Here is a 40,907-nt window from a genome sequence, read left to right on the forward strand (position 1 = left end):
TTGATAACTTTCGGGCGAGGCTATTAGCTTGCTTTTCTAATTAGTTTTGCTTATCACCTTGACTCCAGAAGAGCCGATATTTCAGTCTTAAGTCTTCAACTCCATTCTTAATAAATTTTGCTTTACATTGACTGATAAATGCTGCTGATACATTTAATATTTTTTGAATTTTAGAACAAGGCACACCCTCAATCCACATCATTATAGCTAGGGCTCGCTTCTGTTCTCTAGGATCGGGGTTGCTATCGATAAAATCACTTAACTGTTTGATATTTGGCTGCTCAGACATATTGTTTTATTTCACGCTATATTTATGACCTAAATATTAACATACGACCTAACTCTTATAACTTATAAATTTTTATAAATCATTTAGGAGTGCTATAGTAAGGTGCGAAGTGCGCACCCTACAAGTAGAGTCTGTGCGTAAGTCTTACAGCGTATCGCAGGTTTATGAAGTGCAGTAGGGACAAAGGCTTTCGCCGTGTCCCTACGGGTATCTATCACTCTTGTGGGGTGGGCATCCTGCCCGCCCTAAACATACAAGTTAAATGCACAACAGCTTACTCATCTTCTGCATAGATAAACCGATACAATTCGCTAGGATCTGGCTCAGGGCTTTTCTCAGCAAAATCTACCGCATCATCAATTACTGCTTGAATCTTATTATCGATCTCTTTTAATTCTTCAGCAGTTGCCAAAGTTCGATCGATCAAATCAGCAGCCAACTTCTTAATCGGATCGCGAGGGAACCAATATTCCTTCTCTTCTTTAGAACGCAACTCGTCGGGATCTGCCAAAGAATGGCCGCGAAAACGATAAGTCAAAGCTTCGATCAAAGTCGGCCCTTCGCCGGCCCGCGCCCGCGCTACAGCTTCCTTTGCCACTTCCCGAACCGCCAAAACATCCATCCCGTCAACCTCGACGCCAACCATGCCAAAAGCATGAGCTTTCTTGTAAATCATGGGGTCAGAAGTAGCTCGTTCGTGAGCCATCCCGATCGCCCATTTGTTGTTTTCGACAACATAAAGAATCGGCAACTTCCACAAAGCCGCCATATTCAAACACTCAAAAAACTGCCCGTTATTTGCAGCACCATCGCCAAAAAAACAAGCAGTTACCCCATCGGAACTCTCATCGCCCAAAGCTTCGCGGCGGTACTTCGATTGAAAAGCCGCCCCCGTAGCTACAGGAATCCCCTCAGCCACAAAAGCATAACCTCCCAACAGTCGGTGTTCGGCCGAAAACATATGCATCGAACCGCCGCGGCCCTTCGAGCAACCAGTTTCCTTTCCGAACAACTCCGCCATTACCTCCCGCGCCGGCACGCCCGCGCTCAAAGCGTGAACGTGATCGCGGTAGGTGCTGCTGACGTAATCGGTGTCATCCCGGCGCATCGATCGAATCACGCCAGTAGACACAGCTTCCTGACCGTTGTACAAGTGGACAAAACCAAACATTTTGCCCCGGTAGTACATCTCAGCACACTTGTCCTCAAAGTAGCGCCCCAAGACCATATCCTCGTAGAGCATCAAGCCCTCATCCCGAGAAATGTTTACGCTTTGCGCGTCAAAAACTGGTAAAGTCCGTTCCTGAACCATAAATAATTAATACCCGACGATCGGCTTCCTAGACATCTAAATTTAAACCCAGATGGGACACAACCGCAGCAGAAAACGATCGCACTTTTGCTCCGCAGCAGTTCACCAATTGTTAAAATGAGTTTGGCAGGCGGGGTCGATTGCCCGGACTCGGAGAACCAACTCCCATCTAAACCCCATGCCGACGAATGATATAATTCCATTACTCTCAAACCCGAAAATGCTCAAGAGTCAAACAACTCATTTAGCTCAGGGGCAGTGGGGCTTTCCATTTTCCTTGCTGTAAAACCCTGTAGAGGGAAAAAAATCACATTATCTCTACCGTAACTCCAACATACCGTGAATTGGGCGGTTGGAAGCCAACACCAGAATTTTTGATTTGGTTTGCGGGAGTATCTCACTTAAGATAGGCTAATTCAGTTGCTAGCGCTTTGGGGAAGTGGACAGTGTTAATTCCACTAGATTACTACCGGATTTTGGGTCTACCGATTCAAGCTACTGCCGAACAGTTGCAGCAGGCTCACCGCGATCGAACTTTACAGCTTCCGCGCAGGGAGTATTCCGAAGTTGCGATCGTGGCCCGCAAACAACTGCTCGATGAAGCCTGCGCCGTTCTGTCAGACTCAGACGAGCGCAAAGCTTACGATGCCAGTTTTTTAGCCAAAACTTACGATCGAGAGTCGGAAGCCGCACAGGAAGCCAAGCACCAGAGGTCGAAAACCTCAGCAGGCACGGCCACAGTCCTGCAAGACGCAGGAGAAACCGCTCCGGCAGAGTCCAAGCCTTTAGAGGCTGCTCCCGACCCCCACACTCCAAGTATTGAAATCGATGACAACCAATTCGTAGGAGCCCTGCTCATACTGCAAGAACTGGGGGAATACGAACTCGTACAGAAGCTGGGTCGCCCGTATCTTAACAATGGCAGCATCGCGATCGCAGAAGGTCGTTTCGGCGACCCCCAGCTCGTGCGGCCAGATATAGTTTTAACCGTCAGCCTTGCCTGTCTAGAACTCGGCCGCGAACAGTGGCAGCAAGGTCAGTACGAAAATGCCGCAAAATCATTAGAAGCAGGCCAAGAAGTGCTGCTGCGCGAAAGCCTATTTGCAAGCGTGAGGGGTGAAATGCAAGCCGACCTATACAAACTGCGTCCGTACAACATTTTAGAGCTACTATCCCTCCCTGAAGAAAAAGTTGCCGAGCGTCGCCGGGGACTGCAAATCCTGCGAGAAATGCTTCAAGAACGGGGCGGCATCGACGGTTCGGGAGACGATCGATCGGGTTTAGGAATAGAAGACTTCCTCCGCTTCGTGCAGCAATTGCGCAAACACCTAACCAGCAGCGAGCAGCAGACCCTATTTGAAGCCGAAGCCGGCCGCCCCTCCGCAGTCGCCACTTACCTCTCGGTCTACACCCTGTTAGCCCAAGGATTTGCCGCCAGACAGCCGTCGATGATCCGTCGCGCCAAGCTGATGCTGATGCAGCTCGGCCGCCGCCAAGACGTTCACCTGGAAAAAGCCGTTTGTTCCCTGCTGCTGGGCCAGACAGAAGAAGCCAGCAGAGCCCTCGAACTCAGTTCGGAAAAAGAACCCCTCGCCTTCATTCGCGAACATTCCCAAGATTCTCCCGATTTGTTGCCCGGACTGTGCTTGTACGCCGAACACTGGCTGCAAGAGGAGGTGTTTCCCCACTTCCGCGACTTGGCAAACCAGTCAGTCTCCTTGAAAGATTACTTTGCCGACCCGAAAGTACAAGCTTACCTAGAAGCTTTGCCACAGGACGCAGAAACCGCCAACGAATGGGTCGTGGTGCAGCCCCGCTCGGGCAAGCCCGCGGCGCGGCTGCAACCGACAGCAGGCCGATCGCCCGCAGCAGTAACCCCACCATCCGCCCCGCAGGGAGCTAGTACCGTCACCTTGACCCCCGTACCTGCCGAGACCGAAACCGCAGCCTCAGGCCCGAAATTCCAGGCAACGGCTGCTGCTGCGAGCCCTGCTGCCGCCGTCTCTCTCCCGACAGCTACGGCGGGGCAGCCCGCAGACTCAACTTCCAAGCATCGCAGGCGCCAACATTCAGGGCGCAGCGGAGCAACCGGCAAGGCGCTAACAGGCGATTTGGTCGATCGGGCGCGCACCAAGGCATCAGAAATTTCCGCCCAAGTCAAGTCTATGCCTCGAAACAGACTGGCTCTGTTTCTAGTCGCAGGTGTCCTGAGCCTTTTACTGCTGTGGTTCATACTCAGTCTGTTGGCGAGCGCGATGCAAGCGCTCTCGGGCCCATCCCTGCAAGGAGAGCAAGCCCTCGTCGGGCTGGAAGCAGCGCCCGTAGAAATCCCGGCTGTTTCCGCGGCCCCAGAGCCTGGCACTGCGGCCCCCGTGTCGGGAGCAATCACTGAAGAATCAGCAGAACAAATAGTTCAAGGCTGGCTGTCGGCGAAAGCAGCGGCTTTGGGCCCCAACCACACTGTGGAAGAATTAAAGCAAGTTCTGACAGAACCGGCTTTGTCTCGCTGGCAATTGATGGCAGACGCTCAAGAGCGAAACAACGCGCATCAGCGTTACGTACACAAGCTGCAAGTTAATGGAGTTAAGACGAATCCGACTAATCCCGATCGCGCCCAAGTCGAAGCCCAAGTAGCGGAAAAAGCCGAAGTGTTCGATCGCGATCAGCTCGTTTCTTCCCGCAACGAAAACCTGCGGGTGCGCTACGACTTGATCCGCCAAGACGGACAGTGGCGGATTATGGATTGGCAAGTGATTAAGTAAGGAATTGGTAATTGGTAATTGGTAATTTCTGCTTGCTAGTTGCTAATTACCAATTTCTGATTGTTAGTTAAATTTTTAATCCCAAAAGCTGGAGTTTTGAATTGCAGATTATTGTTGAAGGCTGGCGTTTTATTTATCATTCCTATTGCGTAGCCAATCAATTTCAACTGCTGGAAATGCTCGATCGCCCGCGAGGACAAATTGAGCTTTTCCACCGCGATATGCCTTACATAGACGCAGCTTGGGAGACGAAAATTAGTTTGTTCGATCGCCCAAATGAAACATTACTCCGCAGCATTAAGAGCCCTGGGCTAAATCAGTTAGCGGATGTTACCCTGCGAATGTACTGCCCGTGGGACTTCTCGGCATCTAGCAGCGCCGCAACTTGGGTATTTGCAGCGACAGAATGGGGGATTGTTACCAGTACAGTATTGCAGGCGATGGGGGTTAAGTCGATCGCACAAACCCCCGTTAATTCAGAAACCAAAATTATTACACCGTCGGCGTGGTCAAAAGCCGGCTTAATTCGCAGCGGAGTTGAAGCCGATCGCATAGCCGTCGTACCTTTGGGAGTCGATCCTAAGATTTATTATCCTCTCTCGGGCGATCGGCGTCAATCGCTGCGCCAAAGCTTTGGCTGGTCAAACTATTTTATATTTTTAAATATCGGAGGGCAAACGGATCGCAAAGGTATTCGCCCTTTATTAAAAGCCTTCGCTGCGGTAGTTGACAAATATCCAGATGCGAGATTAGTTTTAAAAGGTTCAGAACTGCTTTATCCGTCGAGAGACGAGATTGCTGAAGCCAGCCGAGTTGTCCTCGACGATGCCGAAAGAGCGAGAGTTTTACCGAGATTAATTTATACTGGCAGCCAGCTATCTTTTGCTCAAATAGCTGAGTTTTACCAAGCAGCAGATGCTTATGTTTCTCCCTATTTAGCAGAAGGTTTTAATCTGCCGGTGTTAGAAGCAGCAGCTTGCGGTTTGCCGGTGATTTGCACTGCGGGCGGCCCTACCGATGATTTTACGCGATCGGACTTTGCACTGCGGATTGAGAGTAAATTGACGGCTGTGGCGAGCGATGGGGAAACTTTATTTATCCTAGCTCCTGAGTGGGAACATTTGACTGATTTGATGCGCATAGCGATCGAGCAGCCTGGTATAGCTGCGAAAGCTAGGTTTGCGGGCCCGGGTTTTGTTGCTGAAAATTTTACTTGGAGGCGCGTAGTCGATCGATTGTTTGAGGTTATGGGAGGAGATAAAAAGAGAGAGGAGAAGTCTATTTTTGAGCCAATAATTTTGTAGTTTGGGCGTTTCAAGCCCTAGATGGGGAAATAGGTTTTTTCCGGCGTTGCCGAGATGGACTTTGTTAAATAGCCACAGTTCTGTTTCAATCCCTGATAGGGTTTTAGGTTTTTTCCGGCTCTACAAGCCTACTCGCCGACCGAAGATTACGTTTGTTTCAATCCCTGATAGGGTTTTAGGTTTTTTCCGGCTTTAGCATCCTCAATCAGTTGGTAGGCGCTGCTGGTTGTTTCAATCCCTGATAGGGTTTTAGGTTTTTTCCGGCTAAGGATCATCAGATTCAAGGAAAGGTGCTACTTGAAAAAAATGTTTCAATCCCTGATAGGGTTTTAGGTTTTTTCCGGCTGTTCCTGTTCGCGGTAAATTTTCCAGATGTCGGGTTTAAATCCCTGATAGGGTTTTAGGTTTTTTCCGGCTCGTAGACATCAAAGTAGTTGTGCTCGGAAATCTTCTGTTCTGTTTCAATCCCTGATAGGGTTTTAGGTTTTTTCCGGCAAAATCAGCAAGAAGCGACTGAGCCGTTACTTAGAGTTTCAATCCCTGATAGGGTTTTAGGTTTTTTCCGGCACCGGGCGTTACTCATTGGTCATCTCCTAGCCCGTTTCAATCCCTGATAGGGTTTTAGGTTTTTTCCGGCGCAATTTTGTAATTAAACGACCCAAAAATGAATGATTTGTTTCAATCCCTGATAGGGTTTTAGGTTTTTTCCGGCCTATTTCGGGGATGGTTCGCGCCAGTGCTGCATGTTTCAATCCCTGATAGGGTTTTAGGTTTTTTCCGGCTCGCTTAACTGTTGTTCGATCGCTCTTGCTGCCTCCTCTAGGTTTCAATCCCTGATAGGGTTTTAGGTTTTTTCCGGCTCGTTATTTTTTTGATGTTGCTAGCGTTGCCATAACAATAACGTTTCAATCCCTGATAGGGTTTTAGGTTTTTTCCGGCTTATTGTTGCCTACTCTCAAGATGCGAAAAATCTCCCGCCTGTTTCAATCCCTGATAGGGTTTTAGGTTTTTTCCGGCTCATCAGAACCAGCAGGGGGATATTTTACCCCAATCCGTTTCAATCCCTGATAGGGTTTTAGGTTTTTTCCGGCGCGCCTCTCCCTCCTCGACCTGAATCTATTGCTGTTTCAATCCCTGATAGGGTTTTAGGTTTTTTCCGGCGGGCAATCTCAGTAGGCGCCCAACAATCTTCGGGCTTGTTTCAATCCCTGATAGGGTTTTAGGTTTTTTCCGGCTGTGTTTCCTATAGGGGCCGGCATAGTTTTCGCTAATTGTTGTTTCAATCCCTGATAGGGTTTTAGGTTTTTTCCGGCTTGATGCACGATCAATTCCAACTTGTCTGGAAGCTTCTTGTTTCAATCCCTGATAGGGTTTTAGGTTTTTTCCGGCGCTCCCGCCGTAGAATTCAAAATCGCTCCCGCAGTACAGAGTTTCAATCCCTGATAGGGTTTTAGGTTTTTTCCGGCTTATTTTATTCAAGGAAAGTGTCTCAAATTTGAGTTTCAATCCCTGATAGGGTTTTAGGTTTTTTCCGGCACAAATACCAGAGGAATATATTCCTGAAATTGTAGTTTCAATCCCTGATAGGGTTTTAGGTTTTTTCCGGCCCTTAGAAGGCTGAACGTCAGTAGCAGTAACGGTTTCAGTTTCAATCCCTGATAGGGTTTTAGGTTTTTTCCGGCGGGGAGCCGGAGGGTCTGCGGCTTCTTTTTCTTTGTTTCAATCCCTGATAGGGTTTTAGGTTTTTTCCGGCCTTAATGATTGCCGCTGCATTTTCGATTCTAAAAAATGCCTCGTTTCAATCCCTGATAGGGTTTTAGGTTTTTTCCGGCACAAAGCGAAGGGGTAGCGCTAGCAATACTGATGTTTCAATCCCTGATAGGGTTTTAGGTTTTTTCCGGCTTGACTTTTGGTGGCTGCCACTGCCGCGTGGCTGGCTACCGAGTTTCAATCCCTGATAGGGTTTTAGGTTTTTTCCGGCCCCAATATCTCGCATTACCACCAGATCGTACAAAAGTTTCAATCCCTGATAGGGTTTTAGGTTTTTTCCGGCTTAGCTCTTAATGAAATATCAATACCGCCAATTGTACCGTTTCAATCCCTGATAGGGTTTTAGGTTTTTTCCGGCGTAAGGTAGAATTCATGAGTGAATGCTTAGGCATGTTTCAATCCCTGATAGGGTTTTAGGTTTTTTCCGGCCCTAAAATGCTTAATCCAAGCTTGGTTCCTATCGAGTTTCAATCCCTGATAGGGTTTTAGGTTTTTTCCGGCCCCAATAAGTTAAAGAGCGATCTGAATGGAATCAGAAAGTTTCAATCCCTGATAGGGTTTTAGGTTTTTTCCGGCTTAATAAAGAGGCGGTCGAGAAGTTTCTTGACGAAGTTTCAATCCCTGATAGGGTTTTAGGTTTTTTCCGGCCTAGCAGAAATAGTTAAAAAGTTTCAAGTTTTAGGTTTCAATCCCTGATAGGGTTTTAGGTTTTTTCCGGCCCAAATTAGCTGCCAGCGCCAATCTATCTGATTTGAATTCCCGTTTCAATCCCTGATAGGGTTTTAGGTTTTTTCCGGCAGCCCGTTCCAGAAGCCTTGCTGTATTTGGTTTTCAAGGTGCAGTGCCGTAAATCTCAAACAAAATTACCATTCCAGCCTGCGGCTTGTCAATACCAAAAAATTCATACTCACTCCAAAACCTTATCCTGTAAAGCTTTCACAATTTACGTGAAGCGTTTTTTTATAGGAGGGGCATCAAACTCTAGCTGCACGTGAGTTTGAGCGGAAAAATTTGATACCCCGATTTTAACACCTACCCATTCACGGAAACTAAGCAAAAAATATAGTGCGATCGGCTGGCACTACCCCACCAATGCGTTCGATCTTACCCTGACAGCAAGCGCACAGCGGGAAAAACAAAATACTGTCTTCGTTCGGTTTGATGACTTTGTTAAGGCGCGATCGCAACTTAGCATACTGAGTCTCGCTCAAATCAGCACACTCAAACACACTGTACTGCATCCACTGCCCATAGGATTTCAGCATTTTGTGAATCTTTGTCCGGCGCTTATCTTCCGAAATATCGTAAGAAATCAGAATGTGCATATCTAGTACAAAACTAAAGGTGGATATTTGTCAATCTCGCCCATCAAATATTTCGCCAACAGCCGGCCTTGAATTTCAAAAGCTTCTTGATAGGTACACTTGCGTTTCAAAACAGGATGCTTAAACTCAGACTGCTTTTTCTTTTCATACAACTTCAGAAACTCTTTCCGTCCCGTTTCCGACAGCCGCACCACATTACTCAGAGGTTCCACAGTAAAATCATTCAGCGTCAGAATCCGGCGGTTAATCGCATTCAAAATGATACTGTCTGCTACCAAAGGGCGGAACTCTTCCATCAAATCAAATGCTAAACCCACGCGGCCGTAGCGCTGCATATGAAGGTATCCTAAATAAGGGTCAAATCCCACAATATTAATCGCGCTTTGTACATCGTGACGCAGCAGCGTGTAAGCAAAATTCATCAAGGAATTCACCGGATCGGTAGCAGGGCGGTGTCGCGGTTGAAACACAAAGCCTTCCGCGCGAATTAATTGGTTGAAAACTCTGAAATATGCGGCACTTCCAGCACCTTCCTGTGCGCGCAAGGAGTCAATATTGTCAGTTTTGTCAAGTTTGGCGATCGCATTTGAAATTTGCATAATTGCCGAACTTAAATTTAGTTCCGAATGTTCCCGCTGAGTTTGAGATAAACTGGTGCGATAGTTCTTCAATTTCCCGCGAATAAAACCCCGGACAACATGAATAGCTTGGGGAGTTTCCCCCGCCGCTTTCCACTGAGCATTGCGAACGAAAATGTTTTTACTTAATTCCGGTTCCAGCTTGCCCAAATAGTGACCGGTATCGGTGATAAAAGTCAGAGGAATTTTCCGTTGTAGCAATTCTGCGATCGCCGCCGGGGAAATAGTCGCCCGTCCCAAAATCACCACTCCATCTAAATGAATCAAAGGCACATCTTGTAAGATTTGATTCTTTGCCTTGACATTCAGCCGTTCATCAGTTTTCCCGATAAACACATCATCTTGATTGATATACAGTGTCCCCACGATCGACTCCTAAATTTGTAGTTTGGATTAATTAGCTTCTTGATAGCGCAGGACTTTCTCAGCAGCTTGCGGCAAACATTGCTGATAAAGGCTGCAACCTTGACAGCGTTTGCTATAATTAGGTCGAGGCATTGTGCCTGTTTGCAGCAAAAATTGGATAGCGGTGATAGTGGCGATCGTCTCCTGTCTCAACCCCTCAGAAATCTCCACTAATTGCCGCTGATGCGACTGCGCGTAATACACATATCCAGTCGCAATAGTTTTCCCGGTCATCTCCTCCAAACAAAGCGCTTGGGCGCAAACTTGCAACTCGTCATTATCCCATTCCCCCTTCCGTCCCCGCTTGTATTCCACCGGATAAATCTCACCCTCAGCCGACTCAATCAAATCCGATTTTCCAATCAGTTTGTAGCGCTCAGACTTCAGCCAAATTGCCCGAACCTGCCAAGTTTCATCGCGGTTAATCTCGCTCATCGTGTGAACGCGGTCGTGCAAACTCGTCCCTTCAATGGTATACTGATTGTCCGCAAATTCGCCCGCACAAAACATCCGCCAGCAGCGGTGAGCGCAATAGGAATACTGGTTGAGAGATGCCATCGAAATGTAATCAAAATCGTTCATGATTGTAAGGGTTTGTAAGAGATTGGTAATTGGGAATTAGTTATCCGCCAGTCCGCCAGGGGTTGAAACATTTAATTTCCCTGTGGGGGCGAAAGAATGTGAGGAATTAGTGCTCCACCAGTCCGCCAGGGGTTGAAACCCCTGTCTCATAGCTAAAGTCGGTTGAAACCGACTGAAGAAGTAATTTAATCATGGATGATATTTTGAGCTGATAGGTAACAGTAAGCGCAAAGGTTGAAACCAACTGAAGAAGTAATTTAATCATTCATACTTGCAGTCCTCTTAAGAGGACTTTAGCTTTGAGGCATGGGTTTCAACCCCTGGCGGACTATGGGTTTTACGTTAAGTTATCAAGAACTCTTATTAACAACAATCCGCCGAGTCATTCCCATCCCCATCGGAGTTTTTCTCCCCACCCCGCAGTAAACAGCAAAATCAGCCAAAGCGTTAATTTGCTTAATAACTAAAGGCTCCACATCTCCCAAAATCCGATAACTAACCTCCCCAACCATGCCGACAAAATCGCTTTGATAGTTAGTCAATCTTTCACTTCGGATATTGACAAATGTAGAAAAAAGTGCATCGAAGGAAAGATCGGGAATTGCGATCGGGCTGTACTTATTCCACCGACTGAGGAGACTATTAAAAACGCAATCTCTAGTAGGAATCACCGAATCAAATTTTCCCTGCCTAAAAGTAGTAGGAGTCGCAAAACTGAAGGCAATTAAACGATTAGTTTCGGAAGCGCGATCGTACAATTGAGAGTAATCGCAAGCATTAGCCCAAGGCTGATCTACTTGGGGCGTTCCGAGAATCTTAGTAATCATCAAATCGGCGGGCCCTAGATGCCACGGCTTCGACGGATTGAGGTTCAGCCAAAGCTGAGTTAACTTGCCAAATAAAGTGTCATCAAGCAGAGTAATCCGCCACCAACAGAGGGTGTGTTCTGGAATCGATTCTGTGTGTTCCCATTGGAGGAAATGGTGTTTTTTGAAAGGGCATTTTTTAGTTTGCAAAGGGCTGAGGGTGAAAGATTTTTGGGCGGCGGCATCGTGGAGGCGATCGCCGAGTTTTTTGTCAACGGAACTCACGAGGGTGAGGAAGAGGGCGTGCAGGTGTCTTCCGGTGAGGTATCCGGGGGGAATCGGGGCCAGGGGAAGGATGTTGAGGACGAGGCTGTGTGGCATATTGGTTAATGGTTGGTTGGGTTGATTTTCTAAATGATTAAAGGCTCGTCATCTGGAAGACGTAGCTGCTTGCTTTTCATTGCCATAGTTAAGATTCCTGCTAATCCGGGTAAAAATCTGTAATTCTCTTTTTGAGCATCGTCACAAGCAATGACGATCGGATATGACACAATTCCTTGCTTTCGGAGTTGGAAAATAGCAGCAGCATTTTTGACTCCGCAAACTATTACCCCCGGTAGCAACTGTTTTTCCAGGACTTTGAGAAGAGGAGTTGGTGCGATCGCATTTTCCAGCCGTCGTTCAATCCGACAATTGGGAAAAGCAGTTAACTTGTTGAGTTCTTTGTTGAGAAACTCTTGCCAACTGTCGCGATATCGCAACCTAAAATTCAATGTATAGGTCGCTTGAGCGCGTGCTGTCACCTCAACAAATTCGCCATCTTCAGCAAATTCGTAATAACGCAAAAGATGGAGAGGGTCTAAAATTGTTTCTTCAGAACTATCGAGCAATAAACCTTGAGGATCGCGGATGGGGAGACTTTCAAACAAGCTAGAACGGAATTGAAACAGCGGTGCATAGCTACCACTCCAAATCTCAGCAAACTCTTTTAATTCTTTACCAGCATCAGCATCTTCTTGAAACAAATTTTCAAATTCTTCTATGCTAGCTCTTTGTGCTTTTAGTTCCTCAACTTCAAGCGGATAGTGAACCTCTAAAAACTTTCTGACAAAAGCTTGACCGCCCTTGATGTATTTCCACTGACTTTTGAGAGTTAGTTTTTTCGCAGAGACTTTGACAATATTTTCCGCCCCGCGCAGAGTCCGCATTCGGCCGCGGTAATAGTCCCAGTCGCGATTTCCTCCGAGTGTTTCTTTCAGAGTATTGAAAAGTTGGGCTATTAATTCACTACCGGGTAAATTCTCAAATTTTTCTTCGAGTTCTAAAAGAGGACGGGCAATTTCTAGGGAGGCTTCCGAACGCCAATAAACGTCTAAGAAGGGTTTGTCAAGACAGGGAAGGCTGTCAAGAATTTGTTTGAGTGCGGCGCGTCCTCCTGTACAATCTAGGGTGGATAAACCTTGTTCCCAAGCCTTATCGGGTAAATAGGCGATCGCCTCTGAATCAATATTAGTTTCAGCTTTACCCAATACCCGCCCAACTCGTCCCAATCGCTGCCAAAAAGAGAAGCGATCGCGACTGGAAAAAATCAACCAATCTAGATTTTGCCGCGTCGGTTCAGGATTTCTTTCAAAGTTAAATCCGACATCTACAGTGCTTGTTGCTAGAATAATCGGGCGTTGGGCTGCTAATTTGCGCTCGCCCTTGGGAGTCGAACCCGTAATCCGTCCGAATTTACCGCCCAAACCTCTTGCATAAAGCAAATCTGCCAAACGATTGATGTGGTCTTTAGAATCGAGAATTACCGCACCGTTGCGATCGGGCTTTTCTCGAAAACGGTTGACAACTTCCTCTGCTAATTCTAGCAACCACTGGTCTCTTTCAGCTTGCGATCGCAATTCAAGATTAACTGCTGTTTGCGACGGTAAAAGATGAGAATTGCTTATTTCTTCATTAATCCAGGCGATTTTGACACCCTTAAACTCTAAATTTTTTAATGCTAACTGACAAGCTGGTTCCGGTGTTGCTGTCAGCAAAACCACTCGTCGCCCGTATTGAAAAAAGCCAAAAACGTATGAATAAGCTAGATAAAACAGCAAACTCACTAACTGTTTGGCATCATATAAATGAAATTCATCAAAAATGACCGTACCAAACTTTTGATAAAAAGCACTGGCGATGTTTGTGCGATCGTTCTTATTGTAGGCAAAAAAAGTCGCGTAGTAAAAAATGTCAGGATTAGTCACCAAAATAATTGGTTTATCTGCCCCTACATCCGAGAAAACAGTAGCCGGATTTCGCAGTACATTGTACAGCTTCTCACCCGGACGATTGCCAACTTTATCATTAGGCCATTCCCTAACTTCTCTAGCAGAAGCAGCTTTCACAACGTGACGCAAACCAGCTTCGCGGACAAACTTTTCGGCCGCTTCCCGCTGTTGCTCGACTAAAGCATTAGTTGGCGCAATATAGACAGCACTTTGAGTTGGATTGTGCTTTAGCACTGCTAGTGCAGCTTGAGTTTTTCCCGTGCCAGTTGGAGACAAATCGAGAACAATATCAGCGTTTCGAGACTGTTCAAATACATCAACTTGATGCTGTAGTGCATTTTTCATAAATGTCAACTCATTTGGCAGGGATGCACAAGCTGAAATACTTCGAGGTTCTAGCTTTGTAACTAACTTTTCCTTAGCCATTTTGTCTCCCTCCACAACAAAAATATAAGTTGGCGGGAAGAATCATTTCACCAATCTGCCAAGCTGCACCTCGGAAAGAAAGGTTTTTCAACAAAGGTGCTGGCGGCATGGAAATTAAATCAAATGACAAAAGCTCTAAATTGGGCGGTAAATCAGCTACACTTAAATAAGCCTGACTTTGATAATCGCCACTCGGCAAAAGAGCTATTTCAAGTTCAGATAAAACATTCACCTTGACTTTACTCATGAATTTACCCAAGCGAATGTAATCCGGTAATTCGCAATTTCCCAACACCAAAGTCTGAAATTTGTTGCCGCGTTCAATCATCCGCAACCGTCCGGTTTGAGGAAAATTACTTGCTCTAAATGAACTCGGTTTTTTTCCTTGTCTTTGAATTGGTAAATCTTCCCGGGCTGTAGCGACGCGGTTATTAGTCATCGCGTACCAATAAGCATCAGAAAGTGCATTGAACCGCTCAAATCTGAATGTTACTCTGCCGTTGATTGGGGAAGCTGGCAATACATAACAAGCTTGTGCGATCGGTTCTAAATCTTCTTTGTAGGTTGGTCGTCCTGTTGCCTCACCTTGAAGGCGATAGGGGGAACGTACCCAGCCAAAAGCATAGGCAAGGGCATAGTTCCCGATCGCACCTTCAGTGTAATAGGTATCAGACAACTCCCTAGAGGCAAAAAAGACTGGTTCTGCACACCACAAATCGACTATTTTTGCCTTTTCAAACGGAAGTGTTGACATAGATTAACTCTCTGTTTCTACAGGTGTCTTTTTACTTTTGCCTTTGCTCTTTTTCTCAGCAGGAGGCAGACGGAAAGGCTGGTATGATTTATCCAAGCGCTTGAGAAAGTTATCGCGTTCTGTTTCAGACCAGTGGCGGTCTACGTCTTCAATTAAACTTGTTAATTCATTTTCAGAAAGCTGCATCGAAACTCCGCGCTTGTTAGTCCAATTTGCAATTACTTGTTTGATGGCTGCACTCAAATCATCAGTATCGAAAGGATGCTCTAACGGCTTTGGCAAAGCATCATAAGTAGCTTGTACCAATTCGAGAGAACTAGGTAGTTCTGCAATGCTGCCAAAGACTCCTAATATCTGATTTTCCATCCGTCCAACTCGGCTGGAAACAGCGCCGTAGCGACTTGTTAACAGAATGTTGCCGATGACATAGCGCAACTCGTCAGCCGTGACATCTTTGAGGGTGACGACATCAATAAAATGGACTCCAGGTTTGATATATTCACTGGTATTTAAAGCGGTTGATGCTTTAGTATCTTCTTCGCGCTTCAAACGCATTGTGCCATTTTCGTAGATAGCATTGATTGTGCGATCGCCTACAGCTTGAGCAGTCGTCAAAATACTAAAAGCATCTTCAGTCCAAACTCGGCTTTTTTGAGCGCCGCGGCCTCCAGCAGCAAAACCGTACAGAAAACAATCGACGCACATTTCGCAAGGTGCATTGGTGTTTAGGGAACAAAGAGATCCTTCTTTCGGACTTGTATAAAGAAGTTCGTGCGCCCTTAAGAATTCGCGTCCCCGCCGCCTTTCTGGTGCTACCTGTTTGCGCTTAGTCATCACCAAACGTTGCACGATTGTCTTTTTATCTTCTAAACCAGCAGGGACAAATTCGCTGCACATCGGTTCGCCAGAACCTTCTGTGCGAAAAATAGTTTCAGAATGAGTTGTCCTGAGAACAACTAAACTGACAATTCGCCCTTTGGGAAAATTTTCGTAACTGGGAGCAAGAACTGGATTAAGCTTGTTAATTGACATGGGAACCTCCTAATTAATTAGACAGATTTGGTGGTTTCAACAGAATCATTTTCTAACTCTATTTTGAGCGAACGACGAGCATCTTCTAAGAAAAATAAATAAGCTGCTTCTAGGGTTTTTTGATCTGTCAAAAGCTTATCAGCGCGCTCGTTGTAAACCTCTTTGTACAGCTTTCTCAAAACCCCATAGTATGCTTTGATTTGCTCGTACTTAGTGTTCCCTACTCCATGTTCGCGGATGCGATCGAGCCGAGTATGATATTGCTGTACCAAAGCGGCAAAAATTACATCCAAATCCAAATGAGCTTTTTGGGAACGGATGGCGGAAGTAAAAGCTGTAAAAGGTTCGGCTTGGGCTGTGCGCTTAAAAGAACTTCCCCAAATTTTAGCGGTGGCAGCAATTTGAGCGGCTTCTTTGAGATATTGGGTTAAAAGTGCATTTTCATTGGGCATAAGACTCTCCAGTAAACTATTCAACGGCTCGCGAATGCGACTCCAAATTACACTCAGATTAGGTTCATCTTGTTCTCGCAAAGTCCAACGCAGCAGCACATAATAAAGGTCAAAAGGTTGTGCTGCTGCACGGGCTAAATCGTACAAACAATCATCGGCTTTCTGAATGCTGGCAACTGCGATCGCTAGTTGGCCGATACAGCGCAGCCGCTTGAGAATTTTCTCGGCTTCTTCACGGCTGTATTGTCCGCTTCCTAGCAAAGTTTGGAGTGCAGCCGGAATTCCCTCTACTCGCCCGTAAATATCTAATGATATTTCTACTTCTAAGTTGCTGCTGAGGGTGAAGGGAAAGCCAAATTCTAAAGACAAAGATAGTTCTAAAGCTAGTCGCAGTGACTTGAGCAAAGCAACAGAAGCATTAGCATCTCCCCAAACTATGGCTTCGGTAACAGTTGCATGGATAAATTCTGGACGTTTGGGAAAGGCAATTCCTACAACTTTGTTAGCTTTAAATTCCAGAATATTGTCTTTGTACAGCTTAAACTCGTCAACTGTTACTGTACCGCCTTCAGCATTTGTAGCGGCTAGTTGTTTTAAATGTTCTCGCCAAATTCTCAGTAATTCTGGAGAAGAACCTTTCGGTAATGCTAGGTGCAAATAGATGGGGTCTTTTTTATTAGCAGCCGGAAAATTTGCCCCGATAGCCATTAACTGATAAGCCAAGGCGGCCATTGAGTCTGCTTGCCTTTTTGGTTCTGCACTGCTTCCACCCGGTAAGCGATTTGAGAAAACTTGAACTTTTGTACCGGGGGGCATATTGCCAGAAACTAAGTCGTCTGTTTCGCTGAAAGTAGACCCAAGAGAACAGCGTTTGCGAGGATTTGCTTCTATATAAGCATTCAGTTCGTCAATTCCGTTCCATTGAATTGCGATCGGCAAACTCAAAGTTTTGGCAACTGCTGCGACTATTTCTTCTGAAGCCTCAGATGCCTCTGGTTTGTGCGTGCTTTCTTTTCTCAGTTGGAAAGATTCGCGCAGTGCTTCTAGAATGCCCTCTAATCCTTTTTGAGCGGCTTTGGCTGCAAATAAAGGTCGCCCGTATTGTCCGTTAAAGGGTTCAATTGCTGCTCTTTGCTGTTGTGAAATGCCAACACAAGCTGCAATTTTGTCCCAAACTTCTTTCGGATTAATTCCTGCTTCTCGATAGCTGAGATAAGCAGTTTTCAATCCTTCGGCGATCGCAAATTCTTCTGCATTGCCAACGGGCAGCAAACCAACGGCTGCTGCGTTATCCACGGCACTTGCGCCCGCAGTATCGCCCCACTTGGCAATATCTTTATTGATTTTATCTGCCTTGAATCCAGCTTTTTTCTTTTCCAATAAAGCCTGCACATTTAGCAGCACTTCCTCAACATTTTGCTGGATAGCTGATTGAGCAATTTTAATCCCATCTTTGGTGGCTCGTACCAACCGTTCGATATTATTGCCAAAAACTAGGTCAATTTTTTCTTGCCAACAAGCAGCTATCTCCGCTGTTAAATCAACTGCTGGTAAGTTTTCTCCTTCAAACAGTTCTCCATCTGGAAAAATTGCTAAGGTCGTCAACCCGTATTTTTGCAAAACTTCTTCGCAAGCCCCAAGTAACAAAGCTGTGATGTAACCTCTGTCTTCAGATACCCGCACTCGAAAAAGTTTACTGGGACGATTAAAGGCAACGGTTAATTCTGTTTGAACTTTCCGAAAACGTTCGGATTCGGGAATTCCTAAATCGAATAAATCCGCCCCTGTTAACATTGCGGCCCAGCGATCGATCGCCGGATCTTCGGGTAAAAATATCGCCGCATCGCTGCGGTTGTGACCTGAGTGGCGTTCTATCAACTTTCTGGCTAATTCAAAGTCATTTTCTGTGACAACAAAGCTGAGTACGCAAGCTTTTTCTAACTGTTCTTGCAAGAAAGTTCGATTTCTGGCTAAAGTTTTGACATTCCGTTCTTGGGAATCTAATTTGTTGAGGTCGTGAACGGCCGTTGCTGCTAGCAGTACAGGTCGCTTGTCTTCGGGGACTCCCCCGATGCGGCTGACTGTCAACATCAACTGACAGGCCGAGTCAAGATGTTCTGCAAGGGTTGTCCCTTCCCTGACGCCGTACTGGTGATGGGCTGCGTGACGTTCGTAAAGCTGGGGTCGAATTTCGCTGAAATACCGTTCTTCTAAGGTTTTGGGAGGACGGTTCAAAAGTCGGCGCTGGTTTGACACGATCGATTCCTCATGTAAAATTTCCTGCTTGGGACAAGCTTTTGAGTTGCCAACAACTTCTGTAAGTGCAATGATTGTACTTTCGGGGTGTGCAAGCTATTACTATTTACAATAAAATCAATATAGCACGTATTTAAATAAGTGCAAGTGTAATATAGAAAATGTCGCGAAAAAAAGAAGCACTCACCCTTTCAGTTCCGCCGGAAACCAAGGAACAGCTAGAGGCGATCGCCCTTCGCCTCGGTATCTTTTGGGGCAAATCCCCCAGTGTATCTGGGTTATTGGTGGCGATCGCCCAGCACAAGTTAGAAGTTGGTGAACCCTTCACCCTCAACTCCACCCAAGTGGCAGCTTTGCAGCAAGCCATCAGGCTTCTCCTCGACTCAAAATACGCAGCACAAGCTCAAGCTGTGTCAAATCTACTGATAGAGCGAGGAAATCTGGAAGCCCCCCTGCGTCAATCGCTGCTGCAACAGGTGAGCAAACCTACCGTAGCGTCGCGCATTCAAGCCGAAGCGCAGATCGATAAACAGCAACCCTTTCTTGTCCTGTACCGCAATCCCAAAGGAGAGGATTTAGCTTATACAGCCCGCTATGCCGAGATTTCCTTTCAAGAAAAGCGCTTTTACCTGGAAATTTGGTGCGAAGAGACCGAAGACATCAAAAATCCCGATTATCCAGAACTCATCCACAATCGCTGTCTGCGGTTCGATCGCATTCAGGCGATCGTGCCAACAGACGGACAGTGGAGACAACAAGGCCTAGATTATTTAAAAGTGTACTTACACTTTTATCGTGGGATGGTGACAGCCTACGAAGCCAGACTCAGAGATATCAGTAATGAAGTCATCGGAGATGTCCGTCAAGTAGTGCGGCGCGTCTCTAATCCCTTCTGGCTGATTCGAGAAGTCTTTCGGTACGGCAAAGATTGCGTTATTGTGTCGCCCCACAATGTGCGCGATCGCTTCCAACAAGAACTGATCGACCTCTGCCGCCAGTACAACCTCTAAATCCGCGATTAGATCAAAAAAAAGCAGCCTGTAAAGGCTGCTTTGACAAATAAACCGTTGTTGAGTTAGAGGAGAAAACTTTAAATCGAATTAAAATTACCGCTGTTTCAACTCCTGCCTGAGTTTCCACTATTTTTATCTACCGCTGACTCACCTTGCCTTCAGAACAAAACTTCAAATCCCGATTAGAATGCTGCTGAAAGTTCGTTGACCACTTTCACTCGGCCTCTGAGCACCGCCCGCAACAAGCGGTTGACGCAGCCTCTCTCTTCATCATTCAGAGAGTCATCGAAGGTGGCGGCCATCAAACCGTAGCGATCCGCCAGAGTCAAAACGCCTGTATCGGTTACAGAAGCGAGGATTTCAGAGATAGCGCCGGGGAGGAGTTGTACGGGGTGCATGGCAGTGCGGTTGAATTCGATATATTTATCATCTTCTGGTTTCCTCAAAAGATCGGTGATATTAATGAGGCCGCGAATGTGATTCTCTAGGGTGAAAGCAAGTGATCCGAGTAGAGTAAAGTTGTGACTTGCGTCACAGGGCCATAGATTGCCACGGGCAATTCCATCCCGCGCCGATTTTTGGGTAGGACGTGGGGCTGACGGCATTTCGCTAAAATGATGGTTAATCCCCCAACCAGTTTAATTTTTACCCCTGTACCGAAAATGCTTGATTTTCTCAATCCCATCTTGGGCCGCAAGCCCGCTCGCATCAAAGCCAATGTTGAAATCTATACTTGGCAAACCTGTCCCTACTGCATCCGCGCCAAAACTTTGCTGTGGTGGAAAGGCGTAAATTTCACGGAATACAAAATTGATGGCGACGAAGCCGCTAGAAAAGCAATGGCCGATCGCGCTAACGGACGCCGCAGCGTACCCCAAATTTTCATTAATAACCAACACGTAGGCGGCTGCGATGACATTCACAAACTCGATGGAGAAGGACAGTTAGATCCGCTGCTAGCTCAACCAGCAGTTTAAATTAGTGTAGGTTGGGTTTCGTTCCAACTGCTCAACCTACAAATTTACAAATCTTTGGCAAATTTACTTAGATTATCTTGCCGCCATTTAGCATCGGCGCGCCTGTCTGTTTGCACTTCTAAGACGCGAATCCCGCTATTTGGCAGCGAAATTAATTTTTGTTTGAAGTGTTCCCAATCCTCAATTACCTCGTGTTCCACGCCGTAAGTTGCACACAACTGAGCAAAATTGATATCCTGCGGCGTGGCAAAAAAATCTTCAAAGGGCGGGTCAAATTTGGCAACTGGTAACATTTCAAAAATTCCCCCACCGTTGTTATTAATTAATATGATTGTCAGATGACCAACAAATTTATTTTTAATTAAAAAACCGTTTGTATCGTGCAAAAGAGTTAAATCACCTGTTAGGATGATGCTGCTTTGATTGCGGTGAGCAACTCCCAAAGCTGTTGACAATGTGCCGTCTATACCGTTAGCGCCGCGATTGAAAAACGGCTTTATTTCTAAATTGTTCGGCTTCCAGAAAAACTCTACATCTCTGACGGGCATACTGTTGGCAATAAATATCGGTGTTGCTGGTGGCAAAATTTGGGAAAGCAGCCAGGAAACTTTGGGCTCGATTATGTTGTTAATTGCTGATATTTTTTGGTCTATTGTTTGTCTGACTTGGATTTCGGTGTTGCGCCAAAGTTGGAGGTATTTGTTTGAGGGAGAGGTTAGAACCCCCCCTAACCCCCCCTTGCTAAGGGGGGGGACAAGAGTTGATTCACCCTTGTTAAGGGGGGGGATTTGAGGGGATATATTAGTGGTAGCAGTGGTTAGAACCCCCCCTAACCCCCCCTTGTTAAGGGGGGGGACAAGAGTTAATATAGTTGCGAGATTTTCTACGGAGGTTCGTAGGTGAATTGTTTTGCCGTGTAGCGGATCGAAGTTGTGGTGGCTGGGGTCGATTATGTAGCGTTTGGGTTGGGTTTTATCTAGCCAGTTTCGCAGTTCTTTACTTGTGGGCAAGTCTCCGATTTGAATGGCGATTTCTGGGGTTAATTTATCTGCTAGTTCGCGGTTTCGCAGGATTAAATCGTAGGTGGAAATTAGATGGGGGTTTAGTTGGGCGTAGTTTCTGACTGGGGATAGTCCTTCTGCTAAAACTGGCCAGTTTAAGGATTTAGAAATTTGGGCGATCGCACTACAGTATTTTTCGGCAAATTGAGGCTGTGCAACGCCTGCAATAATTATCCCTCGATCGCACTTTTGCCATTGTTGCATTGTACTTTCTTCTCCCCCCCTTAACAAGGGGGGGCTGGGGGGGGTAGAGCTTTCTCCTGCGAAAATGGGTTCTAATCCTGCAAAGAATTCTTCGGGATTGAATTGTGTTTCTAAAACTTCTACAGCTATGTCTGGAACGGGTACAAGTGGGTCGCGAAACGGGATGTTGAGGTGGACGGGGCCTGGTGTTGGAAATTGCGATCGCTCCCAAGCATACACGATCGTCTGCCGCAGATAGTCTAGCATTCCTATGGACGCAGAAGGTATCGCTAATTCGGCTTGCCAGTTCGGATAATTGCCGTATATTTTCACTTGGTCGATCGCTTGTCCGGCGTGACAGTCGCGCAGTTCGGGAGGTCGATCGGCGGTGAATATTAGCAGCGGAATTCGACTTTCTCTGGCTTCTATTATCGCAGGATAAAAGTTGGCGGCTGCGGTTCCCGACGTACAAATTAGTGCTGTTGGCAAATATGATTTTTGGGCGGTTCCTAATGCAAAAAAACTTGCTGAACGTTCGTCGAGTATGGGAATAGTTTCTATTTTTTTGTTTTGAGCAAAAGCTATTGTTAGCGGTGCCGATCGCGAACCGGGACAAATCACGGCTGTAGTTAATCCCAGTCGTTGCAATGTCTCTGCTAATACGGAAGCCCAGACGGTATTTGTGTTGCGAAAATCTATTGGCATTGCTAAATCTGAGTAGCTCAACTCTGTATTGTGCTACGATATTATACCGAAATAATTGTCAGGATACATTTTTATGATTCTTGAGGCGGTTGTGCTGAATGTCAAATCTGGCTGTGAGGGTGATTTTGAGATAGCTTTTAGAGAAGCCTCCAGTCTGATAGCGTCTATAGATGGATATTTATCTCACGAACTTCATCGCTGCACAGAAGTTCAAGGAAAATATCTCTTATTGGTGAGATGGGAAAATTTAGAAGCTCATACAATTAAATTTAGGAATTCCGCTGAATATCAAGAGTGGAAAAGAATGCTTCACCATTTTTACAATCCTTTTCCCATAGTAGAACATTTTGAGGAAGTGAAAATTAAACATTAACACAGACTCAATCAATTAGCTAGACAACTCTACATTCTGCCAATTAGCTGAATTAGACTAAAGCATTTAAAAGTGGCTGCAATTTGAGCTGAATTTCTGCTAGTTCTTTCTCAGGTTCGGAACCCGCCACAATACCGGCACCAGCATAAAGTATCGCCCGATCGCCATCGATTAAAGCCGATCGAATGCCGACGGCAAATTCGCCGTTTCCCCTGCGATCGATCCAGCCCAGGGGTGCTGCGTACAAAGAGCGATCGCAGCTTTCGCAGCGGCGAATTTGTTCTAGGGCAATATCTCTCGGCACGCCCGCTACCGCTGGGGTTGGATGCAGTTGAGCTAAAATCTTTAATAAATGAATATCAGGGGGGATTTGAGCAGTTATGGGTGTCCACAAATGCTGAATGTTTGATAGTTGCAGCAGTCTGGGTACTGGGGAAAAATTGGGAGTTATGCCGAGTTTTGACAAGCGATCGACAATAAAGTCAATCACAACTTGATGTTCTCGAATATCTTTCTCGCTTTCTAGCAATCCGTGGGCTAATTTCGCATCTCCCGCCTCAGTTTTTCCTCTCGGTGCTGAACCTGCTAAAGCATCTGTTAATAACTGATTTTTGTGAATGCTAATTAAACGTTCTGGACTGGCACCGATAAAATTTTGTCCTTTGCCGTTACTGGTTGAAAATACATAGCAATCTGGATAGCTGAGGCGCAAGTTGTTTAATGAATCTATTAAACTGAAAGGGGTTTTAGAAATTACATTGATTGCTTGGGATAAAACAATTTTACTAAAATATTTAGAGGCTATCAATTCTAAAGCCGACTTGACTGATGTTTTAAATTGACTGGCATCATTGACTGGGATTTGTTTCAAAGATATCGAACTGTCGATCGCAGTAGTTAGTTTATGGTATTTGTGAGATTCTATTCGATCGAAGGTTTGCCAAATATTTTCAGCGATGTTTTTAATGTTTATATCTTTTTCTATTACGGCATTGGCGACGATAATGCAGCTATCTTTCTGTCTGGTAACTTGCCATTTGGGTAAAAATATGGTGGCGGGCGGAAAGTAAGAATTAGGGGCAAGGTTCTCATCAAAAAAAGCAAAACTACAAAAAAAGTGAGGCCCGCTAAATGGCAAGCGTTCCGCACCAATGGTAATTGTATTGGCAAGTGTTGAACGAATAAAATTTTGAGCTAAGGCAAACCGATCGGTTCCTGCTACTGTGAGATGGATTGCCGAATCAAGGGCTGCGATCGCAAAACTTTTGCCGACAATTGGGTTTCTTTTTTCAAAGTAAAAGTGCCGCTGACAAGGTTCGGAAATCTCTTGCAGTACAGCTAGCGGATCGAGGGGGTAAATTTCCTGAGAAATACTAACTATTTTTGTGCGATCTTTTTCAGCTAAAGACTGCTGGCAATTTAACAGAAACTGATGCAGTTGATTGCGGTCTTGCAAGAGATTAGCGCGGTGCGGTATTACTGTCATGAAAGCGAGAATAGCAGATTTGTCAGATAGAGTGTGGGTTTGTCCGGCTAAAACCCCTATTTCGATCTAAGCACGGCAGGGCGATCGCAAAACACGACCTTTTAAGTTTCCCTCCCTGTTTGGGCTCTGTTGGGGAAAAAAACCGACCGTCGGGCGATCGATCGAAACATTTAGACACAAAACTTTAAGATTGAGCGACTAAATCTCGACTCTCATGCGATCGACCCCCAGAGGTTTGCACACGGGCATTACCGGGCGTGCGATCGCCCGCAAAGCCTCTCAACGGATGCCCCCCGCGCACTCAACCCGATGCAGAGTAGACTTTCTTGACCAATAAAATTGTAAAATTACTACGCTGCTATCAATTGAATCAAGTTTGTGTAATGACAACAAAGTTAATTGAACGTCCAAATAGTAAATTGTGGCTGGCGGCAATCAAGCCGCCCATGTACAGCGTTGCGGTGATTCCTATTTCAGTTGGAACTGCAATTGCTTTTGCCGAAAATCAAACGATTAATTCGTCAATTTTTTCGACCTTTTTAATTTCAGCCATTTTGATTATAGCATGGCTGAATCTCAGCAATGATGTATTTGATTCGGAAACAGGAATCGATAAAAACAAAGCACATTCCCTAGTTAATTTAACCGGAAATAAAGCTTTAATTTTCGGGCTGGCTAATCTGTTTTTAGCAGTCGGAGTGTCGGGAATCTGCGCCATAAGCTGGTGGCAAAAAGACCCAACAGTAATTTTGCTGGTAGTTTTGTGCTGTGCTCTCGGCTACACTTATCAAGGGCCTCCGTTTCGTCTTGGCTATCAGGGTTTAGGGGAAATCATCTGCTTTTTCACCTTTGGGCCGCTAGCCTTCGCCGCTGCTTATTACAGTCAAACTCAAACTTGGTCTGCAACTAATTTTGCGGCTTCGGCAATCGTGGGAATTACTACGAGTATCATCTTATTTTGTTCCCATTTTCACCAAGTTGAGGACGATTTGGCGGCCGGCAAAAAATCGCCGATTGTTCGACTCGGTACGAAAAAAGGTGCTCAGTTGTTGCAGTGGTTGTGCGGCAGCGTTTATGCTTTGACTGTGCTATTTGTGGCTTTGGGAATGTTCCCAATTTGGACGCTGTTGATTTTTGGGAGTGTGTCATTTGCGATCGACCTTTGCCGCCATGTCACAGACTATCACGACCAACCGGGAAAGGTCAGCAACTCTAAGTTTATCGCAGTTACGCTGCATTTTTCGAGCGGATTGCTGCTGGCGTTGGGGTTTGTTTTGTAGATCGGGCGATCGAGAATTTCGGTAAAATGGAGGTATGGTTTGCTAAGTTAAGGGAGTTGGGTGACTTCTCAAAAATTTCTTTAATTTAGTAATTCGTACCTCAGATTGAATCGTATATTTGTATATGGACAAATTTAATAATTATAACTTTCACTATTCCTTAAGTGGCAACAATAATCAGCAGACAATTCTATTTTTGCATGGATTCACGGGGAGCAGTCAAGACTTTAGTAGCGTCATTTCATTACTATCTAAAAAATATTGCTGTCTAGCAGTTGACCTTCCAGGTCACGGAGGAACCAAAAAAGTAATCGGCGACGAAAGTTGCTACAATATGCCAAATACAGCCCAAGCATTGATACAGTTATTAGATGATTTACAAATAGACAAATGTTTGTTATTGGGCTATTCAATGGGCGGGCGATTGGCACTTTACATGACATTACATTTTCCTGAAAGATTCGAGAAAGTAGTGTTAGAGTCTGCTTCGCCAGGATTGAAGACAGAAAAAGAGCGTTCGCGCCGCCTGGAAGCCGATTTACAGCTAGCACAAAAGCTGGAAAATAGCAACATTAAAGATTTTTTATTAAACTGGTACGATCGCCCTTTATTCAAATCTTTAAAAAACTCTCCCCAATTCGACAAACTCATAGAAACCCGCTTAGCAAACAATCCCTTAGAATTAGCCAAATCCCTCCGCAACATGGGAACCGGCAACCAGCCATCTCTCTGGGAAAAACTGGCACAAAATCAAATTCCCATCCTTTTGCTAGCGGGAGCTGATGATGATAAATTTATAACTATAAATACCGAAATGGCCAGCTTGTGTCCGGCCGCTACTCTGGAAATTGTACCAAAAGCTGGTCACAATATCCATTTTGAAAATATTGATACGTTTGTCGCAGTTGTGAGACAATTTTATGATTAGCTAAAAAACAAATGCTTTATCAATTCGAGTTTCGCACTTATCAGCGAAAGTTTAAGCGTCCACTGCAAACAAGTCACGGCATCTGGGATATTCGTGAAGGAATTATCCTGCGACTTGTTGGCGAAAATAATCAAATTGGTTGGGGAGAAATTGCCCCTTTGAGTTGGTTTGGTTCCGAAAGTTTTGAGCAAGCTTTAGATTTTTGTCACCAGTTGCCAGGTAATATTTCATCAGAGATGATTTTTGCTATTTCCGCTGAATTGCCGGCTTGTCAATTTGGCTTTGAGTCAGCACTATCAAACTCTAGATCCCCCCTAACCCCCCTTAATAAGGGGGGGACAAGAAATATTCTCAAAGTCCCCCTTATTAAGGGGGATTTAGGGGGATCTAGACTTCGCCTAAAATCGACATTGATTGCGGGTTCAGTCTTAAGTGGTCACCAATGGAGAGAGGTTGGGAATGAGGAAGAAAAAAATCGGTTCAGCGGTTTATTGCCAGCAGGTGAAATAGCTTTACAGGCTTTGCAAGTGCTTTGGTTAGAGGGCTATCGCACGTTTAAATGGAAAATAGGTGTTGCTGCAATTGAACAAGAATTAAAAATTTTTCAGCAGCTAATCCAAGCAATGCACAATTTGTGCGATCGAGAATCGGCATTTTTGCGGTTAGATGCCAACGGGGGACTCAGTTACTCGCAGGCTAAAACATGGCTGGAAGCTTGCGACAAGGTAAAAGCAACTCCCGATTTTTCCGCAGACATTGAATTTTTGGAACAGCCGCTGCCCGTAACACAGTTTCAGGAAATGGTAGAATTGAATGCTATTTATGCAACTGCGATCGCCCTAGATGAATCTGCTGCCAACCTCGATCGCATTCAAGAGTGCTACAGCCAAGGCTGGCGGGGAATTTTCGTCATTAAACCTGCGATTGCTGGTTCCCCATCCCAACTGCGAAAATTTTGTCAAACTCACAATATAGACGCAGTTTTTTCATCAGTATTTGAAACCGAAATCGGCAGACAAGCAGCATTAAACCTAGCAACAAAATTGTCTTTAAATAAGAGAGCACTGGGCTTCGGCACGGATTGCTGGTTCGATGACAATCATTCGATTTTAGATTTTAGATTTTAGATTTTAGATTTCTCCCACGACTAAATCAAGCAGGTTAGGTAATTGTTTTGAATCGAGAAACTTGGTGAAAGCATCTATGCCAACAAATCTAACAGTAAATATTCTGGATATCGCATCTGGCTTGCCCGATAATTGGTTGATAGGTTGTGACATTCGCGAATTTACCCGAATTGTCGATCGGCTATTTCAAGAAATTACCCAAAATCCCCCACAAAGAACACCCCCAAAAATTTGCCTCGCAGAACCCGAACCCGTGCAATTTCTTGCCAGCTTCATCGCCGCCCGCGCCGCCAAATGCCCGATTTTTCTGTGCAATCCCAACTGGGTAAAACCAGAATGGCAACAAGTCTTTGATTTAGTCCAACCCGACTTAATTTGGGGACAATACCCGCTTCCCACCAGTCCCCATATCCCAGTCCGCGAAGGCGGACTTCGTTTGTATAGCCGCGAATTCCATTCGCCCGAATTCCATTCGCCGACTAAAAGCGGTTCTGATACGATTATGATTCCCACCGGCGGTTCTTCAGGAAAAATCCGTTTTGCCATCCACACTTGGGAAACACTAACCGCATCAGTACAAGGCTTTCAACAATATTTTCAAGTTGACAAAATCAACTCTTTCTGCGTTTTGCCATTATACCACGTCAGCGGTTTAATGCAATTCATGCGATCGTTTACCACTGCTGGCAAACTGGAAATTGGGTCGTTCAAAGCACTGGAAGCAGGCAAAAAATGCGATATCGAACCCGAAGAATTTTTCATTTCTTTAGTTCCAACTCAACTGCAGCGGCTGCTGCAAAACCCAGATACAGCTAATTGGCTGGGACGGTTTCGTGCCGTACTTTTGGGCGGTGCTCCCGCTTGGCAGGAACTTTTAGAAACAGCTAGAAACTATCAAATAAAATTAGCGCCCAGTTACGGCATGACCGAAACCGCCTCGCAAATTGCTACACTAAAACCCCAAGATTTTCTCGCTGGCAATAACAGTTCCGGTAAAATTTTACCGCACGCTAACATAACTATTCGCAGTGCCAATGGCGAAATTTTGTGCGATAATCAAATCGGAAATATTGTGGTAAATGCTAAATCTTTGGCGTTGGGTTATTATCCTAAAAATTTTGGCGATCGCCAATCCTTCCAATTAGACGATGTGGGATTTTTTGATAAAAATAACTACTTAAATATCGTCGGACGCAGCAGCGACAAAATTATCACAGGCGGAGAAAATGTATTTCCGGCGGAAGTCGAAGCCGTGGTGCGATCGACTAATTTAGTGGCGGATATTGCTGTAATTGGCTTGCCCGACAAAGAGTGGGGTCAAATCGTTACAGCTATATACGTTCCCGCTAGTCCCGAAGTTACTATCAAAAATCTGCAAGCGGCAATAGAAGATAAGTTAAGCAAGTTTAAGCGGCCGAAATATTGGGTAATCGTCGAACAATTGCCGCGCAATTCTCAAGGCAAAGTCAATCGAGAACAATTGCAAGAAATTGCGCTCAAATATCAATAATTATTAGGCGATCGCAATCAATGCACAAGGCTGAATTTCTCATGCTTATTTCCGACTCCTGACAACAGTCAACAGTCAACAGTCAACTGACTAATTACGACAAACCTAACAGCCTTCTCGTCCTCTCTGCTTCTTGTCTTTGAACGTCCACAAACTTCAACATTCGGTAAAGTACCTCTATTTGCCCCAACTTAATACCTGCTTGTTCAGCCACCCGTATCGGATTACCAAAAATCGCCTCAACTTCCAGGGGTCGCGATTCATCATAATCGATTTTCATGCTCGTGCGGTAAGGCTTCATTTTCTCAGTGTATTCGAGCATCTGTGGGATAAAGTCATCGGGAATAATACGATCGCAACTTTTGGCTCCGGCTATCACTTCCCCCATGATTTCCTCGACTAAAATCCGAGTATCGGGATTAGCCATCAGTTGGTCAGTTCTCGCATCCAAAACTACAGACAGCCCGTTATAAGGAATATTCCAAACCAGCTTTTTCCACCTTGATAATAGCAAATCTTCGCTCATTTTAATAGGAATGTCAGCGCGTTTAAAATCCTTAGCAATTTGGTGCAATCTATCAGTAATACCAATTGCTTTGTAGTCTTGGGCATATTCGCCCAGCGTGATCGTACCGTAATCTAGGTGGCAGATGTGACCTGGCCCAACTTTATAAGAACAGAGAAAACACAGCCCGCCAACCACTCGTTCTGCACCGACAATTTTAGCTACTTCCGGTTCCGTATTCAATCCGTTTTGCAATACTAAAACCGCGCCGTTATCCTTTAATAAAGGAGGCAAAATTTTGGGCAACAAGTGATTTTGAGTAGTTTTCAGCGCTAGAATTACTACGTCGCACTGAGGCATTTTGTGCGCGTCGTGGTAGGCGCGGACGTGGGGGAGGGTGAAGTCGCCTTCGGGAGACTCGACAATCAAACCGTGTTTTTTGACGCGATCGTAATCGCTGCGCAGCAAAAAATTGACTTCTAAACCTGCTTGTTGCAGTCTACCACCGTAGAATCCCCCTAAAGCTCCCGTGCCGACAATGGCATAATTGCGATTTGACATACTATCAAAAACTCCGAAAAAATTCTCAACCTAAAAGAAATTAGACCCGCTCAAAAACGGATACCGTGCCACGTACTTAAGTCGCGATCGGTCCAAAATTTTAGACCAAAGTTGAAACTCCCAGATTCAATGCTGCAAGTAAATCTAAAATCTAAAATCTAAAATCTAAAATCTAAAATCTAAAATCGACTGACTGTCATTCCCTGCTATTATTTAACGATAAAACTAATCTGAAATCTCAACTTTCAAATTTACTCATCCACTGCATCAAGTCTTCAGATAGCTGTTTTCTAGTTCGGCTAACTGCATCGATGCAGACGTGCTTAGTAAGAGCTTTAGCAGCGCTTCTTCCTGCCACTTCCTCAGAAAATACTTGATAGGTAATTTCAAATTCATCGCCAGTAACTTGTTTCGGCGTCAATTGAATCATCAGCCGATCGCCCGCAAACATGGGGCGATAAAAATCTACACTAGCATGAATTATGGGAAAGGCAACCTCGGGATTTGTGAAAAATGCTTTGAGATTGATTCCCGATGCTGCTAGAGATGCCTCGTAAGCTTCGTGGCACATCGCTAAAACGTTAGCAAAGTAAACGACTCCAGCAGCATCGGTATCTTGAAAGCGAACAGTGCGGGTGTAAGTGAAAGACATTTGAGGTAGTAGCGGGCGATCGCAAAATGGATCTGAATTTTACCAACCATCATATCCCTAAACCCGCACTTTTGGAGAAGTTATCAGCTAAGTAAGTAGGCGCTAATTTTTTCTATTGTAAAACTCGCCCTCCTCACTCCTTCTCCTTCTTTCTTAACCTTTGTTCTTAATCAACATCACATCTATAATCTTGAGGGCAATATCTTCGGAAAGCCCCAATGCACTGTAAAGATCGTTCAAAAGTTGTTCTTCTTCTTCTGAAACCTCGCCATCTGCTAAAGCGATATCAGTTGTCACAGCAAAAACTGTTTCTTTAAGTTCGTCGGGAAGCGTTGCCAAAGCAGCATTAAACAGTACCTCAACTCCTTGCCGTTGCAGAATCATCAGCAGGCGATCGAGCATTTTTCTCATCACGTCATCGGGATAGCTGCGGAAGAGTTGCATCCGAGATAGCGTCATGCTAATCGCTTTACTTTCGCTGTCATTGATGTAACCGTCGGCTGCTACGGCAATTAGCGCGATCGCCGCAAATGCTTCGGCAGGCCCTAACCTTACGTCCGTTTCTTGGCGAGTCTGCGATACTTTATCAAATAAACCCATGATACTTTCCTCATTATTTAGTGGTCGATTTATGGAGTCAGGATGGGTTCTGGCTCTGGAGGTTTCTTTGGGGATTTTGATAATTATATCAAATTTTGTTAGTTATTTATTATCAATAAAATTATGAAAAAATTAAGAATTTTTCTTTCGCCCTTTGGCGCTGCAATGGCGGGTTTATTTAGATCGTGAATTGCCTTGCCATATCTCAGGTAAAACCCGCCCTGCCAGCGCCGACAATCTACTTGCCAACAAGGGCTAAATCTGCTTTCAGGAAATCAACAAACTGCCGCGCAGTCCTGCCCGATCGCCCGTTGCGGCGAGTTGCCCATTCTTTAGCGCGGTGTTCCAAATCCTTAGCAGCGAGTTTGATTCCAGCAAGTTCTGCCAGATGTCGGACAATTGTTAAATAAGTGTTTTGATCGGCAGGTTCAAAAGTTAAAGTCAAGCCAAACCGATCGCTAAATGAAAGTTTTTCCTGCACAGTATCCCAAGCGTGAACTTCATCCCCGTCGCGGGGGCGAGGCCTGTCGTCAAAAAACTCTCGAATTAAATGCCTGCGGTTAGATGTTGCGTAAACTACCACATTTTGAGAGCGAGCAGTTACATTCCCCTCTAAGACAACTTTCAGAGCTTTAAAAGCATCATCATCTTCCTCAAAGGAAAGGTCGTCCACAAAAATAATAAACTTTTGAGGAACTCCCCGCAACTGCTCAACAATTAGCGGCAAATCTTGCAAGTCGGATTTAGATACTTCAATCAAGCGCAGATTGCGAGAGCCAAATTCATTTAACAGCGACTTCACCAAAGAAGACTTGCCCGAACCGCGGCTCCCGTACAGCAAGACGTGCAAAGCCGGATAACCTGCCAGCAAAAACTCCGTATTTTTCACCAGAGCATCCCGCTGCCAATCGCAGCAAACCAACTCTTTTAAAGTTATGCGATCGGGATGCGAAATACTCGCCAACTGCCCTCCCCGCCACGCAAAAGCGCGATATTCTGCAAACAAACCCGTGCCAAACTGTCGGTAATAAGCTGCCAAAGATTCCGTAGCGCTCGACCATTTTTCCAGTTTTCCTTGCAGCGGCAAATCGCCCTTTTCTTTGACACTTTCTGAATGCCAAATTGGAGGCACAGCGTCAAGTTGACCCGCTACCCGCACCCACTTGCTTAACTGATCGCTGCTGCAGTCGTAAATATTTTGCAGCACTTGTAAATCGTGTCGCGCTGCTTCCACCAAGGCGGGGGGCAAACTCGCAAAATCTGTTTCCTGAGCTCGGCGAGAAAAGGGGTTTTCGTTTTTGAGAATTTCGGAAATCAGAGAATCTTTCCAGTTCAGATTTTTAGCAGCCTGAACTTTGAACCAGTTGCCGTAAGCTGTAAGACTGTCTAAACCGCTGACTTCGCTGTGGTGGAGGGCTTGCAGCAAGTCGAGAAAGGCTTGACCAGCAGGGCTTTTGAAAACCGATTGATACAGCAGCAGGGATGCTGCTTGGCGCTGGACGTAACGAATTTGGGCGATCGCACCAGAAGTTAGGGCTGACATAATGGCAATTGTATAACAGTTAGATATCCTGACTGGGTTTAATAAATTTTCTAACAATTCGTGACACTAATTGCAGGCTGCGCTGTATAAATTTAGATGCAAAGAGTGAAATCTGGAGGATTAAAAATGAATTTGGGTACAGCAGCAGCGATCGGCTACGGCATTTTAACACTGGTTGGCGGCATCATGGGTTATATCAAGGCCAAAAGCCAAGCCTCGCTCATTTCGGGCCTGATTAGCGGTTCGCTGCTAATTTTTGCCGGCACCGCACAACTCATGGGACAAAGTTGGGGTTTAACATTAGCAGCAGCCATCTCCGCTGTTTTAGTAATAGTCTTTATTGTACGCCTTGTTAAAACTCAAAAATTCATGCCGGCAGGAATGCTAATTTTAGCTAGCTTAGCGTCTTTTGGCGCGATCGTTTACGAAATCAGCGGTCAATAAATTTGAGATTTGAGATGGGAGAGTTTAGATTTTAGATTTTAGATTGACTTCACAGCTTTTACTGGGAGCTTCAACTAAAGTCTAAGCTTTTTTATCTCCACCACTTATACCAATTCTAAAAAGTAGGGAGACATATAGATTGTACGCGAGCATCTGTAAGGATACGGCCTTGCCGTGTCCGGGGCGGGTTTATGCGATTTTTAATAATTGGTAAAATAGATATAAGAGTCGGCGGTTGAAACTGCCACTACACAAACGAAGTTCGGATGGTGCGCGAACTTAAGAATAAAGGGAGCATTAAAGCCGGATTTGGTATCACCCTCTATTACCAATTACCAATTACCAATTACTAATTACGGCTTCAATATACTGCTGAACTTCCCTAAGTTGCTCCCGTTGGTATTCAATCCAATCTTTTTCCACCGATCGCTGTTGGGCTGTTTCTTGCTGGTACCGCACCTGCTTCTCTAAAAAATCATTGTAGAACCTCATCGCTTTTTCAACAGTTTGAATTGCCAGTTTCATGCGCTCATCAAAAATTTCTAAAATTAAATTATCCATAATTGACCCAATCACTTTACAGGACTCTTCAAAATCGACCAAACTGATTCCCATCTTGCTTTTATGAACCAGAATTTCTACAGGTTCTTTCAGCGTTTCTTTAAAAGTCTTCATATAAGAATCAGGCAAATATTTCAGTGGCTCCGTAAACTTCGACACAATCTCGCTGCCTATTGATTGCAGTCGCTCTCTAAATCGCGCTTGACTTTTGATGTCGAAGCATTCAATACAAAATTCAAATTTTTCTATATCAATAGATTGTAATTCTTTAAAAATCAAATTAAGTTCATTCTCCATAATTAAAATCACTCGCTCTGCCTGGTAATCAACTTCATTCCGTAACTCTTTGTGCAAATTATCTTTTTCAAAAAAACCGATAATATCTCTTTGAAAGACTTGATAGTTTTTATCCCACAAAAACCACTGATTTTTTAACTTTGTAGCCTTGTCGCTCCACGATTTGCGAACTTTAACAACAGCATCATATTTGCCCTGTTTTCCTAAACTGCGAATTCTCACATCGCATCCGCTTAGTTCGCCAATTTGCTCCCAGACATCAACCGGAGATGCTCCAGCAATTCTCGGCTTGCTATTCCAGACATCCTCAGCCTGAGATACATCTTTGAAACATACCTGAAGTAACCCCTTGAGTCTGAGGGCAGATTGCTTAATTTCCTCAATACAAGGTTCCACATCTAAGCTGAGGTGGGTAGCTGACTGTTTAATCTCCACGGATTGATATTCGTCTGCCAACAATCTATCGCTAAACTGGGTAATAGCCTGGAATGCCTTGAGATACTCATTCATTTCCTTTCATCCCTCGTTTCCCTAAACAGCATACAATACAGAACATCTGCCTTTTTGAATGCAAACTGAGTCACAACATGGATTATCTATTCACCCCTGCAACTCAGGCACGACTCAATAGTGGCAACCTCGTACAGCCTGCTGCCAAAACAGGAAAATTGCTCCCCGCAGCTAGAGATCCGGTGACAGGGGAGTTTGTGGAGATCGCAAAAATCTTTTATCAATCAACAACTGAAACTAGATCAGATCGCGGAGTTCTAGGATTGCTCGCACAGTTAGCCGGAGGTGGCCCCATACAGCCGCTGGTAGCTCCCGTGTACGTTACAGTAGCGCCGTTGCAGGTTGCTCAAACTCATCAGGGGTTTCAAAAAATATACAGAATGCTTAACTGTCTGAAAATTAATTTGGCAGTGATGCAAGCGACTGCTGCTGTCATTGGTATTGGCGCTGTATCGAGTACAGTTTTGTCAGCAGTAAACCTCAACCAAGTATTAAAAATCCGAGAAGAAGCAAAGCACCAGAAGCTAAAAATTAAAGACGGGTTTATCGATCTCAGACACATCCTCAAAGATAGGGGGGTAGAGGTAATTCAGCAGATTTTTAAGGTGGCTCACGACTCTAGTTTTGAAATGCACCGCCAGAAAGTGGTTAACGGTTACGATATTTTTTCTCAAGCTATCAAACGCTGTCAGTCAGCCCTGACAGTACCCGATCTTAAACTTCGGAATTCCGAAATTAATACCGGGCGGGATATGCTGTTTGAGGCTTTAAAAATTTATGACAATCCCAGTTTGTTGGAGGGGCTGTGTTCTGCCGGACAGCTCAGGCAAATGGAATGTGTTTGGGCGATCGAGCAGGCGATAGGCGTCACGTTTCACTTGCAGCGGGCCTACGATATGGTGAGCGATCGCCTGCTGGAACTCCAATCAAAAATTCGTCAAGATCTTCTAACTGTTGTTAAACGATGTCAATCGGAACCCGAACTAGATTTTTTATTTCCCGAAGTTACTAGGATTCTCGGTCATGATTTAAGTGTAATAAAATTTTGGCAAAATGAGGTTGATTGGATGCAAACTTTGTCTTCAAAAGAGCAGCACCAGTTAGCTAGTTTAGATAAACTCAGCGGCGATAGTTTAAAAAGCAGCTTGCACACTACATTCGCGGTATTAGCTGCGGAACCTTCACTTTATGAAACTTTAAAGCAAAAGTCTCACTTTCTATCCTTGCGCGACCAGCTAACCTTCGCTGTGTCGCCGGAAATCCGCCGGAGATACGAATTTTATGTCAGCCAGCAGGCGATCGCTACTGGCTATCAAGCTTTAGCTGCCTCGAATTGGCAAGAAATATCCGATTTAACTGTGGCTAACCTCTACTACTTTTTTCAAATCCGAGAGAACTCAACTGAAAATTATCCAACTGAGGACGAAGTAGAAACGCCTTATTGGCACTTTCCCCAAACCTTAAAAAACGAGCTGAATTACAGCAATTAAATGACAAATGACTAATTACACCAGTTCCTCGGATGCAACTGTAGGGAAGTTCCCAACCATTATGCAGTAAGTCATTCCAATCTAAAATCTAAAATGGTATTACCTCAGCCACAACTTAATAGTATGGTCTTTAGAACCGCTAGCAATAGTTTTGCCGTCGGGACTAAAAGCCACCACATAAACTTCATCGGAATGTCCGGTCAAAGTATTCAGCAATTCTCCGGTTGCAAAATCCCAAATTTTAATAGTTTTATCCTTGCTCCCGCTCGCAATAAACTTCCCGTCCGGGCTGATAGCAACCGAGACAATATCGTCAGAATGTCCGTTGATAGAGCGAATTAAATCTCCGGTTTCGATATTCCAGATTTTAATAGTTTCATCGTAGGAACCGCTAACAATTGTCTTGCCGTCCGGGCTAACAGCAATCGACCTCACGGGCTCGCCGTGTCCCTCAATAGTTTTGAGCAACGCCCCTGTTGCTACATCAACAATTGTAATTTTTTTATCCTTAGAAGCGCTAACCAAACTTTTGCCATCTGGAGTGAAAGCAACAGAATAAACAAAATCTGTATGGTCGGGCAAATTCTGAATCACATTGCCAGTTGCTGCATCCGAAATCTTCGTGGTTGTGTCTCCGCTGCCGCTAGCCACAAGCTGTCCGTCGGGGCTGAGAGCGACAGACCAAACAGAAGCAGTGTGGTCGAGACTGCGAATCACTTGCCCTGTTTTCAAATCCCACAGCATGACTCGCCAAAAACCGGTTCCAGTAGCCAGTTTCGTACCCTTTGAGTCAAAAGCAACCGACCAAATAGTAGAGGAATCTCCTGGAAAAGTGCGGATCGACTTACCTGTAGCTAAATCCCAAATTTGGATGGTTTTGTCTTTAGAACCGCTGGCTAACATTAAGCCGTCTGGACTGAAAGCAACAGACCCAACGGCATCTGAATGCTGAGCGAAATTTTTGACTTTGGCGTTCTTCCACTGCAAGCCTGCTTGGCACTGTTCCTGTAACTCCTGAGCGGACGCATAGCTGCTGGAAGTGCCGGCAATTGTTGGTATTTGGCTGATGCAGCCTTCATAATTGCTGGCTTTATAAAGAGCTTCAATTTGATTGAGTTGTTGAGATTCTTTCTGGACTTGCTGCTGCCATTCTTGCAACTTGAGATATCCGTAAATTCCGCCGATCGCAGCGAAGAGAGCCGCAATTGTTGCTCCGGCGAGATAAGGATTGAATTTGCGAGTTTCTTTGGGGACAAGCGCTGCGGTCGGGGCGATCGACAAATCGGTTTTTCCGTTCAGGTTTAGCTGCGGGGATACCGCCGGACTTGCCTGCAATTCGGGTTGAGGGGCGCTGCTTGCTGGTGGGGGATTGGGGTTGCGGTGTCCCTCCAAAACTGTGGATATCGCCTTGTACAATTTAGCGAATAAAGATTTAGGAATGACTAATTCTTCGATTTTCGCGGCATCTTCGTCGGTAAGCCCTAAAACTTGCTGCAAGCGTTTTAACTCGTCGCGAGTTTCCAGAGAAAAGGGATATTCTTGCTGCATTGCTTCTTGCAGTGATTGTTCGTAGCGTTCGCCTTTTTCCCTGTATTTCCGGTAAGGGTTCAATACCTCATCTTCGATCGCCTCTGCTTCTTCTGGCAGCAATTCCAAACTGACGCGCAGTTCATCTAATATTCTACGACCGACGACTGTAATGTCACCGCGGCTGCTGCTGCGCCGATCGACTTCTTCGCGATATATTGTAAGCTTGGGAATCCGCGCCCGAGAGCGATCGCCAATTTTCCTCAAATCGGCTAAAGCTTCCGCCGCCGACTGGTATCTCTCCCGAAAATCGTAGCGCACCATATTATCCAAAACATCGGCCAGCGCTTGGGAACACGTGGCTAAATGCCGCCAAACAATTTCGCCTTTATTAGAATTTTTCAAATCCCGCAGTTTCGGCAAATCGTAAGCCGGCAAACCCGTCATTGCTTGGATGCCAATCATTCCCAAAGCGTAGATATCGCTGTTGAGTTGCGGGTTGTATTGAAATTGTTCGATCGGCATATATTCCAGCGTGCCAATCCGCACAGTTACCGGCGCTTGCCTTTGAGCGATGTGAATTTCTTTCACCGACCCAAAATCGATCAAAACTAACTTATTGTCTGAATAGCGGCGGATTAAATTTGCCGGTTTAATATCTCGGTGAATTACTCCCTGTCCGTGTACAAACACTAAAATTTCTAACAGTTCCTTCAGCAAAGAAATCATTTTTTCTTCTGTTAGAGGTTTGCCCGGTACTATCTCGGTTGATAGCGAGTGACCGGCAACAAAGGATTCAACTAAGAAAAATTCTTCATTTTCTTCAAAATAAGCGAATAACTGAGGGATTTGGTCGTGTTGACCGAGCTTTTCTAGAACTTCTGCTTCTTTTTGAAAAAGACGGCGCGTAGTATTAATTAATTTCGGTTCGGTGGTACCGGGACGCAAGTGCTTGACAAAGCACTGCGGTTCTCCCGGACGGCGAATATCTTTGGCCAGATAGGTTTGTCCAAATTCTCCTGTTTCTATGACTTCAATGATTTGATAGCGTCCATCTAAAAGTTGGCTCACCATGATAATAACGCAGCCTTTTTTTGGTTGATTTTCGCAAGAAACAGTTGCACTGCCGGCAGGAATTGCTATTTTTACCCTTCGCAGCCTCGCTCTTTACTTTCTCTCTATGTATCGCTGCGATCGATTTAAATTGCATATTTTGGCGGGCCGGATGCCCACCTCACAAGAATTTAAGTTGATGCGACCGCCACTGCAAACTCGGCTTTATTTACTAAATACTTTATTTTTTCAACATCTGCAAAGCTTGATATCCCAAAAAGAAAAAACCCAAAGCGCCGAGTATCGCTATCGTGTTCGCCAACACATCGACTGTAAAAAATTCGCCCATTGCAATCTCCTCTGACAACTGATATCTATCCTCGGCTTTTCGGTCGCTGACCGGATGAGGGGTCTTGCCCCTCGCTGCGGGCGAGCCGAAAGATGCTCACAAATTATAGCAAAAGAGGCGGTCAATCGATTTTAGATTTTAGATTTTAGATTTTAGATTGAAGCATTGACCCCACGGATGAATCCGGGGGCTTGTATCCTGGATGCTTTCGGTCAAAATAACTTTCCGGGCGATCGGCTAACTTTTTGTTTTAATATTTTTTAATATTTAAGGAGACAAATTGTGCACCAAAATTTTGAGGTCAGTTCGCTTTGATATTGTTAACCCTGCTAATCTTTTCTCTCATAGTAAGTAGAGCTTACACTAAGAATTTGCGCCGATCGGTCAAAAATGCGCCTCGAACCGACAGAATTTCAGCGAGGCTCTCACCTGGGCGGGCCGCGCAGTTCCCCAAAGTTTCGGTAATCGTACCAGCATACAACGAAGCGGAGAATATTCGGGATTGCGCGATCGCCATTTTGGAGAGTACACCCCTGTCTGTGGACAACTTAGAGGTTTTGATTGTAGACGATCGATCGACAGATGACACGCTAGCGATCGGGCAAACCCTGCAACAGCAGCTCAACGACCCCCGCCTTAAAATATTAGCAGGTCAGCCGCGACCTGCGAGCCAATATTGGGCGGGCAAAAACTGGGCCTGCACCCAAGCTGTTCAGGTAGCAACCGGAGACTTCTTATTATTTATCGATGCCGACGTGCGACTCAAACCAGGGGCGATCGAAACCGCTATCGCCACAGCAGAAACCGAGAAAATAGACTTGCTAACCTGTATGCCAGCGCTGGTTTGTGAGTGTTTTGCCGAGTGGTTGGTGCAGCCGATAATGTTCAATCACCTAGCAGTTTGCTACGACTTCACCGCAGTCAACGAGCCGACAACAGACAGCGCTTTTGCGGGCGGCCCGTTTATGCTATTTAGGCGATCGGCCTACGAAAAAATCGGCGGTCACGAAGCAGTTGCCGGCGAAATTGTGGAAGATGTGGAACTAGCTAGACGCATCAAACGTGCGGCTTTAAAGCTCGGACTTTATTCCGGGTCAAATTTGGCATCCGTGCGGATGTATCGATCTTGGAACGCCTTGTGGGAAGGCTGGACAAAGAATCTGTATCTCGGCGCTAACCGCAGTTGGGGCTTGATGGTTTACATGGCTGCAATTATGTTATTTCTTTATCCTATGCCGTGGTTGGCATTAGCTATTTTGCTGGCCAACGGGGACTTCGCAGAAATTCTGGCAATTAGCAATTACCAATTACCAATTACCAATTACCAATTGCCAATTACCTTGTTAACTATTTGTTTATCCGTAATCGTAATTTGGCAGCATTACAATTTGCGCCGCTTGGGTGCCGAGATTTCTGACTGTCCGACGAAATACTGGTGGTTGGGAGGTTTGGGAGGTGGGTTAGTGGCGGCGATCGCGATCGGTTCTGCGATTAAAACTGAAACCGGTTGGGGATGGACTTGGCGCGGTAGAATTTTGCAAATTAAGAGTTAATCCCATTGTTTTTGCTACCAAAATTCTGTATAACCTCTATATGTAGGACTCCACCCACACCGCACCTTACCCGTATTAACAGTTGATTTTGACGGGGTGATTAGAGTAATTGCTAGGACTTACCCAAAACTTCTCAATTTAGGGTGCGCAATGCGCACCCAGCCCTGTCAAGGTGAGTGCTGAGCCTGGTTTAGAAGCCTTGCTGTAGAAAGATGACGGTGACGTGAGTTCACTAT

At 45.2% G+C, this 40,907-nt stretch carries 31 protein-coding genes and 1 CRISPR repeat array; of the genes, 12 read left to right on the forward strand and 19 right to left on the reverse strand.

Annotated features, from left to right (window positions below):
* Positions 1–40: 40 nt before the first annotated feature.
* Both QUA13_RS20835 and pdhA read right to left on the reverse strand, forming a co-directional pair.
* Positions 41–289 carry a helix-turn-helix domain-containing protein gene (locus QUA13_RS20835; RefSeq protein ID WP_333201528.1) on the reverse strand — a complete coding sequence of 83 codons (249 nt, stop codon included), beginning with the start codon at positions 287–289 and terminating at the stop codon, positions 41–43.
* A gap of 274 nt (positions 290–563) precedes the next feature.
* Entirely contained in the window at positions 564–1,601 is a 1,038-nt protein-coding gene (pdhA, locus tag QUA13_RS20840; protein WP_333185771.1) for a pyruvate dehydrogenase (acetyl-transferring) E1 component subunit alpha, read from the reverse strand.
* Positions 1,602–2,047: 446 nt separating this feature from the next.
* Between pdhA and QUA13_RS20845 the strand changes: the two genes are divergently transcribed.
* The gene (locus tag QUA13_RS20845; RefSeq protein ID WP_333201530.1) at positions 2,048–4,363 is read left to right on the forward strand and encodes an IMS domain-containing protein; all 2,316 of its coding nucleotides are present in this window, start codon (positions 2,048–2,050) and stop codon (positions 4,361–4,363) included.
* Between the two features lie 101 nt (positions 4,364–4,464).
* The gene (locus tag QUA13_RS20850; RefSeq protein WP_333201533.1) at positions 4,465–5,667 is read left to right on the forward strand and encodes a glycosyltransferase family 4 protein; all 1,203 of its coding nucleotides are present in this window, start codon (positions 4,465–4,467) and stop codon (positions 5,665–5,667) included.
* Between the two features lie 82 nt (positions 5,668–5,749).
* Positions 5,750–8,235: a CRISPR direct-repeat array (repeat unit 37 nt; unit sequence GTTTCAATCCCTGATAGGGTTTTAGGTTTTTTCCGGC).
* A gap of 251 nt (positions 8,236–8,486) precedes the next feature.
* Here QUA13_RS20850 and cas2 read toward each other — a convergent pair.
* From cas2 to QUA13_RS20890, 8 genes are all read right to left on the reverse strand, one after another.
* Positions 8,487–8,762 carry a CRISPR-associated endonuclease Cas2 gene (gene cas2, locus QUA13_RS20855; RefSeq protein ID WP_172188456.1) on the reverse strand — a complete coding sequence of 92 codons (276 nt, stop codon included), beginning with the start codon at positions 8,760–8,762 and terminating at the stop codon, positions 8,487–8,489.
* A 2-nt stretch (positions 8,763–8,764) separates the two neighbouring features.
* On the reverse strand, positions 8,765–9,766 hold the full coding sequence (gene cas1d, locus QUA13_RS20860) for a type I-D CRISPR-associated endonuclease Cas1d (RefSeq protein ID WP_333201535.1): 1,002 nt from the start codon (positions 9,764–9,766) through the stop codon (positions 8,765–8,767).
* 27 nt (positions 9,767–9,793) lie between these two features.
* Positions 9,794–10,387: a CRISPR-associated protein Cas4 gene (gene cas4 / locus QUA13_RS20865; RefSeq protein ID WP_333201537.1), complete on the reverse strand. Its 594-nt coding sequence runs from the start codon at positions 10,385–10,387 to the stop codon at positions 9,794–9,796.
* A gap of 350 nt (positions 10,388–10,737) precedes the next feature.
* Positions 10,738–11,574, reverse strand: coding sequence for a CRISPR-associated endoribonuclease Cas6 (gene cas6, locus QUA13_RS20870; RefSeq protein WP_333201539.1), 837 nt, complete (start codon positions 11,572–11,574; stop codon positions 10,738–10,740).
* Positions 11,575–11,603: 29 nt separating this feature from the next.
* A complete protein-coding gene (gene cas3, locus QUA13_RS20875; RefSeq protein WP_333201541.1) occupies positions 11,604–13,808 on the reverse strand; it encodes a type I-D CRISPR-associated helicase Cas3' in 2,205 nt (734 codons plus the stop codon).
* Positions 13,809–13,881: 73 nt separating this feature from the next.
* A complete protein-coding gene (gene cas5d / locus QUA13_RS20880) occupies positions 13,882–14,643 on the reverse strand; it encodes a type I-D CRISPR-associated protein Cas5/Csc1 (RefSeq protein WP_333201543.1) in 762 nt (253 codons plus the stop codon).
* Between the two features lie 3 nt (positions 14,644–14,646).
* Positions 14,647–15,675 carry a type I-D CRISPR-associated protein Cas7/Csc2 gene (gene cas7d / locus QUA13_RS20885; protein ID WP_333201545.1) on the reverse strand — a complete coding sequence of 343 codons (1,029 nt, stop codon included), beginning with the start codon at positions 15,673–15,675 and terminating at the stop codon, positions 14,647–14,649.
* 17 nt (positions 15,676–15,692) lie between these two features.
* On the reverse strand, positions 15,693–18,383 hold the full coding sequence (locus QUA13_RS20890; protein WP_333201547.1) for a CRISPR-associated protein Csc3: 2,691 nt from the start codon (positions 18,381–18,383) through the stop codon (positions 15,693–15,695).
* 161 nt (positions 18,384–18,544) lie between these two features.
* On the opposite strand from QUA13_RS20890, the gene QUA13_RS20895 reads away from it, so the two are divergent.
* Positions 18,545–19,393, forward strand: a complete 849-nt coding sequence (locus QUA13_RS20895) for a WYL domain-containing protein (protein ID WP_333201549.1) — start codon at positions 18,545–18,547, stop codon at positions 19,391–19,393.
* A 185-nt stretch (positions 19,394–19,578) separates the two neighbouring features.
* Here QUA13_RS20895 and QUA13_RS20900 read toward each other — a convergent pair whose 3' ends face one another.
* Positions 19,579–19,794 carry a hypothetical protein gene (locus QUA13_RS20900; RefSeq protein WP_333201578.1) on the reverse strand — a complete coding sequence of 72 codons (216 nt, stop codon included), beginning with the start codon at positions 19,792–19,794 and terminating at the stop codon, positions 19,579–19,581.
* A 264-nt stretch (positions 19,795–20,058) separates the two neighbouring features.
* On the opposite strand from QUA13_RS20900, the gene grxC reads away from it, so the two are divergent.
* On the forward strand, positions 20,059–20,373 hold the full coding sequence (grxC, locus tag QUA13_RS20905; protein ID WP_333201551.1) for a glutaredoxin 3: 315 nt from the start codon (positions 20,059–20,061) through the stop codon (positions 20,371–20,373).
* A 44-nt stretch (positions 20,374–20,417) separates the two neighbouring features.
* Here grxC and menD read toward each other — a convergent pair whose 3' ends face one another.
* Entirely contained in the window at positions 20,418–22,322 is a 1,905-nt protein-coding gene (gene menD / locus QUA13_RS20910; protein WP_333201553.1) for a 2-succinyl-5-enolpyruvyl-6-hydroxy-3-cyclohexene-1-carboxylic-acid synthase, read from the reverse strand.
* A 73-nt stretch (positions 22,323–22,395) separates the two neighbouring features.
* On the opposite strand from menD, the gene QUA13_RS20915 reads away from it, so the two are divergent.
* On the forward strand, positions 22,396–22,695 hold the full coding sequence (locus QUA13_RS20915; protein ID WP_333201555.1) for an antibiotic biosynthesis monooxygenase: 300 nt from the start codon (positions 22,396–22,398) through the stop codon (positions 22,693–22,695).
* Positions 22,696–22,747: 52 nt separating this feature from the next.
* Here the strand turns inward: QUA13_RS20915 and QUA13_RS20920 are convergent, their stop codons facing one another.
* Positions 22,748–24,181 (reverse strand): isochorismate synthase, encoded by a 1,434-nt coding sequence (locus tag QUA13_RS20920; RefSeq protein WP_333201557.1) that lies wholly within the window; start codon positions 24,179–24,181, stop codon positions 22,748–22,750.
* Positions 24,182–24,564: 383 nt separating this feature from the next.
* Between QUA13_RS20920 and menA the strand changes: the two genes are divergently transcribed.
* The 4 genes from menA to QUA13_RS20940 all read left to right on the forward strand — a co-directional run bounded on the left by menA (position 24,565) and on the right by QUA13_RS20940 (position 29,026).
* Positions 24,565–25,461 carry a 2-carboxy-1,4-naphthoquinone phytyltransferase gene (gene menA / locus QUA13_RS20925; protein WP_333185729.1) on the forward strand — a complete coding sequence of 299 codons (897 nt, stop codon included), beginning with the start codon at positions 24,565–24,567 and terminating at the stop codon, positions 25,459–25,461.
* 124 nt (positions 25,462–25,585) lie between these two features.
* Complete coding sequence (gene menH / locus QUA13_RS20930; RefSeq protein ID WP_333201559.1) at positions 25,586–26,389, forward strand: 2-succinyl-6-hydroxy-2,4-cyclohexadiene-1-carboxylate synthase; 804 nt, start codon at positions 25,586–25,588, stop codon at positions 26,387–26,389.
* Positions 26,390–26,400: 11 nt separating this feature from the next.
* Entirely contained in the window at positions 26,401–27,516 is a 1,116-nt protein-coding gene (locus tag QUA13_RS20935) for an o-succinylbenzoate synthase (protein ID WP_333201560.1), read from the forward strand.
* 76 nt (positions 27,517–27,592) lie between these two features.
* Complete coding sequence (locus tag QUA13_RS20940; protein WP_333201562.1) at positions 27,593–29,026, forward strand: 2-succinylbenzoate--CoA ligase; 1,434 nt, start codon at positions 27,593–27,595, stop codon at positions 29,024–29,026.
* 94 nt (positions 29,027–29,120) lie between these two features.
* On the opposite strand, the gene QUA13_RS20945 is transcribed toward QUA13_RS20940, so the two are convergent.
* The 4 genes from QUA13_RS20945 to QUA13_RS20960 all read right to left on the reverse strand — a co-directional run bounded on the left by QUA13_RS20945 (position 29,121) and on the right by QUA13_RS20960 (position 32,887).
* Complete coding sequence (locus QUA13_RS20945; RefSeq protein WP_333201564.1) at positions 29,121–30,092, reverse strand: putative 2-dehydropantoate 2-reductase; 972 nt, start codon at positions 30,090–30,092, stop codon at positions 29,121–29,123.
* 238 nt (positions 30,093–30,330) lie between these two features.
* Positions 30,331–30,744, reverse strand: a complete 414-nt coding sequence (locus tag QUA13_RS20950) for a thioesterase family protein (protein ID WP_333201566.1) — start codon at positions 30,742–30,744, stop codon at positions 30,331–30,333.
* Positions 30,745–30,897: 153 nt separating this feature from the next.
* The gene (locus tag QUA13_RS20955) at positions 30,898–31,344 is read right to left on the reverse strand and encodes a tellurite resistance TerB family protein (RefSeq protein ID WP_172188498.1); all 447 of its coding nucleotides are present in this window, start codon (positions 31,342–31,344) and stop codon (positions 30,898–30,900) included.
* 238 nt (positions 31,345–31,582) lie between these two features.
* The gene (locus QUA13_RS20960) at positions 31,583–32,887 is read right to left on the reverse strand and encodes an ATP-binding protein (protein ID WP_333201568.1); all 1,305 of its coding nucleotides are present in this window, start codon (positions 32,885–32,887) and stop codon (positions 31,583–31,585) included.
* Positions 32,888–33,013: 126 nt separating this feature from the next.
* On the opposite strand from QUA13_RS20960, the gene QUA13_RS20965 reads away from it, so the two are divergent.
* Positions 33,014–33,331, forward strand: coding sequence for a TMEM14 family protein (locus QUA13_RS20965; protein ID WP_333185710.1), 318 nt, complete (start codon positions 33,014–33,016; stop codon positions 33,329–33,331).
* Positions 33,332–33,670: 339 nt separating this feature from the next.
* Here QUA13_RS20965 and QUA13_RS20970 read toward each other — a convergent pair whose 3' ends face one another.
* The gene (locus tag QUA13_RS20970; protein ID WP_333201570.1) at positions 33,671–34,699 is read right to left on the reverse strand and encodes a hypothetical protein; all 1,029 of its coding nucleotides are present in this window, start codon (positions 34,697–34,699) and stop codon (positions 33,671–33,673) included.
* Positions 34,700–34,776: 77 nt separating this feature from the next.
* Here QUA13_RS20970 and QUA13_RS20975 point away from each other — a divergent pair, with 77 nt between their 5' ends.
* Positions 34,777–36,189: a hypothetical protein gene (locus QUA13_RS20975; protein ID WP_333201572.1), complete on the forward strand. Its 1,413-nt coding sequence runs from the start codon at positions 34,777–34,779 to the stop codon at positions 36,187–36,189.
* Positions 36,190–36,288: 99 nt separating this feature from the next.
* Here QUA13_RS20975 and QUA13_RS20980 read toward each other — a convergent pair whose 3' ends face one another.
* Positions 36,289–38,790, reverse strand: coding sequence for a protein kinase domain-containing protein (locus QUA13_RS20980; RefSeq protein WP_333201574.1), 2,502 nt, complete (start codon positions 38,788–38,790; stop codon positions 36,289–36,291).
* Positions 38,791–39,429: 639 nt separating this feature from the next.
* Between QUA13_RS20980 and QUA13_RS20985 the strand changes: the two genes are divergently transcribed.
* Positions 39,430–40,671, forward strand: coding sequence for a glycosyltransferase family 2 protein (locus QUA13_RS20985; RefSeq protein WP_333201576.1), 1,242 nt, complete (start codon positions 39,430–39,432; stop codon positions 40,669–40,671).
* Positions 40,672–40,907: the final 236 nt, after the last annotated feature.

The sequence above is a fragment of the Microcoleus sp. S28C3 genome (genome assembly GCF_036700785.1).
Taxonomy (GTDB): Bacteria; Cyanobacteriota; Cyanobacteriia; order Cyanobacteriales; family Microcoleaceae; genus Microcoleus; species Microcoleus asticus.

Excerpts from the sequence above, each read along its gene's own strand:
- QUA13_RS20835 (WP_333201528.1), bottom strand. The coding sequence starts at position 289 with ATGTCTGAGCAGCCAAATATCAAACAGTTAAGTGATTTTATCGATAGC.
- pdhA (WP_333185771.1), bottom strand. The coding sequence starts at position 1,601 with ATGGTTCAGGAACGGACTTTACCAGTTTTTGACGCGCAAAGCGTAAAC.
- cas2 (WP_172188456.1), bottom strand. The coding sequence starts at position 8,762 with ATGCACATTCTGATTTCTTACGATATTTCGGAAGATAAGCGCCGGACA.
- cas4 (WP_333201537.1), bottom strand. The coding sequence starts at position 10,387 with ATGAACGATTTTGATTACATTTCGATGGCATCTCTCAACCAGTATTCC.
- cas6 (WP_333201539.1), bottom strand. The coding sequence starts at position 11,574 with ATGCCACACAGCCTCGTCCTCAACATCCTTCCCCTGGCCCCGATTCCC.
- cas3 (WP_333201541.1), bottom strand. The coding sequence starts at position 13,808 with ATGAAAAATGCACTACAGCATCAAGTTGATGTATTTGAACAGTCTCGA.
- cas5d (WP_333201543.1), bottom strand. The coding sequence starts at position 14,643 with ATGTCAACACTTCCGTTTGAAAAGGCAAAAATAGTCGATTTGTGGTGT.
- cas7d (WP_333201545.1), bottom strand. The coding sequence starts at position 15,675 with ATGTCAATTAACAAGCTTAATCCAGTTCTTGCTCCCAGTTACGAAAAT.
- QUA13_RS20895 (WP_333201549.1), top strand. The coding sequence starts at position 18,545 with ATGTCGCGAAAAAAAGAAGCACTCACCCTTTCAGTTCCGCCGGAAACC.
- QUA13_RS20900 (WP_333201578.1), bottom strand. The coding sequence starts at position 19,794 with ATGCACCCCGTACAACTCCTCCCCGGCGCTATCTCTGAAATCCTCGCT.
- grxC (WP_333201551.1), top strand. The coding sequence starts at position 20,059 with ATGCTTGATTTTCTCAATCCCATCTTGGGCCGCAAGCCCGCTCGCATC.
- menD (WP_333201553.1), bottom strand. The coding sequence starts at position 22,322 with ATGCCAATAGATTTTCGCAACACAAATACCGTCTGGGCTTCCGTATTA.
- QUA13_RS20915 (WP_333201555.1), top strand. The coding sequence starts at position 22,396 with ATGATTCTTGAGGCGGTTGTGCTGAATGTCAAATCTGGCTGTGAGGGT.
- QUA13_RS20920 (WP_333201557.1), bottom strand. The coding sequence starts at position 24,181 with ATGACAGTAATACCGCACCGCGCTAATCTCTTGCAAGACCGCAATCAA.
- menA (WP_333185729.1), top strand. The coding sequence starts at position 24,565 with ATGACAACAAAGTTAATTGAACGTCCAAATAGTAAATTGTGGCTGGCG.
- menH (WP_333201559.1), top strand. The coding sequence starts at position 25,586 with ATGGACAAATTTAATAATTATAACTTTCACTATTCCTTAAGTGGCAAC.
- QUA13_RS20935 (WP_333201560.1), top strand. The coding sequence starts at position 26,401 with ATGCTTTATCAATTCGAGTTTCGCACTTATCAGCGAAAGTTTAAGCGT.
- QUA13_RS20940 (WP_333201562.1), top strand. The coding sequence starts at position 27,593 with ATGCCAACAAATCTAACAGTAAATATTCTGGATATCGCATCTGGCTTG.
- QUA13_RS20945 (WP_333201564.1), bottom strand. The coding sequence starts at position 30,092 with ATGTCAAATCGCAATTATGCCATTGTCGGCACGGGAGCTTTAGGGGGA.
- QUA13_RS20950 (WP_333201566.1), bottom strand. The coding sequence starts at position 30,744 with ATGTCTTTCACTTACACCCGCACTGTTCGCTTTCAAGATACCGATGCT.
- QUA13_RS20955 (WP_172188498.1), bottom strand. The coding sequence starts at position 31,344 with ATGGGTTTATTTGATAAAGTATCGCAGACTCGCCAAGAAACGGACGTA.
- QUA13_RS20960 (WP_333201568.1), bottom strand. The coding sequence starts at position 32,887 with ATGTCAGCCCTAACTTCTGGTGCGATCGCCCAAATTCGTTACGTCCAG.
- QUA13_RS20965 (WP_333185710.1), top strand. The coding sequence starts at position 33,014 with ATGAATTTGGGTACAGCAGCAGCGATCGGCTACGGCATTTTAACACTG.
- QUA13_RS20970 (WP_333201570.1), bottom strand. The coding sequence starts at position 34,699 with ATGAATGAGTATCTCAAGGCATTCCAGGCTATTACCCAGTTTAGCGAT.
- QUA13_RS20975 (WP_333201572.1), top strand. The coding sequence starts at position 34,777 with ATGGATTATCTATTCACCCCTGCAACTCAGGCACGACTCAATAGTGGC.
- QUA13_RS20980 (WP_333201574.1), bottom strand. The coding sequence starts at position 38,790 with ATGGTGAGCCAACTTTTAGATGGACGCTATCAAATCATTGAAGTCATA.